Source organism: Streptomyces sp. NPDC047971, assembly GCF_040653355.1.
Lineage (GTDB): Bacteria > Actinomycetota > Actinomycetes > Streptomycetales > Streptomycetaceae > Streptomyces.
Genome location: NZ_JBEZNW010000010.1, coordinates 1 through 57,671 on the forward strand (window position 1 = coordinate 1; position 57,671 = coordinate 57,671).

The 57,671-nt window shown below is 69.6% G+C and carries 51 protein-coding genes and 3 tRNA genes (1 of these 54 running past the window's edge); 33 read left to right on the top strand and 21 right to left on the bottom strand.

Annotation, left to right across the window (positions count from 1 at the left end):
- Positions 1–108 precede the first annotated feature (108 nt).
- Positions 109–1,551: a CCA tRNA nucleotidyltransferase gene (locus AB0D99_RS12445; RefSeq protein WP_362359493.1), complete on the bottom strand. Its 1,443-nt coding sequence runs from the start codon at positions 1,549–1,551 to the stop codon at positions 109–111.
- 183 nt (positions 1,552–1,734) lie between these two features.
- Here AB0D99_RS12445 and AB0D99_RS12450 point away from each other — a divergent pair, with 183 nt between their 5' ends.
- The 7 genes from AB0D99_RS12450 (at position 1,735) to trxA (ending at position 11,223) form a co-directional block, all read left to right on the top strand.
- Entirely contained in the window at positions 1,735–4,017 is a 2,283-nt protein-coding gene (locus AB0D99_RS12450; protein WP_362359495.1) for a DUF6049 family protein, read from the top strand.
- Between the two features lie 45 nt (positions 4,018–4,062).
- Positions 4,063–6,270: a murein biosynthesis integral membrane protein MurJ gene (murJ, locus tag AB0D99_RS12455; RefSeq protein WP_362359497.1), complete on the top strand. Its 2,208-nt coding sequence runs from the start codon at positions 4,063–4,065 to the stop codon at positions 6,268–6,270.
- A gap of 119 nt (positions 6,271–6,389) precedes the next feature.
- Positions 6,390–8,099: a protein kinase family protein gene (locus AB0D99_RS12460; RefSeq protein WP_362359499.1), complete on the top strand. Its 1,710-nt coding sequence runs from the start codon at positions 6,390–6,392 to the stop codon at positions 8,097–8,099.
- Positions 8,100–8,124: 25 nt separating this feature from the next.
- Entirely contained in the window at positions 8,125–8,829 is a 705-nt protein-coding gene (gene sigM / locus AB0D99_RS12465; protein WP_362359501.1) for an RNA polymerase sigma factor SigM, read from the top strand.
- Positions 8,826–9,737, top strand: coding sequence for a hypothetical protein (locus AB0D99_RS12470; protein WP_362359503.1), 912 nt, complete (start codon positions 8,826–8,828; stop codon positions 9,735–9,737). The genes sigM and AB0D99_RS12470 overlap by 4 nt, the downstream gene beginning before the upstream one ends.
- 126 nt (positions 9,738–9,863) lie before the next feature.
- Positions 9,864–10,838 carry a thioredoxin-disulfide reductase gene (trxB, locus tag AB0D99_RS12475; RefSeq protein WP_362359505.1) on the top strand — a complete coding sequence of 325 codons (975 nt, stop codon included), beginning with the start codon at positions 9,864–9,866 and terminating at the stop codon, positions 10,836–10,838.
- A 49-nt stretch (positions 10,839–10,887) separates the two neighbouring features.
- Complete coding sequence (gene trxA, locus AB0D99_RS12480; RefSeq protein ID WP_362359507.1) at positions 10,888–11,223, top strand: thioredoxin; 336 nt, start codon at positions 10,888–10,890, stop codon at positions 11,221–11,223.
- A 78-nt stretch (positions 11,224–11,301) separates the two neighbouring features.
- On the opposite strand, the gene AB0D99_RS12485 is transcribed toward trxA, so the two are convergent.
- The 9 genes from AB0D99_RS12485 to rpmH form a co-directional block, all read right to left on the bottom strand.
- Positions 11,302–11,919 carry a GNAT family N-acetyltransferase gene (locus AB0D99_RS12485; protein ID WP_362359509.1) on the bottom strand — a complete coding sequence of 206 codons (618 nt, stop codon included), beginning with the start codon at positions 11,917–11,919 and terminating at the stop codon, positions 11,302–11,304.
- Between the two features lie 158 nt (positions 11,920–12,077).
- On the bottom strand, positions 12,078–13,184 hold the full coding sequence (locus tag AB0D99_RS12490) for a ParB/RepB/Spo0J family partition protein (RefSeq protein ID WP_362359511.1): 1,107 nt from the start codon (positions 13,182–13,184) through the stop codon (positions 12,078–12,080).
- On the bottom strand, positions 13,181–14,257 hold the full coding sequence (locus AB0D99_RS12495) for a ParA family protein (RefSeq protein ID WP_362359513.1): 1,077 nt from the start codon (positions 14,255–14,257) through the stop codon (positions 13,181–13,183). The genes AB0D99_RS12490 and AB0D99_RS12495 overlap by 4 nt, the downstream gene beginning before the upstream one ends.
- 289 nt (positions 14,258–14,546) lie before the next feature.
- The gene (rsmG, locus tag AB0D99_RS12500) at positions 14,547–15,263 is read right to left on the bottom strand and encodes a 16S rRNA (guanine(527)-N(7))-methyltransferase RsmG (protein ID WP_362359515.1); all 717 of its coding nucleotides are present in this window, start codon (positions 15,261–15,263) and stop codon (positions 14,547–14,549) included.
- Positions 15,264–15,378: 115 nt separating this feature from the next.
- Positions 15,379–15,888, bottom strand: coding sequence for a R3H domain-containing nucleic acid-binding protein (locus tag AB0D99_RS12505; RefSeq protein ID WP_362359517.1), 510 nt, complete (start codon positions 15,886–15,888; stop codon positions 15,379–15,381).
- Positions 15,889–15,901: 13 nt separating this feature from the next.
- The gene (gene yidC, locus AB0D99_RS12510; RefSeq protein ID WP_362359519.1) at positions 15,902–17,212 is read right to left on the bottom strand and encodes a membrane protein insertase YidC; all 1,311 of its coding nucleotides are present in this window, start codon (positions 17,210–17,212) and stop codon (positions 15,902–15,904) included.
- Positions 17,213–17,215: 3 nt separating this feature from the next.
- On the bottom strand, positions 17,216–17,542 hold the full coding sequence (gene yidD, locus AB0D99_RS12515; protein WP_137994568.1) for a membrane protein insertion efficiency factor YidD: 327 nt from the start codon (positions 17,540–17,542) through the stop codon (positions 17,216–17,218).
- Positions 17,539–17,910: a ribonuclease P protein component gene (rnpA, locus tag AB0D99_RS12520; protein WP_362359522.1), complete on the bottom strand. Its 372-nt coding sequence runs from the start codon at positions 17,908–17,910 to the stop codon at positions 17,539–17,541. The genes yidD and rnpA overlap by 4 nt, the downstream gene beginning before the upstream one ends.
- Before the next feature lie 21 nt (positions 17,911–17,931).
- The gene (gene rpmH, locus AB0D99_RS12525; RefSeq protein ID WP_060891143.1) at positions 17,932–18,069 is read right to left on the bottom strand and encodes a 50S ribosomal protein L34; all 138 of its coding nucleotides are present in this window, start codon (positions 18,067–18,069) and stop codon (positions 17,932–17,934) included.
- Between the two features lie 383 nt (positions 18,070–18,452).
- Here rpmH and dnaA point away from each other — a divergent pair, with 383 nt between their 5' ends.
- From dnaA to AB0D99_RS12585, 12 genes are all read left to right on the top strand, one after another.
- Positions 18,453–20,222, top strand: a complete 1,770-nt coding sequence (gene dnaA, locus AB0D99_RS12530; RefSeq protein WP_362359524.1) for a chromosomal replication initiator protein DnaA — start codon at positions 18,453–18,455, stop codon at positions 20,220–20,222.
- Positions 20,223–21,082: 860 nt separating this feature from the next.
- Entirely contained in the window at positions 21,083–22,213 is a 1,131-nt protein-coding gene (gene dnaN / locus AB0D99_RS12535) for a DNA polymerase III subunit beta (RefSeq protein WP_362359526.1), read from the top strand.
- 109 nt (positions 22,214–22,322) lie between these two features.
- Complete coding sequence (gene gnd / locus AB0D99_RS12540) at positions 22,323–23,201, top strand: phosphogluconate dehydrogenase (NAD(+)-dependent, decarboxylating) (RefSeq protein WP_362359528.1); 879 nt, start codon at positions 22,323–22,325, stop codon at positions 23,199–23,201.
- A 56-nt stretch (positions 23,202–23,257) separates the two neighbouring features.
- Positions 23,258–24,379 (top strand): DNA replication/repair protein RecF, encoded by a 1,122-nt coding sequence (recF, locus tag AB0D99_RS12545; RefSeq protein WP_362359530.1) that lies wholly within the window; start codon positions 23,258–23,260, stop codon positions 24,377–24,379.
- Between the two features lie 4 nt (positions 24,380–24,383).
- Positions 24,384–24,935: a DciA family protein gene (locus AB0D99_RS12550; protein ID WP_362359532.1), complete on the top strand. Its 552-nt coding sequence runs from the start codon at positions 24,384–24,386 to the stop codon at positions 24,933–24,935.
- 412 nt (positions 24,936–25,347) lie between these two features.
- Positions 25,348–27,396, top strand: coding sequence for a DNA topoisomerase (ATP-hydrolyzing) subunit B (gene gyrB, locus AB0D99_RS12555; protein ID WP_362359534.1), 2,049 nt, complete (start codon positions 25,348–25,350; stop codon positions 27,394–27,396).
- A gap of 41 nt (positions 27,397–27,437) precedes the next feature.
- Positions 27,438–30,038: a DNA gyrase subunit A gene (gene gyrA / locus AB0D99_RS12560; protein ID WP_362359536.1), complete on the top strand. Its 2,601-nt coding sequence runs from the start codon at positions 27,438–27,440 to the stop codon at positions 30,036–30,038.
- 105 nt (positions 30,039–30,143) lie between these two features.
- Positions 30,144–30,707: a DUF3566 domain-containing protein gene (locus AB0D99_RS12565; RefSeq protein WP_362359538.1), complete on the top strand. Its 564-nt coding sequence runs from the start codon at positions 30,144–30,146 to the stop codon at positions 30,705–30,707.
- A gap of 96 nt (positions 30,708–30,803) precedes the next feature.
- Positions 30,804–30,877 (top strand) — tRNA-Ile (locus AB0D99_RS12570).
- A gap of 188 nt (positions 30,878–31,065) precedes the next feature.
- Positions 31,066–31,200: a DLW-39 family protein gene (locus tag AB0D99_RS12575; protein ID WP_003958712.1), complete on the top strand. Its 135-nt coding sequence runs from the start codon at positions 31,066–31,068 to the stop codon at positions 31,198–31,200.
- Between the two features lie 155 nt (positions 31,201–31,355).
- Entirely contained in the window at positions 31,356–33,257 is a 1,902-nt protein-coding gene (locus AB0D99_RS12580; protein ID WP_362359540.1) for a VWA domain-containing protein, read from the top strand.
- Entirely contained in the window at positions 33,254–34,606 is a 1,353-nt protein-coding gene (locus AB0D99_RS12585; RefSeq protein ID WP_362359542.1) for a hypothetical protein, read from the top strand. The genes AB0D99_RS12580 and AB0D99_RS12585 overlap by 4 nt, the downstream gene beginning before the upstream one ends.
- A 15-nt stretch (positions 34,607–34,621) precedes the next feature.
- Here the strand turns inward: AB0D99_RS12585 and AB0D99_RS12590 are convergent, their stop codons facing one another.
- Positions 34,622–35,947 (bottom strand): serine/threonine-protein kinase, encoded by a 1,326-nt coding sequence (locus AB0D99_RS12590; RefSeq protein ID WP_362359544.1) that lies wholly within the window; start codon positions 35,945–35,947, stop codon positions 34,622–34,624.
- Between the two features lie 66 nt (positions 35,948–36,013).
- On the bottom strand, positions 36,014–36,562 hold the full coding sequence (locus tag AB0D99_RS12595) for a DNA-binding protein (protein ID WP_362359546.1): 549 nt from the start codon (positions 36,560–36,562) through the stop codon (positions 36,014–36,016).
- 129 nt (positions 36,563–36,691) lie between these two features.
- Here AB0D99_RS12595 and AB0D99_RS12600 point away from each other — a divergent pair.
- A tRNA-Ala gene (locus AB0D99_RS12600) sits at positions 36,692–36,764 on the top strand.
- A 367-nt stretch (positions 36,765–37,131) separates the two neighbouring features.
- The gene (locus tag AB0D99_RS12605; RefSeq protein ID WP_362359548.1) at positions 37,132–37,500 is read left to right on the top strand and encodes a DUF6344 domain-containing protein; all 369 of its coding nucleotides are present in this window, start codon (positions 37,132–37,134) and stop codon (positions 37,498–37,500) included.
- Positions 37,501–37,595: 95 nt separating this feature from the next.
- Here AB0D99_RS12605 and AB0D99_RS12610 read toward each other — a convergent pair whose 3' ends face one another.
- Complete coding sequence (locus AB0D99_RS12610) at positions 37,596–38,342, bottom strand: DUF5324 family protein (RefSeq protein ID WP_362359775.1); 747 nt, start codon at positions 38,340–38,342, stop codon at positions 37,596–37,598.
- A 168-nt stretch (positions 38,343–38,510) separates the two neighbouring features.
- On the opposite strand from AB0D99_RS12610, the gene AB0D99_RS12615 reads away from it, so the two are divergent.
- Together AB0D99_RS12615 and AB0D99_RS12620 are read left to right on the top strand one after the other, a co-directional pair.
- Positions 38,511–39,038, top strand: a complete 528-nt coding sequence (locus AB0D99_RS12615; protein WP_362359550.1) for a peptidylprolyl isomerase — start codon at positions 38,511–38,513, stop codon at positions 39,036–39,038.
- A 116-nt stretch (positions 39,039–39,154) separates the two neighbouring features.
- Entirely contained in the window at positions 39,155–40,021 is an 867-nt protein-coding gene (locus tag AB0D99_RS12620) for a rhomboid family intramembrane serine protease (protein WP_362359552.1), read from the top strand.
- A 284-nt stretch (positions 40,022–40,305) separates the two neighbouring features.
- Here the strand turns inward: AB0D99_RS12620 and crgA are convergent, their stop codons facing one another.
- Entirely contained in the window at positions 40,306–40,560 is a 255-nt protein-coding gene (gene crgA / locus AB0D99_RS12625) for a cell division protein CrgA (RefSeq protein WP_329118500.1), read from the bottom strand.
- A 149-nt stretch (positions 40,561–40,709) separates the two neighbouring features.
- Here crgA and AB0D99_RS12630 point away from each other — a divergent pair, with 149 nt between their 5' ends.
- From AB0D99_RS12630 to AB0D99_RS12655, 6 genes are read left to right on the top strand one after another with little or no spacing between them, the layout of a single operon-like run.
- On the top strand, positions 40,710–41,477 hold the full coding sequence (locus AB0D99_RS12630) for a DUF881 domain-containing protein (RefSeq protein WP_362359555.1): 768 nt from the start codon (positions 40,710–40,712) through the stop codon (positions 41,475–41,477).
- 19 nt (positions 41,478–41,496) lie between these two features.
- The gene (locus AB0D99_RS12635) at positions 41,497–42,174 is read left to right on the top strand and encodes a class E sortase (RefSeq protein WP_362359557.1); all 678 of its coding nucleotides are present in this window, start codon (positions 41,497–41,499) and stop codon (positions 42,172–42,174) included.
- A gap of 55 nt (positions 42,175–42,229) precedes the next feature.
- The gene (locus AB0D99_RS12640) at positions 42,230–42,400 is read left to right on the top strand and encodes a hypothetical protein (RefSeq protein WP_362359799.1); all 171 of its coding nucleotides are present in this window, start codon (positions 42,230–42,232) and stop codon (positions 42,398–42,400) included.
- Positions 42,397–43,035 (top strand): aminodeoxychorismate/anthranilate synthase component II, encoded by a 639-nt coding sequence (locus tag AB0D99_RS12645; RefSeq protein WP_362359559.1) that lies wholly within the window; start codon positions 42,397–42,399, stop codon positions 43,033–43,035. The genes AB0D99_RS12640 and AB0D99_RS12645 overlap by 4 nt, the downstream gene beginning before the upstream one ends.
- Entirely contained in the window at positions 43,032–44,276 is a 1,245-nt protein-coding gene (locus AB0D99_RS12650; protein WP_362359561.1) for a class E sortase, read from the top strand. Before AB0D99_RS12645 ends, AB0D99_RS12650 begins: the two co-directional genes overlap by 4 nt.
- 42 nt (positions 44,277–44,318) lie before the next feature.
- Entirely contained in the window at positions 44,319–44,996 is a 678-nt protein-coding gene (locus tag AB0D99_RS12655) for a class E sortase (RefSeq protein WP_362359563.1), read from the top strand.
- 195 nt (positions 44,997–45,191) lie between these two features.
- On the opposite strand, the gene pknB is transcribed toward AB0D99_RS12655, so the two are convergent.
- From pknB to AB0D99_RS12685, 6 genes are all read right to left on the bottom strand, one after another.
- Positions 45,192–47,162, bottom strand: a complete 1,971-nt coding sequence (pknB, locus tag AB0D99_RS12660) for a Stk1 family PASTA domain-containing Ser/Thr kinase (RefSeq protein ID WP_362359565.1) — start codon at positions 47,160–47,162, stop codon at positions 45,192–45,194.
- Between the two features lie 153 nt (positions 47,163–47,315).
- Positions 47,316–48,782, bottom strand: coding sequence for a penicillin-binding transpeptidase domain-containing protein (locus AB0D99_RS12665; RefSeq protein ID WP_362359567.1), 1,467 nt, complete (start codon positions 48,780–48,782; stop codon positions 47,316–47,318).
- A complete protein-coding gene (locus AB0D99_RS12670) occupies positions 48,779–50,209 on the bottom strand; it encodes an FtsW/RodA/SpoVE family cell cycle protein (protein WP_362359569.1) in 1,431 nt (476 codons plus the stop codon). The genes AB0D99_RS12665 and AB0D99_RS12670 overlap by 4 nt, the downstream gene beginning before the upstream one ends.
- 26 nt (positions 50,210–50,235) lie before the next feature.
- On the bottom strand, positions 50,236–51,714 hold the full coding sequence (locus AB0D99_RS12675) for a Stp1/IreP family PP2C-type Ser/Thr phosphatase (protein ID WP_362359571.1): 1,479 nt from the start codon (positions 51,712–51,714) through the stop codon (positions 50,236–50,238).
- Between the two features lie 168 nt (positions 51,715–51,882).
- Complete coding sequence (locus AB0D99_RS12680) at positions 51,883–52,407, bottom strand: FHA domain-containing protein (RefSeq protein ID WP_362359573.1); 525 nt, start codon at positions 52,405–52,407, stop codon at positions 51,883–51,885.
- Between the two features lie 10 nt (positions 52,408–52,417).
- Complete coding sequence (locus AB0D99_RS12685) at positions 52,418–53,275, bottom strand: DUF3662 and FHA domain-containing protein (protein ID WP_362359575.1); 858 nt, start codon at positions 53,273–53,275, stop codon at positions 52,418–52,420.
- Between the two features lie 535 nt (positions 53,276–53,810).
- On the opposite strand from AB0D99_RS12685, the gene AB0D99_RS12690 reads away from it, so the two are divergent.
- The 3 genes from AB0D99_RS12690 (at position 53,811) to AB0D99_RS12700 (ending at position 56,549) form a co-directional block, all read left to right on the top strand.
- Positions 53,811–53,897, top strand: a tRNA-Leu gene (locus AB0D99_RS12690).
- Positions 53,898–54,176: 279 nt separating this feature from the next.
- Positions 54,177–55,850: a histidine kinase gene (locus tag AB0D99_RS12695; protein ID WP_362359777.1), complete on the top strand. Its 1,674-nt coding sequence runs from the start codon at positions 54,177–54,179 to the stop codon at positions 55,848–55,850.
- A 39-nt stretch (positions 55,851–55,889) separates the two neighbouring features.
- A complete protein-coding gene (locus AB0D99_RS12700) occupies positions 55,890–56,549 on the top strand; it encodes a response regulator transcription factor (protein ID WP_362359577.1) in 660 nt (219 codons plus the stop codon).
- Between the two features lie 74 nt (positions 56,550–56,623).
- Here AB0D99_RS12700 and AB0D99_RS12705 read toward each other — a convergent pair whose 3' ends face one another.
- Positions 56,624–57,145 (bottom strand): MarR family winged helix-turn-helix transcriptional regulator, encoded by a 522-nt coding sequence (locus AB0D99_RS12705; RefSeq protein ID WP_362359580.1) that lies wholly within the window; start codon positions 57,143–57,145, stop codon positions 56,624–56,626.
- A 248-nt stretch (positions 57,146–57,393) separates the two neighbouring features.
- Between AB0D99_RS12705 and AB0D99_RS12710 the strand changes: the two genes are divergently transcribed.
- Positions 57,394–57,671: the 5' end (the start) of a hypothetical protein gene (locus AB0D99_RS12710; protein ID WP_362359582.1), read on the top strand. It continues 826 nt past the right edge of the window; 278 of the gene's 1,104 nt are visible here — the first part of the coding sequence; the start codon lies at positions 57,394–57,396; the stop codon falls past the right edge of the window.

Below are 57,671 nucleotides of genomic sequence, written 5' to 3' on the forward strand. Positions count from 1 at the left end.
TTTGGGGCGGGGGCCCGGCCCTTGGTGGTTTTTCTGTTACTGTCTAAATCTCCCCCTTCGGTTCCGCGGCGGTCTTTTTTTTTCACGTGAAACATCGACGGCTCCGGCTCAGCCCTGGGTCGCCCACCACTCCTTGAGCGCCGCGACCGCAGCCTCGTGCTCCATGGGCCCGTTCTCCAGACGAAGCTCCAGAAGGAACTTGTACGCCTGCCCGACGGCCGGCCCCGGCCGGATACCCAGGATCTCCTGGATCTGGTTGCCATCCAGGTCGGGCCGGATCGAGTCCAGCTCCTCCTGCTCCTGAAGCTGCGCGATCCGCTCCTCCAGGCCGTCGTAGGCACGCGAGAGCGCCCCGGCCTTCCGCTTGTTCCGCGTCGTGCAATCCGAGCGGGTCAGCTTGTGCAGCCGCGAGAGCAGTGGACCGGCATCGCGCACATAGCGGCGCACCGCGGAGTCGGTCCACTCGCCGGTTCCGTAGCCATGGAAGCGGAGATGCAGTTCGACCAGGCGCGAGACGTCCTTGATCATCTCGTTGGAGTACTTCAGCGCCGTCATCCGCTTCTTGGTCATCTTCGCGCCGACCACCTCGTGGTGGTGGAACGAGACCCGCCCGTCCTTCTCGAAGCGACGGGTCCGCGGCTTGCCGATGTCGTGCAGCAGGGCGGCCAGCCGCAGCACGAGATCGGGCCCTTCCTCCTCCAGGTCGATCGCCTGGTCGAGGACGGTCAGGGAGTGCTCGTAGACATCCTTGTGCCGGTGATGCTCATCGCTCTCGAGGCGGAGGGCCGGCAGCTCGGGCAGCACATGAGCGGCGAGGCCGGTGTCGACCAGCAGACCGAGGCCCTTGCGGGGGTGGGCGGAGAGCAGCAGCTTGTTGAACTCGTCACGGACGCGCTCCGCGGAGACGATCTCAAGACGGTCGGCCATGTCGGTCATCGCCGACACGACTTCGGGAGCCAGCTCGAAGTCGAGCTGGGCGGCGAAGCGAGCCGCGCGCATCATGCGCAGGGGGTCGTCGGAGAAGGACTCCTCAGGCGTGCCGGGAGTGCGCAGCAGTCGCGCGGCGAGGTCGTCGAGCCCGCCGTGCGGGTCGATGAACTCCTTCGCGGGGAGAGCCACGGCCATGGCGTTGACCGTGAAGTCACGCCGGACGAGGTCCTCCTCGATGGAGTCGCCGTAGGACACCTCGGGCTTGCGCGAGGTCCGGTCGTACGCCTCGGAGCGGTACGTCGTCACCTCGATCTGGTAGCCGCTCTTCTGGCACCCGACCGTGCCGAACGCGATCCCGACCTCCCAGACGGCGTCCGCCCAGGGGCGGACGATCTTGAGGACGTCCTCGGGGCGGGCGTCGGTGGTGAAGTCGAGATCATTGCCGAGCCGGCCGAGCAACGCGTCCCGTACCGAGCCACCGACCAGCGCGAGGCTGAACCCTGCCTCCTGGAAGCGGATGGCGAGGTCGTCGGCGACAGGGGATACGCGCAGTAGTTCACTGACCGCGCGGCGTTGCACCTGGCTCAGTGCAGTCGGGGTGTCTTCGTTGGCGTTCGGCACAACAGAAAAGGGTACGTGCCCCGAACCACGGCGGCGTCCCTGTTTTCCCGTGGGCGGACCCCCCTCCTCGCGCATCGGCTGGAGCAGTCCCCGGCACTTGGCATCGGCGTGCCTCGTTACCATGCCTGGACACAGCAACGGCGAACCACCGATACCACTGATACGACGAGGACGGGCGAACGCGTGGCCGAGGCGGCAGACATCCAGGGGACCACTCCCTCACCTGCCCGTCGCTGGCTGCGGCGCACAGCGTCACTCTTCGTCGGGGCGCCGCTACTGGCCGGCCTCCTGAGCGGTGTCTCGGCCGCTCCGGCAGCAGCCGAGACGGCCACCGTCTCCCGGACCGTCGATGTGTCCCTCGACACGCTCTCTCCGAGCGCTCCGGTCGAGGGGGACACGCTCACGGTCTCCGGACGGGTCACCAACCAGAGCAAGCAGACGGTCACCCATGCCACGGTGGACGTCAGGGTGGGCCCCCGGATGACAAGCCGGAGCCAGATCGAGGCGGTGTCGGGCCGCACCGGCTTCCAGCCCTCCGGCGATCCCGCGCCCCTGGGCGGCAGCTACAAGGTCGCGATCCCTGAGCTGGCCGCCGGGCTCAGCAAGGAGTTCACGCTCTCCGTGCCGGTCGCCAAGCTCGGCCTGAAGGACAGCGGCGTCTACCAGCTGGGCGTCTCCCTGTCGGGTCAGACGGCCACCCAGCCGGTGGAGCGGGTCCTCGGTATCGAGCGGACCTTCCTGCCCTACCAGCCCGATGCGGCGGAGAAGAAGACCCAGCTCACCTACCTCTGGCCGCTGATCTCCTCGGCCCATGTGTCGGCGGAGACCGGCACGGACGACCAGCAGACGCCGGTCTTCGAGAACGACGAGCTGGCGGCTGAGCTCGCTCCGGGTGGCCGGCTGGACCACATGGTGACGCTGGGCAAGGAACTCCCCGTCACCTGGGTGATCGACCCGGACCTGTTGGCCACGGTCGACGCCATGACGAAGAACTACCAGGTCAAGTCCGGTACGACGACCGTGCCCGGCAGGAACCAGGCGGTGGCCGAGCGGTGGCTCGACGCGCTGGAGAAGGCGGTGACGGGGCGCAAGGTCGTCGCCTTGCCGTTCGCCGACCCGGACATCGCCTCCCTCGCGCACCGGGGCAAGGACGTCCCCGGCTCCGTGAGCCATCTCCAGCCCGCGACCGAGGTGGCCGGGTCGACCGTGGAGACGATCCTCCATGTGAAGCCGTCCACCGACTTCTCCTGGCCCGTCGACGGAGCCGTCGACCCCTCGATCATGGATGTCGCGACCTCGGCCGGTGCCCGCAAGGTCATCGCCCGCTCGGACAGCTTCCGCGACGACCTTCCGTACACCCCGACGGCGGCGCGGCCCATCGGTGGCGGCACCACCGCCGTCGTCAGCGACGCCTATCTGTCGACGGCGTTCGAGGGGGACATGCTCCCCGCCGGGAACTCCACGCTCGCCGTGCAGGAGTTCCTGGCCCAGTCGCTCGCCGTGACCCTCGAACAGCCCGAACTGCAGCGCAGCATCGTGGTCGCTCCCCAGCGGATCCCGACCACCGCCCAGGCCCAGACCATGGCGACCGCGCTGCGCGGGCTGTCGGCGCAGCGCTGGACGCAGTCGCTGGACCTGGTGGCCGCCTCCGAGGCGAAGCCGGATCCGGAAGCCAACACGAAGGTGCCCAGCGCCTCCCGTTACCCGCAGGCTCTGCGCAAGCAGGAGCTGCCGGTCCAGGCCTTCCGCGAGATGCAGGACACCCGTGAGGCACTCGACGACTTCAAGGTCATCCTGACCCAGCCGGACCGGGTGGTGACGCCGTTCGGCAACGCGATCAGCCGTGAGATGTCCACGTCCTGGCGGGGCCAGGCCCCCGCGGCGTCGCTCTACCGGATCACGGTGCAGGAGTATCTGAAGACCCTCTCCAAGGGGGTCCAGCTGATCAGCAAGTCGGACCTCACGCTCTCCGGCCGCAGCGCCACCATCCCGGTGACCGTCCAGAACAAGCTGCTGCAGGGTGTGGACAATCTGGTACTGCGGCTGACCTCCAGCAACAAGACCCGTCTGAAGCTCAACGGGGACGATGTCGCCGAACTGCCCGTCAAGATCGACGGTGGGCACAGCCAGTCGGTGAAGTTCACCGCCTCGGCCAACGCCAACGGCCCCGTGCCGATGACGGCCCAGCTCTTCACCAAGGACGGCACTCCGTACGGCCAGCCGATGCACTTCACGGTGAAGGTCTCCGAGATCACCGCGACCGTGATGCTCGTCATCGCCGGCGGCGTCCTGCTCCTGGTCCTCGCCGGCGCGCGGATGTACACGCAGCGCAAGCGTGCGGCGGCCCGGAACGCGGAGGCGGAAGCGGCGGAGGAGAAGGATCCCGAGCAGCCGAGTGACCCGACACCGGACACCGGTCCCGAAAGCGGCGACCCGTCGGGACCGGGTGAGAAGGTGAACCGTTGAGCGATGTCGTGGCCGGTCGGCCGGGGACGATGAGGTGGGGTAACCATGAACGCGCCGTACGACGGTGACCGCGGCCAGGGCGCGGGCGGCACCGAGCCGTCCGGTGGTACGCCCGCGGCGACCCCGGGACCCGGCCGGCCGCCGGCCCCGTCGCCACAGCAGCCCGCCTCGGACCCGTACGCCCAGGACCAGTACGCCCAGGACCCCTACGTCCAGGACGCGTACACCCACGATCCCTACCGCGCACAGGACCTGTCCGCGCAGGACCCGGTGACCGAGGCGCTCTACGACCGCGCCGCCCACCCTCCGCCGCCGCCCGGGACGTACCAGGAGCCCCAGCCCCTCTATCAGCAGCCGGTCGCGCCGCAGCACGCCCCGGACCCGCGGGTCTGGGCACAGACCCCGGCGCCGGAGCCGGACGGCCCCTCACGCCATCTGCCGTACGGCGACGACCCGCGCACGGTCCAGTTCACCGGAGTGGACGACCTGGTGACCCGGGCGAGCGACGAGAAGCCCGAGCCGGACGCCTTCGCCCACCTCTACCGGGACCAGCAGACCCCGGGCCAGGTGCCCCCGCCCGCTCCGGAGCCGAACCCGATGCCCGCCCCCGCCCCGAAGAAGTCCGGCCGCGCCTCCGGCCTGCTGAAGTCGAGCGCGGTGATGGCGGCCGGCACGCTGGTCTCCCGGCTCACCGGCTTCGTCCGCAGCCTGGTCATCACCGGCGCGCTCGGCGCCGCGCTGCTCGGTGACACCTTCACCATCGCGTACACCCTGCCGACGATGATCTACATCCTCACGGTCGGCGGCGGTCTCAACTCGGTCTTCGTACCGCAGCTGGTCCGCTCGATGAAGAACGACGAGGACGGCGGCGAGGCGTATGCCAACCGGCTGCTGACGCTCGTCATGGTGGCGCTCGGCGCGATCGTGGTCGTCGCCGTCTTCGCCGCCCCGCTGCTGATCCGGCTGATGTCGAACACCATCGCCGACGATGTCGCCGCCAACAGTGTCGCCGTCACCTTCGCCCGCTACTGCCTGCCCACGATCTTCTTCATGGGTGTTCATGTGGTGATGGGTCAGATCCTCAACGCCCGGGGCAAGTTCGGCGCGATGATGTGGACTCCGGTCCTCAACAACATCGTGATGATCGTGACGTTCGGTCTCTTCATCTGGGTCTACGGCACCTCCGGCGAGTCCCAGATGGGTGTGCAGACCATCCCGGACGAGGGCATCCGCCTGCTTGGTATCGGCACCCTGCTCGGCCTGGTCGTCCAGGCCCTGGCGATGATTCCCTACCTCCGCGAGACGGGCTTCCGCTTCCGCCCCCGCTTCGACTGGAAGGGCCACGGCCTCGGCAAGACCGTCAAACTGGCCAAGTGGACCGTGCTGTTCGTGCTGGCCAACCAGGCGGGTGTCCTGGTCGTGACGCAGCTCGCCACCGCTGCCGGTGAGGAGTCCGGCAGGGACGGCGCGGGCTTCCTCGCGTACTCCAACGCGCAGCTGATCTGGGGTATGCCGCAGGCCATCATCACCGTGTCGGTCATGGCGGCGCTGCTGCCCCGCATCTCCCGCGCGGCCCACGACAACGACCCCGGCGCCGTCCGCGACGACATCTCGCAGGGTCTGCGGAACTCCGCCGTCGCGATCGTCCCGGTCGCCTTCGCCTTCCTCGCGCTCGGCGTCCCGATGAGCACCCTGCTCTACGCCTCCAGCGGCATCGAGGCGGCCCAGGGCATGGGCTTCATCCTGATGGCCTTCGGGCTCGGGCTCATCCCGTACTCGGTCCAGTACGTCGTCCTGCGTGGCTTCTACGCCTACGAGGACACCCGGACGCCCTTCTACAACACGGTCATCGTCGCCGCCGTCAACGCGGCCGCCTCGGCCGCCTGTTACTTCGTCCTGCCCGCCCGGTGGGCCGTCGTGGGCATGGCCGCCGCGTACGGTCTGGCCTACGCCGTCGGTGTCGGCGTCGCCTGGCGTCGCCTGCGCAACCGACTGGGCGGAGACCTGGACGGAACTCACGTGATGCGGACCTACGCCCGTCTCTGCCTCGCCTCGCTGCCCGCCGCGATCGTGGCCGGAGCGGTGGGCTTCGGCCTGCTGAAGGTCGTCGGTGACGGTGCGCTCGGCTCCCTGGTGGCTCTGCTCGTCGGCGGTGCGGTGCTGCTCGGGATCTTCTTCGTCGCGGCCAAGCGGATGCGGATCGAGGAGCTGAACTCCCTGGTCGGTATGGTCCGTGGACGCCTGGGTCGGTAAGGAAAACCGGTTCCGCGCAACCATCGTCGGCCGCCGCGTGTCGTGCATAGCGGCCGACTGTGGGCACAATTGGCTTGGCTGTTGGATCTGGCGCAACGGATGGGGAGGCAGGAACGACGGTGGCGGAACGTAGCACGGCTGCCGTCGACGTGGCCGACAACAGCGGTGACGACCCGCTGACCGCCAAGGCGGAGAAGGCCGCGACCGACGGGGTGGCGGAAGCGCAGGACACGGCGGAGAAGTCCGCCGAGGTCGCAAAGGACGAGGCCGGGACCCGGCAGAACGGCGAACAGCCCTCCATCGAGACTCCCGAACTGCACAGCGGGCACAAGCTGGCCAGGCGATACCGCCTGGAGGAGTGCGTCACTCGTCTGGACGGTTTCAGCAGTTGGCGTGCCGTCGACGAGAAACTTCGGCGAGCGGTCGGTGTCCATCTGCTGCCGGCCGATCACCCTCGGGCCCGTTCGGTCCTCGCGGCGGCCCGTTCCTCGGCGCTGCTGGGAGACCCCCGGTTCGTCCAGGTCCTGGACGCCGTGGAGGAGAACGATCTCGTGTATGTGGTGCACGAGTGGCTTCCCGACTCCACCGAGCTGACGACTCTGCTCGCCGCGGGCCCGCTGGAGCCGCACGACGCCTATCAGCTCGTCACCCAGGTCTCCCAGGCGATGGCCGCCGCACACCGCGAAGGTCTCGCCCATCTGCGTCTGACGCCCAGCGCCGTGCTGCGCAGCTCCACCGGTCAGTACCGCATCCGCGGCCTGGCCGTGAACGCCGCGCTGCGCGGAATCAGCGCGGAGCGCCCCCAGCGCACCGACACCGAGGCGATCGGCGCCCTGCTGTACGCGGCGCTGACCCAGCGCTGGCCGTACGACAGTGACGCCCACGGCCTCTCCGGGCTTCCCAAGGGCGTGGGCCTGCTGCCCCCCGACCAGGTGCGGGCCGGCGTGCACCGCGGTCTCTCGGAGATCGCCATGCGTGCCCTGGCCAACGACGGGGCCACCGCATCGCGCCAGGAGCCGCCGTGCACCACCCCGGACGAGCTCGCCAAGGCCGTGGCGGCGATGCCCCGCATCCGCCCGCCGGAGCCCGAGTTCGCCGCCCCGCCCGAGTACCAGCGCACCACGTACCAGCAGGGCACGTACGGCCGGCCGCAGCAGCGTCCGGGCGTCGCGGCCACCCAGCCGGTGATGGCGCCTCCGGCACCGCTGGAGAGCCGTACCGGCAGGGCCCTGAAGTGGGCCGTGTCGGCGCTTCTGATCGCCGCGCTCGGACTGGGCAGCTGGCAGATCGCCGACCGTCTCCTGGACCAGAACAAGGTCGACGAGCCCACACAGACCACACAGCCGGACAACAACGACGAGGACGAGAAGGCACCTGAGGGGGGCAAGCCCGTCACCATCGTCAGTGCGCACGACTTCGACCCGGAGGGCGACGGAGCCGAGACTCCGTCGGAGATAAAGAACGCCTACGACGGCAACCCCTCTACTTCGTGGCAGACGTCCATCTACTACGGGTACTCGAACTTCGGCAGGCTGAAGGAAGGCGTGGGCCTCGTTCTGGACCTCGGCTCGGTCCAGCAGGTCGGCAAGGTCGACGTCACGTTCGAAGGCGCTACCTCCGTACAGCTGCGGCTGGCCCCCGAGAACGCTTCGGCCCGGCCCACGTCCGCCAGTGACTTCACCACGCTGGCCCAGTCCTCCGGAACGCAGGTGTCACTCGCCCCGCCGAAGGCGGTGAAGACGCGCTACGTTCTGGTATGGCTGACCGACCTGCCCGGCAGCGGGGGCGGCTATCGCGGCAAGATCACGGACATCAAGATCACGAGCTGACGGCATCCGGGGAGGGGGCACACCGTTGGACGAAGCCATAGGCGGCGACATCAGCGACCAGGAACTGCTGGCGCGCCATGTCGCCGGCGATCCCGACGCCTTCGGTGAGCTCGTGCGGCGTCACCGGGATCGGCTGTGGGCGGTGGCCCTACGGACGCTGGGAGACCGCGAGGAGGCCGCTGACGCCGTCCAGGACGCCCTCGTCTCCGCCTTCCGGGCCGCCCACACCTTCCGGGGTCAATCGGCCGTCACGACCTGGCTCCACCGGATCACGGTGAACGCGTGCCTCGACCGTGCCCGAAAGACCGCCTCCCGCAAGACCTCTCCCATGGACGACACGGCACGTTTTGAGCAGCTCCTCGAACCCGCCGAGTCCGCCGAGGCCCCCGCCGAGCGCCAAGACCTCCATCGTGAGGTGCTGGCCGCCCTCGCCAAGCTCCCCGAGGACCAGCGGGCCGCGCTCGTCCTGGTCGACATGCAGGGATATCCCGTGGCGGAGGCCGCCCGCATCCTCGACGTCCCCACCGGAACGGTGAAAAGTCGCTGTGCCCGCGGACGGGCCCGGCTGCTGCCGATGGTCATCCATCTGCGCGCGGATACGGGGGGTAACGAGGCCACCGACCGGGGAAGGAACCGGACGCCGGGGACATCCGTCCCACCGGTGTCGGGGCCAAGGGATAACGGATCGAATGGTCCGGCTGCTGTGAAGGGCGGAGGTGGGCGCGCGTGACTTCCACGACCGGCAGGGCCGACACAACACAGCACCCGGACGTCTCGGAGATCTCCGATCTCACGGAGGGGCTGCTGTCTCCGACCCGCACCGCGGCCGTGAGAAAACATCTCGACGACTGCGCCCTGTGCGCGGACGTGCGGACCTCCCTGGAAGAGATCCGTGGGCTCCTCGGCACACTTCCCGGGCCGCAGCGGATGCCCGCCGAGATCGCCGGACGCATCGATGCCGCTCTGGCCGCCGAAGCGCTCCTGAACGCCACCACGCCGGATGTCGACGCGCATGTTTCACGTGAAACAGCGAGCACCGACCGCGACACGCACCCCACTCCAGCCCCGCCCGCCACGGATCGCCCCGCCGGCCGACCGCGCGCCTCCACCGGTCCCGGACGCACCAAGACCCGGCGCCGCCGGGTCGCCGCTCTCGGCGCGGTCTTCGGGGCTGCGGCGCTGGGCCTGAGTCTCTTCTTCGTCCAGGGCGGCGTTCAGACCCTTGGCGAGTCGGGCGACAGGAAGACCGACACCGCCGCCAGCGGATTCGCCGCGGACCAGTTCGACGGCGGACCGGTCGAAGCCCGCGTCCAGGACCTCCTGCGGCCCCAGGGCACGCTCCAGGAACCCGAGGAAAGCCCTCCGAAGTCCATGTCCACCGAGAACAGCGGTGACACGACGAAGCGGGGCATGACCGAGTCCCTGCCCAGTTGCGTCAAGGCCGGTACCGGCCGGACCGATCCGGTTCTCGCCTTCCAGAGGGGCGACTACCAGGGCACGCCCGCCTATCTCGTCGTGCTGCCCCAGGGAACCGAGGGCACCCATGTTCAGGCGTATGTGCTGGACGCCTCCTGCGCCGATGGCGGAGGACAGGCCAAGGCCGAGGTTCTGATGACACGGGCCTACCCCCGCTCCTGACAGAGACGCCGTGCCGCACGGCGGGCTCGGGAATGCTCGCCCCTTAGGATCCGTTGGGTGGGGTGAGAGTCACCGATCGACCGCCCCGTAGGTAGTAGGCAGTCAGCAGAGACGAGGAAGAAACCCGTGAGCGACGTCCGTAACGTGATCATCATCGGCTCCGGGCCCGCGGGTTACACCGCTGCGCTCTACACGGCGCGTGCGTCGCTGAAGCCGCTGGTCTTCGAAGGTGCCGTCACCGCTGGTGGCGCCCTGATGAACACGACCGACGTGGAGAACTTCCCCGGCTTCCGTGACGGCATCATGGGCCCGGACCTGATGGACAACATGCGCGCCCAGGCCGAGCGCTTCGGTGCCGAGCTCGTTCCCGACGATGTCGTCGCCGTGGACCTCACCGGCGAGATCAAGACCGTCACGGACACCGCCGGCACCGTGCACCGCGCGAAGGCCGTCATCGTCACCACCGGCTCCCAGCACCGCAAGCTCGGGCTGCCCAAGGAGGACGAGCTCTCCGGCCGCGGTGTCTCCTGGTGCGCCACCTGCGACGGGTTCTTCTTCAAGGACCAGGACATCGCCGTCGTCGGCGGCGGCGACACCGCGATGGAGGAGGCCACCTTCCTCTCGCGCTTCGCCAAGTCCGTCACGATCGTCCACCGCCGGGACTCCCTGCGTGCCTCCAAGGCCATGCAGGAGCGTGCCTTCGCCGACCCGAAGATCAAGTTCGCCTGGGACAGCGAGGTCGCCGAGATCCACGGCGACCAGAAGCTCTCCGGTCTGACCCTGCGCAACACCAAGACGGGCGAGACCAGCGAGCTGCCGGTGACCGGCCTCTTCATCGCCGTGGGCCACGACCCGCGCACGGAGCTCTTCAAGGGTCAGCTGGAGCTGGACGCGGAGGGCTACCTCAAGGTCGACGCCCCCTCGACCCGGACGAACCTCTCCGGTGTCTTCGGCGCCGGTGACGTCGTCGACCACACCTACCGTCAGGCGATCACCGCTGCCGGCACCGGCTGCTCCTCCGCGCTCGACGCCGAGCGCTTCCTGGCTGCCCTTGCCGACGACGAGAAGGCCGCCGAGCCGGCGACCACTCCCGCGGTCTGACCCACCCGGCTTTCCCCACCCCACACCCCGCGAAGTTAAGGAGGTCGCCGTGGCCGGCGCCCTGAAGAACGTGACCGACGCTTCCTTCGAGGACGACGTCCTCAAGAACGACAAGCCCGTCCTGGTGGACTTCTGGGCCGCCTGGTGCGGTCCGTGCCGCCAGATCGCCCCGTCGCTCGAGGCCATCGCCGCCGAGCACGGCGAGATCGAGGTCGTGAAGCTCAACATCGACGAGAACCCGGCCACGGCTGCCAAGTACGGCGTCATGTCCATCCCGACGCTGAACGTCTACCAGGGCGGCGAGGTCGTGAAGACGATCGTCGGCGCCAAGCCGAAGGCCGCGATCCTCCGCGACCTCGAGGGCTTCGTCGAGGCCACGGCCTGACCCCTCTGTTTCACGTGAAACACCGACGGCCCGCATCCGGATGGAGGCGGGCCGTCGGCGTTCGTCGGTGGGTCGGCCTCACAGGGGCCGCAGAGCCGGTTCCTTCTGGACGGCGCCCAGCAGCCGGTCCAGCGCCAGTTCGACGTCCTCCTTCCAGGAGAGCGTCGTCCGCAGTTCCAGCCTCAGCCTCGGGTGGCTCGGATGGGGCCGTACGGTCTTGAACCCCACCGCGAGAAGGTGGTCCGCCGGCAGCACACAGGCCGGCTCCTTCCATCGCGCGTCCCCGAACGCCTCGATCGCCTTGAACCCGCGTCTCAGCAAGTCCTTCGCGACGGTCTGCACCATCACCCGGCCGAGCCCCTGCCCCTGATACCCCGGCATGATCCAGGCGGTCATCAGCTGCACCGAGTCAGGGGAGACCGGGCTCGTCGGAAAGGCCATGGACCGCGGCACATACGCCGGGGGTGCGTAGAGAACGAAGCCGACGGGCACCTCGTCCACATAGACGACCCGGCCGCAGGATCCCCAGTCCAGCAGAACCGCGGAGATCCATGCCTCTTTCTCCAACTCCGGCCGCCCGGCCTTCACCGCGGCTTCCCCGCTCACGGGATCCAGCTCCCAGAAGACGCAGGAGCGGCACCGCTTGGGGAGGTCCGGAAGGTTGTCCAGAGTGAGCGGTACGAGCCGACGCCCCACGGCTGTTCCTCGCTTCCCACGGCCATCGCAGTACGGATACGCCCTCACAGAATCGTATCGATGGGGCGATCAGGGCGATACCGCACTCAGGCAAAGGGGCGGGCCGTGTCCCGGCCTTCACCGGAACACGGCCCGCCCCGCAGGTTTCAGAAGGCTGATCAGCCCTCGTCCTCTTCCTCGTTCTGCTCGGCGTTCACCTGGTCCATGACCCGTCCCTCGCCCGGAGCGAGAGTCGAGAGGATCCGGTCAAGATCCTCTATCGAGGCGAACTCGACGACGATCTTTCCCTTCTTCTGCCCCAGGTCGACCTTCACACGGGTCTCGAAGCGGTCGGAGAGCCGGGTCGCCAGACCCGTCAGCGCCGGGGAGACGCGCGCCCCCGCCCTCGGTCCCTTCGACTTCGTCGTGGCGGTGGGCTCCGAGCCCATCAGCGTCACGATCTCCTCGACCGCACGGACCGAGAGACCCTCGGCCACGATCCGGTACGCCAGCTTGTCCTGGGTCTCCGGGTCCTCCACGGAGAGCAGGGCACGAGCATGACCGGCCGAGAGCACACCGGCGGCGACCCGCCGCTGCACCGGAGGCGACAGCCGCAGCAGGCGCAGCGTGTTGGAGACCTGCGGACGCGAGCGCCCGATACGGTCGGCCAGCTGGTCGTGGGTGCAGTTGAAGTCCTTGAGCAGCTGGTCGTAGGCGGCGGCCTCCTCCAGCGGGTTCAGCTGCGCCCGGTGAAGGTTCTCCAGGAGAGCGTCCAGGAGAAGCTTCTCGTCCTCGGTGGCTCGCACGATCGCGGGGATGCGCTCCAGGCCGGCCTCACGGCATGCCCTCCAGCGCCGCTCACCCATGATGAGTTCGTAGCGCTCGGCACCCAGCTGTCGTACGACGACCGGCTGCAGCAGACCGACCTCCTTGATGGAGGTGACCAGCTCCGCCAGAGCATCCTCGTCGAAGACCTCACGGGGCTGCTTCGGGTTGGGCGTGATGAAGTCCAGCGGCAGCTCGGCGAAGTGCGCCCCGGCGGGGGACTCCGGCTCCTCGACCGTCACGGTCTCGATCACGGGGACGACCGAGTCCGGGGACTGCGGGCTCTGAGGAAGGGTCGCCACCTTCGCGGCAGCCACACCTCGCTCCGGAGACAGCACCGGAGCGGATGCGGGCGAGGCAGAGCCCGCCCCCGTACCCACGGCCGGCGCCTGCCGCTCCTGGGGAGCGGCAGGGATCAGCGCACCGAGCCCGCGCCCCAACCCCCTACGTCGCTCGCTCACTGGATCCCCTCCGACATGCTTGGCTGGTTGTTCTGGTGGCCCACGTGGGCGTGCTGCGGGTCGTACTGGACACCGACACCCCGCAGCGCGATCTCACGGGCCGCCTCAAGATACGACAGCGAACCACTCGAGCCCGGGTCGTAGGTGAGGACGGTCTGGCCGTAGCTCGGCGCCTCCGAGATGCGCACGGACCGCGGGATGCTGGTCCGCAGCACCTCCTCGCCGAAGTGCGTGCGCACCTCCTCGGCGACCTGCGAGGCAAGCCTCGTCCGGCCGTCGTACATGGTGAGCAGGATCGTCGAGACATGAAGCGTGGGGTTGAGGTGCCCACGCACCAGGTCGACGTTCCGCAGGAGTTGACCCAGGCCCTCCAGCGCGTAGTACTCGCACTGGATCGGGATCAGCACCTCGGCCCCCGCCACCATGGCGTTGACCGTCAGCAGGCCGAGCGAGGGCGGGCAGTCGATCAGGATGTAGTCCAGCGGCTGCTCGTACGCCTGGATCGCTCGCTGCAGTCGACTCTCCCGCGCCACCAGCGACACCAGCTCGATCTCCGCACCGGCGAGATCGATGGTCGCGGGAGCGCAGAAGAGACCTTCGACATCCTGGACGGGCTGCACCACGTCGGAGAGCGGCTTGCTCTCCACCAGGACGTCATAGATCGAGGGAACCTCGGCATGGTGATCGATGCCGAGAGCCGTGGAGGCGTTGCCCTGCGGGTCGAGGTCGATGACCAGGACGCGCGCTCCATGCAGAGCCAGGGAGGCGGCAAGGTTGACCGTCGTGGTCGTCTTGCCGACACCGCCCTTCTGGTTGGCCACCACGATCACGCGTGTCTGTGCGGGCCGGGGAAGACCCTCGCCGGCACGCCCCAGCGCCTCTACTGCCAGTTGGGCAGCACGACCAATGGGGGTGTCGTCCATCGGGGGCGGTGTTTCACGTGAAACATCCTCCCCCGCCGATTCGGTTCGGGGACCGGGGACCGGTTCGGTCATCGGTCCCGCGATGTTGGCGTCGGACCGCAAGGATTCACTCTCCTCGGCTTCAGGCTCGCGATGGACAGAGCCTGCCATGCTTTCGGGGTCGTGAACCAGCGAGGCCCGTGGTTCTGTGGAGGATTCCACCTCTGTGGACAGTCCCGTCCCCCTCGCAAGTGGTTTCGCGAGGGGTTTACGGTCCTTGGGCGTGGCAGCCGCGCGGCCGCGGCTGATGATCCCCTGCAGCAGTGAGCGACGTTTCACGTGAAACACGATGCACTCGCCGCCCACGCAGGACCGCTCGACACTCCGAAATGCGTACGTATGGCAGCTTGTACGGCTCAGTCGAGCCGCGTTGACGGATCAATCACGCCGCATCGACGGCTCAGCGGCGGCGACGCGTCCGGCTGGGACGGGCGGCCTTGGCACGCTTTGCGGCGAACCTCACACCGCCCGGGCTCTCGCCGACCTCTACCCGCACGACGGTCGACAGGGGATCCACGATGCCCTCACCGACCTGGACGACGGAGGTCCCCACCACACCGAGCTTGGACAGCGCGGCACGGGCGCCGTCGATCTCCTCCTCGGCCGTGTCGCCCTTGAGCGCCAGCATCTCTCCGTAGGGACGCAGCAGCGGCACTCCCCAGCCGGCCAGCCGGTCCAGCGGCGCCACGGCACGCGCGGTCACGACATGCACGGGGGGAAGCTTGCCGAGCACCTCCTCAGCACGGCCGCGGACAACGGTGACGTGGTCCAGGCCCAGCAGCTCCACGACCTCCTGGAGGAAGTTCGTACGGCGGAGCAGCGGCTCCAGGAGCGTGATCTTCAGATCCGGCCGCACGAGAGCCAGGGGGATGCCGGGCAGTCCGGCGCCCGAGCCGACGTCGCACACGGTGACGCCCTCGGGCACCACCTCGGAGAGCACCGCGCAGTTCAGCAGGTGTCGCTCCCACAGCCGGGGAACTTCACGCGGGCCGATCAGCCCGCGCTTGACGCCCGCGTCCGCGAGGAGCTCCGCGTACCGCACGGCCTCCGGGAAGAACTCGCCGAAAACCGTCCGCGCCTGTTCGGGCGCAGGGGGGAGCTCCGCTGCCTCCGTCACGGGAACCGTCCTTCCGCACCGCACGCATAGGTGCGAGCGCACTGTGATGGCTGACTATCAGGCTGACAAGATCGGCCCCGCCTGCGAGCAGACGGGGCCGACTCTGCGAGAGGGGTCAGGCAGGGAGTACGACGACGAAGCGCTGCGGCTCCTCGCCCTCGGACTCGCTGCGCAGACCGGCCGCGGCGACCGCGTCGTGCACGACCTTGCGCTCGAACGGCGTCATCGGGTCCAGCTTGACCGGCTCACCGGTCGACTTCACCTCGGACGCGGCCTTGGCGCCGATCTCGGCGAGCTCGGCGCGCTTCTTGGCGCGGAACCCGGCGATGTCGAGCATCAGGCGGCTGCGGTCACCGGTCTCCCGGTGCACAGCGAGGCGGGTCAGCTCCTGGAGCGCCTCCAGCACCTCGCCGTCGCGGCCCACGAGCTTCTGCAGGTCGCGGCTGCTCGAGTCGCTGACGATCGAGACCGCCGCACGGTCCGCCTCGACGTCCATGTCGATGTCGCCGTCGAGGTCGGCGATGTCGAGCAGACCCTCGAGGTAGTCGGCCGCGATCTCACCCTCCTGCTCCAGGCGGGTCAGGGTGTCGCCACCCTCGGCGGCGGAGATGGTGCCTTCCGTCACGGATGGACTCCTTCTACTTCTTGGACGACGGGTGCTTGGGGCGCTGCTGGCCCTTGCGCTGACCGGACTTGGCCTGGCGGTTGCCGCCGGAGTTGGCCCGGCTCGGACGCGTGGGCTTGTCGCCCTGCGCCGAGTCCTCGGCGTCGCTCTTGGCCTCGTCCTTCGGCTTCTTCTCCAGCGAGGTGGTGGGCTTCTCGTCGGAGGTGTCGGAATCCGCGGCATCCTCGGGCCTCGCCGTGGAGTGCTGGGCCGCGGCCTGACGCTGGGCCTTGGTCTGACGCTTGGGCTGCTGGCGCTTGGCCGCGGCACCCGCCTCGACCTCGGCGGCGACGGTGTCGCTCTTGATCACGGTGCCGTCGGCCTGGGCGGCGAAGCCGGCCTTGGCCAGGCCCGAGAAGAAGCGGCGCTCGTTCTCGTTGCGATCGGTGCCCTTGGCGACGATGGCCTTGACGATGTTCTTCCGACGGCGACCGCGGACCTCATCGTGGGACCCGATGCTCTTCAGCAGGCGCTGGAGGTAGGCGTCCTGCGCCTTGCTGCCCGGGGTGGGGTTCTGGCTGATCACGTACATCTGCTGGCCCATGGTCCACACGTTGGTGGTCAGCCAGTAGACGAGGACACCGACGGGGAAGTTGATGCCCATGACGGCGAAGATCACCGGGAAGATGTACATGAGCATCTTCTGCTGCTGCATGTACGGCGTCTTCACCGAGAGGTCGACGTTCTTCATCATCAGCTGGCGCTGCGTGTAGAACTGCGAGGCCGACATCAGGATGATCATGACCGCGGTGACGATGCGGACCGAGGTCAGCGAGGCGTCGAGGGCGGCGACCTCAGCGGCGCTGTCGGTGAAGGTGGCGGCCAGGGGGGCGCCGAAGATGTGCGCCTGGCGGGCACTCTCCAGCAGCGGCTGGTCGATGACGCCGATCGTCTTGCCCTCGGCGATGTGGGAGAGCACCGAGTACAGGGCGAAGAAGAACGGCGACTGCGCCAGGATGGGAAGGCACGAGGAGAGCGGGTTGGTGCCCGTCTCCTTGTACAGCTTCATCATCTCTTCGGACTGACGCTGCTTGTCGCTCTTGTAGCGCTCCTGAATCGCCTTCATCTTCGGCTGGAGCGCCTGCATGTTCCGCGTCGACTTGATCTGCTTCACGAAGAGCGGGATCAGACAGATACGGATCAGCACCACGAGGGACACGATCGACAGGCCCCAGGCCCAACCCGTGTCCGGGCCGAAGATCGCCCCGTACAGCTTGTGGAACTGGACGATCACCCATGAGACAGGTGTGGTGATGAAGCTGAAGAAATTGGCAATCGTGTCCACTAATCAGGCTCCTTGAGCATTGGGCGAGGTCTCTGCGGCCGGGCTCGTCTCGGCGGTGGACCCGCCCTTGTCGCCACGCAGCGCGTTCCGCAGCAGTTCATGCCAGCGAGGACGCTTGCGCGGAGGCACGTGGTCCACGCCGCCGGGCGACCACGGATTGCACCGCAGGATGCGCCAGGCGGTCAGGGCAGTGCCCTTGATCGCGCCATGCCGGTCGATGGCCGTGAATCCATAGTGGGAACACGACGGGTAGTACCGGCAGACGGGCCCGAGGAGCGGGCTGATCGTCCACTGGTACAGCTTGATGAGAGCCAGCAGCGGGTACTTCATCGCGTGCCCCCTCCCAGGAGCCGCTGAAGAGCGGTGTCCAGGTCTCGGGCCAGCTGTGCGTGATCGGCGTCGCCGGCTCCGGGCAACGCCCGTACGACCACCAGGCTACCGGGGGGCAGCTCGGACAGTCGTTCGCGGACGAGATGGCGCAGGCGACGCTTCACCTTGTTGCGTACGACCGCGCCGCCCACGGCCTTGCTCACGACGAAACCCGCACGTGCCGGGGAAGCGCTCTCCCCAGGCGCGTGCGGGTTCGTGGCACCGCTGTTCAGGTGGACGACGAGGAGCGGGCGACCGGCCCGGCGCCCCCGGCGTACCGCGGTTGCGAAGTCCTCGCGCCGCCTCAGCCGATTCTCGGTAGGCAGCACGTCATGACCCGTTTAAGCGGATCAGGCGGACAGGCTCGAGCGACCCTTGGAACGGCGGTTCGCCAGGATGGCGCGACCGGCGCGCGTACGCATCCGCAGGCGGAAGCCGTGGGTCTTGGCGCGGCGACGGTTGTTCGGCTGGAAGGTGCGCTTGCTCACTCGGGGGCTCCAGAAATGATTCGTAGATGGCGGGACATCGCCTGGCTGTCACCGTGCGCCCACGAGTAGCTCGCAATACGCCCGAGTGCACCGCTTCACGATCACAGACCGTGATCTTTGCCCATCGGAGGCAGGCGGCAGCAGCCATCGACAACTCGACCTGGTTACGGTACGCGCGGCTACGCCATCCGGTCAAACCGACCGTTCACCGGGGTCCATTGTGCACAGGCTGTGGACAACAACTTGAACGAGGTCAGCCGCCACGACTACCGTGGCTGGACTCCTCAATCTTTTTCCGTTCTGTCCTTACCTGTCCTCGACGGAACTTCGACCACCCGTCCCGAGAACCACACATTCGTGGGACCTGCGAGAAAGCGTGCCCTGTGGCTGACGTACCTGCCGATCTTGCCGCAGTGTGGCCACGCGTGCTCGAGCAGCTCCTCGCGGAAGGCCAGCAGGGCATCGAGCCCAAGGACAAGCAGTGGATCGAGCGCTGCCAGCCTCTCGCACTCGTGGCCGACACCGCGCTGCTCGCCGTCCCCAACGAATGGGGCAAGCGGGTTCTCGAGGGACGCCTGGCTCCACTGATCAGCGAGACCCTGAGTCGTGAGTGCGGCCGCCCGATCCGGATCGCGATCACCGTCGACGACTCGGTCGGCGAGCCGACCCCCCTCGCCCCTCCCGTCCAGCAGCAGCCGCCGCGCTACGACGAGCGGCCGCCGGCGGAGACGTACGACAAGTACGACGGCTACGGCCACCGGCCCATGCCGGACGACGGCCTGCCCACGGCGCGCCCCGCCTACCCCGACTACCAGCAGCAGCGCCCCGACCCGGGCTCCTGGCCGCGCACCCAGGACGACCTGTCCTGGCAGCAGCCGCGGCCCGGCGCGTTCCCGGAGCGGGATCCGTACGCGGGTCCCCGCGCGCAGCCGCCCCAGCAGCCGCGGTACGACGAGCGGCCGACCGCCTACGACCAGCCGCAGCGGCCGGAGCGGGCCGAGCTGCCCGACCCCCCGCGTCCCGGCGGCGGCCCGGGTCACCGTCCGGGCGGCGGTCCGGTGCCGGGCCCCGGCGGCGGCTCCGCCGGACAGGGTTCCGCTGCGGGTGCTCCCGGCGAGCAGCACGCGCGACTGAACCCCAAGTACCTCTTCGACACCTTCGTCATCGGCTCCTCGAACCGGTTCGCGCATGCCGCGGCCGTCGCGGTGGCCGAGGCGCCGGCGAAGGCGTACAACCCGCTCTTCATCTACGGGGAGTCGGGCCTCGGCAAGACGCACCTGCTGCATGCGATCGGGCACTACGCGCGGAGCCTCTACCCGGGCACCCGGGTGCGGTACGTGAGCTCGGAGGAGTTCACCAACGAGTTCATCAACTCGATCCGCGACGGCAAGGGCGACACCTTCCGCAAGCGGTACCGCGATGTGGACATCCTGCTGGTCGACGACATCCAGTTCCTCGCGAGCAAGGAGTCGACACAGGAGGAGTTCTTCCACACCTTCAACACGCTCCACAACGCGAACAAGCAGATCGTGCTCTCCTCGGACCGGCCGCCCAAGCAGCTGATGACCCTGGAGGACCGGCTCCGCAACCGCTTCGAGTGGGGTCTGACCACCGACGTGCAGCCCCCGGAGCTGGAGACGCGCATCGCGATCCTCCGCAAGAAGGCGGTGCAGGAGCAGCTCAACGCCCCGCCGGAGGTACTGGAGTTCATCGCGTCCCGGATCTCGCGGAACATCCGTGAGCTGGAGGGCGCCCTGATCCGCGTCACCGCCTTCGCGAGCCTCAACCGCCAGCCGGTGGACCTGGGGCTGACCGAGATCGTCCTCAAGGACCTGATCCCCGGCGGCGAGGACTCCGCGCCGGAGATCACGGCGCCGGCCATCATGGCCGCGACCGCCGACTACTTCGGGCTCACGGTGGAGGACCTCTGCGGCTCCTCGCGCAGCCGGGTGCTGGTGACGGCCCGCCAGATCGCCATGTACCTGTGCAGGGAGCTGACGGACCTCTCGCTGCCGAAGATCGGCGGGCACTTCGGCGGACGGGACCACACGACGGTGATGCACGCGGACCGGAAGATCCGTGCGCTGATGGCCGAGCGCCGGTCCATCTACAACCAGGTCACCGAGCTGACCAACCGCATCAAGAACGGCTGAGACCGCGGTGAGAGCGGTTCACGAGCGCGGCTGAGAGCCGCCGCGCACCCCTCGAAGGGCGTTCCGGGACACCTCCCGGGGCGCCCTTTCGCCGTTTCCCGGGCGTCTCCCACCGTTACCCACACGGTTGTGCACAGCCGTGTTGTTCGAATCCGTGGGGTGGGTGGCACGTTCTCCACAGATTGGGGGATGATCTTCCGTCCACAGGGTGGGGACTGCGAAGTTATCCGGATCGCATCCACAGGGCCGCCGACTGAGGGGCCATCACTCCAGGTCAGATGGGTGTGGATTTGTTGGCAACCTTGATCCACAGGTTGTGGACGAATCTTCCGTCCACAGGGGGGCCTCTCGGTTGTCCACCGGCGACCCACAGGCTGCTGTCGGTTGCCCACAGCTTCTCCACACCGCTGTCCACTGTTCGGCAACGAAACACCCGGGATCACCGCGTCGAGTGAAAGCGGTCACACCAAGGGAGACGGTTGGGCTGTGGGGAACGTGGGTAAAGCTGGGGACAGCACTGGGGAGAACTCCAGGTTGCCTGTGTACCGGGTGTGCAGAACTTTCGGGTGTCCACAGAACACCCCGGTTGTCCACCGGGTCCACCCACAGGGGCAGTGGACAAAAAACCGGCGTTGACCTGCGCATATGGCGTTATCCACGGTTTCCACAGGCCCTACTACTACTCCCACATAGAGTTAGCCCGGAATCCGCTTCGAAGTGGGACCTGTGCACAACTCGGCGCCGGAGCCTCGGCGACCTCTTGTCGCGACTTGACCCCGAGCCGCACCGAGTGTCGGCGGCGTACGTCAGACTGGTTCCCGCAGTCGACGAAGAGCCAGCAACAGCAGGAGGCGGTTCCGGTGAAGATCCGGGTGGAGCGCGATGTACTCGCGGAGGCGGTGGCCTGGGTGGCCCGAAGCCTCCCTGCCCGTCCGCCGGCGCCCGTACTCGCGGGCCTTCTGCTGAAGGCCGAGGACGGTGCGCTGAGCTTCTCCAGCTTCGACTACGAGGTCTCGGCCCGTGTCTCCGTCGAGGCGGAGGTGGAGGAGGACGGCACCGTCCTGGTCTCCGGCCGGCTGCTCGCCGACATCTGCCGCGCCCTCCCCAACCGTCCGGTGGAGATTTCCACAGACGGTGTACGGGCGACCGTGGTCTGCGGCTCTTCCCGCTTCACCCTCCACACCCTGCCTGTGGAGGAGTACCCGGCGCTGCCGGAGATGCCCACCGCGACCGGCACCGTGCCCGGTGAGGTCTTCGCCTCCGCCGCCGCCCAGGTCGCCATCGCCGCGGGCCGCGACGACACCCTGCCCGTCCTCACCGGCGTGCGCATCGAGATCGAGGGCGACACGGTCACCCTGGCCTCCACCGACCGCTACCGCTTCGCGGTCCGCGAGTTCCTGTGGAAGCCGGAGTCCCCGGACGCCTCCGCGGTCGCCCTGGTGCCCGCCAAGACGCTGCTGGACACCGCCAAGGCGCTGACCAGCGGCGACACGGTCACCCTCGCGCTCTCCGGCTCCGGCCAGGGCGAGGGCCTCATCGGCTTCGAGGGCGCCGGCCGCCGCACCACCACCCGGCTGCTCGAAGGCGACCTGCCGAAGTACCGGACGCTCTTCCCCACCGAGTTCAACTCGGTCGCGGTGATCGAGACCGCCCCGTTCGTCGAGGCCGTCAAGCGTGTGGCCCTGGTGGCCGAGCGCAACACCCCGGTCCGCCTCAGCTTCGAGCAGGGCGTGCTCATCCTGGAGGCCGGCTCCAGCGACGACGCACAGGCTGTGGAGCGGGTGGACGCGCAGCTGGAGGGCGACGACATCTCGATCGCCTTCAACCCGACCTTCCTCCTGGACGGCCTGAGCGCGATCGACTCCCCGGTCGCCCAGCTCTCCTTCACGACGTCCACCAAGCCCGCGCTGCTGAGCGGCAAGCCGGCCGTCGACGCCGAGGCGGACGAGGCGTACAAGTACCTGATCATGCCGGTGCGCCTCAGCGGCTGAACCGCTCCGGGTGGCCGTCGACTGAGCGGCTGACCCCACAGGTGTGCACCCGGGTCCGGGCGTAGGCTCGGACCCGGGTAAACCGCACACGACGCTTAAGGAATCTCTGATGGAGCTCGGTCTCGTCGGTCTCGGCAAGATGGGCGGCAACATGCGTGAGCGCATCCGCCGCGCAGGCCACACCGTCATCGGATACGACCGCAACCCGGACCTCGCCGATGTCCACAGCCTGGAAGAGCTTGTGGGCAAGCTGAAGGGTCCGCGCGTCGTGTGGGTCATGGTCCCGGCGGGTGCCGCGACCCAGTCCACCATCGACGAGCTGGCGGAGCTGCTCGCTCCCGGCGACATCGTCGTGGACGGCGGGAACTCCCGCTGGACCGACGACGAGAAGCACGCGGAGGAGCTCGCGGCCAAGGGCATCGGCTTCGTCGACTGCGGCGTCTCCGGCGGCGTCTGGGGCCTGGAGAACGGCTACGCGCTCATGTACGGCGGCGACGCCGAGCACGTGGCCCGGGTCCAGCCGATCTTCGACGCGCTCAAGCCCGAGGGCGAGTTCGGCTCGGTCCACGCCGGCAAGGTCGGCGCGGGCCACTTCGCGAAGATGGTCCACAACGGCATCGAGTACGCCATGATGCAGGCGTACGCCGAGGGCTGGGAGCTCCTGGAGAAGGTCGACTCCGTCACCGATGTGCGCGAGGTCTTCCGCTCCTGGCAGGAGGGGACGGTCATCCGTTCCTGGCTGCTCGACCTGGCGGTCAACGCACTGGACGAGGACGAGCACCTGGACCAGCTCCGCGGCTACGCCCAGGACTCCGGCGAGGGCCGCTGGACGGTGGAGGCCGCGATCGACAACGCCGTGCCGCTGCCCGCGATCACCGCGTCGCTGTTCGCGCGGTTCGCGTCCCGCCAGGACGACTCCCCGCAGATGAAGATGATCGCCGCGCTGCGCAACCAGTTCGGTGGCCACGCGGTCGAGTCCAAGAAGTAATCCACAGGCTGTGCACCCCTCGGTGCACAGCGGCCGGGGGAAGGTCGGCGCACACCATGCACGTCACGCATCTGTCGCTGGCCGACTTCCGCTCCTACGCCCGGGTCGAGGTCCCGCTCGACCCGGGCGTCACCGCTTTCGTGGGCGCCAACGGCCAGGGCAAGACCAATCTGGTCGAGGCCGTCGGCTACCTCGCCACCCTCGGCAGCCACCGCGTCGCCTCGGACGCCCCACTGGTACGCATGGGGGCGGAGCGGGCGATCATCCGCGCGGCGGTCACCCAGGGCGAGCGCTCCCAGCTGGTCGAGCTCGAACTCAACCCGGGCCGCGCCAATCGTGCCCGCGTCAACAGGTCCTCGCAGGTCAGGCCGCGTGACGTGCTGGGGATCGTACGGACCGTCCTCTTCGCGCCGGAGGATCTCGCCCTGGTCAAGGGCGATCCCGGGGAGCGCCGGCGCTTCCTCGACGAGCTGATCACGGCGCGCTCGCCGCGCATGGCGGGGGTGCGCTCCGACTACGACCGGGTGCTCAAACAGCGCAACACGCTGCTGAAGTCCGCCGCGATGGCCAGGCGGCACGGCGGCCGTGGCATGGACCTGTCGACGCTGGACGTGTGGGACCAGCACCTGGCGCGGGCGGGCGCCGAGCTGCTGGCGCAGCGGCTGGATCTGATCGCCGTACTGCAGCCGCTGGCCGACAAGGCGTACGAGCAGCTGGCACCGGGAGGCGGACCGATCCTGCTCGAGTACCGGCCGTCCGCGCCGGGCCCGGGGCACACCCGTGAGGAGCTGTACGAGCAGCTGATCGCCGCGCTCGCGGAGGTCCGCAAGCAGGAGATCGAGCGGGGCGTGACGCTGGTCGGACCGCACCGCGACGAGCTGGTGCTCAAGCTCGGCGAACTGCCGGCGAAGGGGTACGCGAGCCACGGGGAGTCCTGGTCGTACGCGCTGGCCCTGCGGCTGGCCTCGTACGACCTGCTGCGCGCGGAGGGCAACGAGCCGGTGCTCGTCCTCGACGACGTCTTCGCGGAGCTGGACGCACGGCGCCGGGAACGGCTCGCGGAGCTGGTGGCTCCGGGCGAGCAGGTCCTGGTGACGGCCGCCGTGGACGACGACGTGCCAGGGGTGCTGGCGGGGGTCCGGTACGCGGTCGCGGGGGGTTCGGTGGAGAGGCTGTGAGGTCGTGAGCGAGAACGAGAGCCCCCAGACGCAGGCCCCCAGGACGGCCGAGCCGTCGGGTGTGGATCTCGCGCGGGTCGCGCTGCGCGCCGCCAAGGAGCAGGCGAAGGCGCGGGGCGCCGCGGCGCAGCAGAAGAAGCAGGCCCGGCGGGGCGGCGGGCTGCGCTCGGGCGCGCATGCGGACGGGCGGGACCCGGTCGGGCTCGGTGCCGCGATCAACCGGCTCATCACCGAGCGGGGCTGGGAGACGCCGGCCGCGGTGGGCGGGGTCATGGGGCGCTGGCCCCAGATCGTGGGCGAGGACCTGGCCAATCACTGCGTGCCGCTGCGGTACGACGAGGAGCCGGACGCGCGGGTGCTCACCGTGCAGTGCGACTCCACCGCGTGGGCGACGCAGCTGCGGCTGCTGGCGCCGCGGCTGGTGGCGCGGCTGAACGAGGACCTGGGGCACGGGACGGTGCGGGTGATCAAGGTCCTGGGGCCGGGGGCGCCGCGCAAGGGGTACGGACCGCTGCGGGCGCCGGGGTCCGTGGGGCCCGGGGACACGTACGGCTAGAGCGCCGGGCCGGTCGAGGGGCCGGGCACGCGCACGTGGTGCGGGCCCTCGTCCTGCGGACAGGGACCGGTGCGGAGCGCGCCCGCAGGGCCGCCGTTCCGCTGTGCCCACCCTCCCTCGGACGTCGGCCGGGGGGACCCCCGACCCAGCGGAACGACGGCCCACGGCGGGGTGGGTCACCGCCCACAGCGGGGTGTCACCGCCCGAAGCGCTGGGTGGCCGTCAGAGCCCTTTGGAGCCCCTCCCCGGATATGGGGAGTCGTCTCGCTCCCGCTCAGGGCGGCACATGCGGACTCAGGTACCGGCAAACCCCCATTCGTGTCAGCGCTACCGGTAGACTGGTAGACAATCCCGCCACCCCGCGGAACAAGTCGAACGACGCAGCCGCTCCCGTATGCCCGGAGAACGGCCTGTGCTGTGCCAGAAAGGGCGCTTCGTGGCCGATTCCGGCAACCCCAACGAGAACATTCCGTCCGCCAACGCTGCGTCGTACGACGCCAGCGCGATCACCGTCCTCGAGGGTCTGGACGCGGTCCGCAAGCGCCCCGGCATGTACATCGGCTCGACCGGTGAGCGGGGACTGCACCACATGGTGCAAGAGGTCGTCGACAACTCCGTCGACGAGGCCCTCGCCGGCCACGCGGACACCATCGACGTGACGATCCTGGCCGACGGCGGCGTGCGCGTCGTCGACAACGGTCGAGGCATCCCCGTCGGCATCGTCCCGTCCGAGGGCAAGCCCGCCGTCGAGGTCGTGCTGACGGTCCTCCACGCGGGCGGCAAGTTCGGCGGCGGCGGCTACGCGGTCTCCGGCGGTCTGCACGGCGTCGGTGTCTCCGTCGTCAACGCCCTCTCCACCAAGGTCTCGGTGGAGATCAAGACCGACGGCCACCGCTGGACCCAGGACTACAAGCTGGGCGTCCCGACCGCGCCCCTCGCCAAGCACGAGGAGACCAGCGAGACCGGCACCTCGGTCACGTTCTGGTCCGACCCGGACATCTTCGAGACGACCGAGTACTCCTTCGAGACGCTCTCGCGCCGCTTCCAGGAGATGGCCTTCCTCAACAAGGGCCTCACCATCGCCCTCACCGACGAGCGCGAGTCCGCGAAGGCGACCGTCGGCGCCGACGACCCGGACGCCGAGGCGGCCGCCGAGCCCACCGCGCGCACGGTGAAGTACCACTACGAGGGCGGCATCGTCGACTTCGTGAAGTACCTCAACTCGCGCAAGGGCGAGCTGATCCACCCGACCGTCATCGACGTCGAGGCCGAGGACAAGGAGCGCACGCTCTCGGTCGAGATCGCGATGCAGTGGAACTCGCAGTACAGCGAGGGCGTGTACTCCTTCGCGAACACGATCCACACGCACGAGGGCGGTACGCACGAGGAGGGCTTCCGGGCCGCGCTGACGGGTCTGGTCAACCGCTACGCCCGCGACAAGAAGCTGCTGCGCGAGAAGGACGAGAACCTCTCCGGCGAGGACATCCGCGAGGGTCTGACGGCGATCATCTCGGTCAAGCTCGGCGAGCCCCAGTTCGAGGGCCAGACGAAGACCAAGCTGGGCAACACGGAGGCGAAGACCTTCGTGCAGAAGGTCGTCCACGAGCACCTGACGGACTGGTTCGACCGGAACCCGAACGAGGCGGCGGACATCGTCCGCAAGTCGATCCAGGCGGCCACCGCGCGCGTGGCGGCCCGCAAGGCGCGCGACCTGACCCGGCGCAAGGGACTGCTGGAGTCGGCGTCCCTGCCGGGCAAGCTGAGCGACTGCCAGTCGAACGACCCGACCAAGTGCGAGATCTTCATCGTCGAGGGTGACTCCGCCGGCGGCTCGGCCAAGTCCGGTCGTAACCCGCAGTACCAGGCCATCCTGCCGATCCGCGGCAAGATCCTGAACGTCGAGAAGGCGCGGATCGACAAGATCCTGCAGAACACCGAGGTCCAGGCGCTGATCTCGGCCTTCGGCACCGGAGTCCACGAGGACTTCGACATCGAGAAGCTCCGCTATCACAAGATCATCCTGATGGCGGACGCCGACGTCGACGGCCAGCACATCAACACCCTGCTGCTGACCTTCCTCTTCCGCTTCATGCGTCCGCTGGTCGAGGCCGGTCACGTCTACCTCTCCCGCCCGCCGCTCTACAAGATCAAGTGGGGCCGGGACGACTTCGAGTACGCGTACTCGGACCGTGAGCGGGACGCGCTCGTCGAGCTGGGCAAGCAGAACGGCAAGCGGATCAAGGAAGACTCGATCCAGCGCTTCAAGGGTCTGGGCGAGATGAACGCCGAGGAGCTGCGCGTCACCACGATGGACGTGGACCACCGTGTCCTCGGCCAGGTGACCCTGGACGACGCGGCCCAGGCGGACGACCTGTTCTCGGTGCTGATGGGTGAGGACGTCGAGGCCCGGCGTTCGTTCATCCAGCGCAACGCCAAGGACGTTCGCTTCCTCGACATCTGAGTCGGTCTCAGCTGACCGTACGAAAGGACTGACGACCAGCAATGGCCGACGAGAACCCCCCTGTGACGACCGAAGAAGAAGAGCCGGTGCTGCGGATCGAGCCCGTCGGGCTCGAGACCGAGATGCAGCGCTCGTACCTCGACTACGCGATGTCCGTCATCGTGTCGCGTGCGCTGCCCGACGTGCGGGACGGCCTGAAGCCGGTCCACCGGCGCGTGCTCTACGCGATGTACGACGGTGGCTACCGGCCCGAGAAGGGCTTCTACAAGTGCGCCCGCGTCGTCGGCGACGTCATGGGTACGTACCACCCGCACGGCGACTCCTCCATCTACGACGCGCTCGTCCGCCTCGCCCAGCCCTGGTCGATGCGGATGCCGCTGGTGGACTCCAACGGCAACTTCGGTTCCCCGGGCAACGACCCGGCCGCCGCCATGCGGTACACCGAGTGCAAGATGATGCCGCTGGCCATGGAGATGCTCCGGGACATCGACGAGGAGACCGTCGACTTCCAGGACAACTACGACGGCCGCAACCAGGAGCCGACGGTCCTCCCGGCGCGCTTCCCGAACCTGCTGGTCAACGGCTCGGCCGGTATCGCGGTCGGTATGGCGACCAACATCCCGCCGCACAACCTGCGCGAGGTCGCGGCCGGCGCCCAGTGGGCGCTGGAGCACCCGGACGCCACGCACGAGGAGCTGCTCGACGCGCTCATCGAGCGGATCAAGGGCCCGGACTTCCCGACCGGCGCGCTGGTCGTGGGCCGCAAGGGCATCGAGGAGGCGTACCGCACCGGCCGTGGCTCGATCACGATGCGCGCGGTCGTCGAGGTCGAGGAGATCCAGAACCGCCAGTGCCTGGTGGTCACGGAGCTGCCGTACCAGGTGAACCCGGACAACCTCGCGCAGAAGATCGCCGACCTGGTGAAGGACGGCAAGATCGGCGGCATCGCCGACGTCCGCGACGAGACCTCGTCCCGTACCGGCCAGCGGCTCGTCATCGTGCTCAAGCGCGACGCCGTCGCCAAGGTCGTCCTCAACAACCTGTACAAGCACACCGACCTGCAGACGAACTTCGGCGCGAACATGCTGGCGCTCGTCGACGGCGTGCCGCGCACGCTCTCGCTGGACGCGTTCATCCGCCACTGGGTGACGCACCAGATCGAGGTCATCGTGCGCCGGACCCGCTTCCGGCTGCGCAAGGCCGAGGAGCGCGCCCACATCCTGCGCGGTCTGCTCAAGGCGCTGGACGCGATCGACGAGGTCATCGCGCTCATCCGGCGCAGTGAGACGGTCGAGGTCGCGCGCGAGGGCCTGATGGGCCTGCTGCAGATCGACGAGATCCAGGCCAACGCCATCCTCGAGATGCAGCTGCGCCGGCTCGCCGCCCTGGAGCGTCAGAAGATCATCGCCGAGCACGACGAGCTGCAGGCGAAGATCAACGAGTACAACGCGATCCTCGCCTCCGAGGAGCGCCAGCGGCAGATCGTCAGCGAGGAGCTGGCACTGCTCGTCGAGAAGTTCGGCGACGACCGCCGCTCCAAGCTGGTGCCCTTCGACGGTGACATGTCCATCGAGGACCTGATCGCCGAGGAGGACATCGTCGTCACCATCACGCGTGGCGGCTATGTGAAGCGGACGAAGACCGAGGACTACCGCTCGCAGAAGCGCGGCGGCAAGGGCGTGCGCGGGACGAAGCTGAAGCAGGACGACATCGTCGACCACTTCTTCGTCTCCACGACGCACCACTGGCTGCTCTTCTTCACCAACAAGGGCCGGGTCTACCGGGCCAAGGCGTACGAGCTTCCGGACGCCGGCCGGGACGCGCGCGGTCAGCACGTCGCCAACCTGCTGGCCTTCCAGCCGGACGAGCAGATCGCGGAGATCCTCGCGATCCGCGACTACGAGGCCGCGCCGTACCTGGTCCTCGCGACCAAGGCCGGTCTGGTGAAGAAGACCGCGCTGAAGGACTACGACTCGCCGCGTTCCGGTGGTGTCATCGCGATCAACCTCCGCGAGACGGAGGACGGCGGCGACGACGAGCTGATCGGCGCCGAGCTGGTGTCGGCGGAGGACGATCTGCTGCTCATCAGCAAGAAGGCGCAGTCGATCCGCTTCACCGCGACGGACGACGCGCTGCGCCCCATGGGGCGGGCGACGTCCGGCGTCAAGGGCATGAGTTTCCGCGAGGGCGACGAACTGCTCTCGATGAATGTCGTCCGGCCGGGTACGTTCGTCTTCACCGCCACCGACGGTGGGTACGCGAAGCGGACCAACGTCGACGAGTACCGCGTCCAGGGTCGCGGTGGCCTCGGAATCAAGGCCGCCAAGATCGTCGAGGACCGGGGCTCGCTCGTGGGCGCGCTGGTGGTCGAGGAGACGGACGAGATCCTCGCCATCACGCTGTCGGGCGGTGTGATTCGCACGCGAGTCAACGAAGTCAGGGAGACCGGCCGTGACACCATGGGCGTCCAGCTGATCAACCTGGGCAAGCGGGATGCCGTGGTCGGCATCGCGCGGAACGCCGAGGCGGGCAGCGAGGCCGAAGAGGTCGAAGCGGGCGCGGACGGCGATGGCGTCGAGGCCGCGACCGCGGTCGAAGCAGCCGAGGGCACCCAGCCCTCGGCCGGGGAGCACGAGGAGTAGAGCGTGAGTGGAGCCACGGGCGCCGGTTCGGCGGCTGCCGGAGCTTCTGCTGGTGCTGGAGCGAACGGTGCCCGTGGTTCCGCCACGGACTCCCAGGGGGTTGCGGTGACGGACACCCGAGGGCAGGGGCCCTCGTACGAGACGTACAACGGGCCGCTGCCCGGCGATCGCGCGGGCGCGCAGCAGCCGAGCGGGCCCTACCACCCGCCGCAGGCGTACGGCGCTCAGGCGCCCGGCGCCGGCGGTCAGAACACCGGAGCGGTGCGCCGTCCGCGGACGGGGGCCCGCACCACGCCCCGTACGCGCAAGGCGCGGCTGCGGGTGGCCAAGGCCGACCCGTGGTCGGTGATGAAGGTGAGCTTCCTGCTCTCCATCGCGCTGGGCATCTGCACGGTGGTGGCGGCCTCGGTGCTGTGGATGGTCATGGACGCCATGGGCGTCTTCTCGACCGTCGGCGGCACGATCAGCGAGGCGACGGGCTCGAACGAGTCCAACGGCTTCGATCTGCAGTCGTTCCTCTCGCTGCCGCGGGTGCTCATGTTCACCTCCGTGATCGCCGTGATCGACGTGGTCCTGATGACCGCGCTGGCGACTCTGGGGGCGTTCATCTACAACCTGTCCGCCGGATTCGTGGGCGGCGTGGAGCTGACGCTGGCGGAGGACGAGTGACCCGTGGGGGGTCCGTCGGAACCGATTTTGGGACTGGCCCCCACGTGCGCTAATCTTCAGGAGTCAGCGCGCGGGACACACACCGCAAAGCGCGGCGGGGCTATAGCTCAGTTGGTTAGAGCGCATCCCTGATAAGGATGAGGCCACAGGTTCAAATCCTGTTAGCCCCACAGCATGAAGACCCCCGATCGATCACGGTCGGGGGTCTTCGCCGTCGAGGGGGCGGCCCGGACGGTTCACCCGTTCGGGCCGATTGCTTTTCACGCCACGGGCCCGGCCTAGGTCACCGATCGGTATCGGTCGGTGTGTAGAGTGGGCGTCAGAAGTCTCCTACGTCAACGAAAGACGAGGTCGCGCGGTGAAGAAGCTTCTCCTGGTCGCACTGGCCGCCATCGGCGGGCTCCTCGTGTACCGCCAGATCCAGGCGGATCGCGCCGAGCAGGATCTGTGGACGGAGGCGACCGACTCCGTGCCCGCAGGTTCGGGTGTCTGAGTCGCAGATTGTCTGAGGGCGAAGCCCCGGCCGCTTACGAGCGGCCGGGGCTTCGCGCTGTTTCAGGACCGTGACACCGCTCCTCTTGAGTTCACCTACGCAAATGAATAGGTTGCGAGAGCAAAGTTGAGTGGTCGCGGTCAAGGGGGACGGGCATGAGAGAGCGACGTACGGCGGTCGGCTGGGCGGTGGGGGCGTTGCTCGCCCTGCTGCTCGCGCCGGCACCGGGAGCGGCCGCGGCCGACGGAGAGGCGACCGGCGGCGGCAGCCTCGTGATGGTGCTGGACTCGTCCGGCTCCATGGGCGACGACGACGGCTCGGGACGTACGCGGATGGAGGCGGCCCGTACCGCCGTCGGCACCGTCGTCGACGGCCTGCCCGACGGGCATCCCACCGGACTGCGGGTCTACGGCGCCGACCGGCCCGAGGGCTGCACGGACACCCGGCTCGTCCGGCCCGTCGCACCGCTGGACAGGGCGGGGCTCAAGGCCGCCGTGGCGGCCCTGCGGCCCACCGGCGACACGCCCATCGGGCTCTCCCTGCGGAAGGCCGCCCAGGACCTCCCCGAGCCCTCCGGCGGGACGATCGCGTCGCGCACCATCCTGCTGATCTCCGACGGCGAGGACACCTGCGGCACCCCCAAGCCGTGCGAGGTCGCCGCACAGCTCGCCAAGGACGGCGTCGGACTGCGGATCGACACCGTCGGCTTCCAGGTCGAGGGCGCGGCGCGCGAGCAACTGGAGTGCATCGCCGAGGCGGGCAACGGCCGTTACTACGACGCCCCCGACGCGGACGCGCTCGCCCGCCAGCTCCAGCGGGCCTCGCGGCTCTCGGCGGACGGCTACCGGCTGCGCGGCCAGCAGATCACGGGCACGCCGACGAGCGACCGGGCGCCCGCGCTCGTACCGGGGCAGTACCTGGACACCATCGGACCGGGCGAGAAGCGGTACTACGCCGTCGACCTGGACGACGCCTCCACGGTGGACTTCTCGGCGACGGCCGTGCCGCAGCCCGGAGCGGCCGTGGACACCGTCGACAAGCTGAGCACCGGCCTCGTCTACGCCCACGCCGCCGGCGAGGGCACCTGCGCGACCGACAGCGAGATCTTCCACCAGGCCGAGGGAGCCGTCCCGCTCACCTCGGCCGTCTCCCGCATCCCCACCGAGGAGCGGTACTCGACCTGTGACAAGACGGGCCGCTACTGGTTCGTCGTCGAACGCACCAGCAAGCCGGCGTCCGACGCGGCCCGCTGGCCGCTGGAGCTGGTCCTCGGGGCGGAGGAGCCGCTGCGCGCCGGAGTCACCCCGGCGCAGTCGCGGCCGGAGTACGGAGCCGGCGGCAAGGAGGCCGTCCTGCCCACCGGCAACCCGAAGGACGTCCGCGGCGGGACCGGCTTCAACGACGCCAGGGAGCTGGGACGGGGTGTGTGGCGCGACCGTCTGCTGCCCTCGCAGACCCTCTGGTACAAGGTCCCCGTCGGCTGGGGACAGCAGCTGCGCTACGACGTCGAGTTCGCCAACGAGCCGACCGTCGACGGTACGTCGTCGGTGACGTCGTACGGCGGCACCCAGGTCTACACACCGGCCCGCCACCCCGTCGGCGGCGGAACCGGCGAGTTCGGTTCCCGGACCACGTACGACGGCAGCCCCGCCGCGCTGAGCATGGGCACGGTGCCGATCGCCTGGACCAACCGGTACGAGAGCAACCCGAACGTCGTCCCGGTGCACACCACCGGCGGCTTCTACATCGCCGTCACGCTGGGCGCCGAGACGGCCGAGATCGCCCGGAACCCGCGGGTCGCCATGGTCCTGCGGATCGCGGTCCTCGGCGAGGAGCTGACGGGGCCGGAGCACGGCGCGGCGCCGGTGGCCGGAAAGGCCGACAAGCAGGGCGAATCGTCCGCGCACGCAGACAGCGGAGGGACGGGCGGGGCAGGATGGACCGTCACCGGGGCCGCACTGGCGGGCGGCGGCGCCCTCGTGCTGATCGCGGCGGCGGTGTTCGCCGTGAAGCGGGTACGGGGCGGGACGGCTACGGACACGAGGAGAGGCGCGTGAGCAGGCGCGTGAAGAGGCAGCGCGGGACGATGCGGGCGGCCGGGTCCCTGGTCGCCGCGGCGGGTGCGGCGACGGTGTTCACGGCCGCGGTGCTGCCGGGCGCGGCATGGGCGGCAGGCGAGGACCCGTACGCCTTCGACGGCGGCGCCACGCGGGTCGAGGGCGCCGCGTCCAGCCTGGACGCCCAGCAGCTGAAGGCCGGTCAGAGCTACCGCGACGGCATCAAGAAGGACGGCAAGCTCTACTACCGGGTCGATCTGGACGCGAAGCAGAACGCCTACGTGTCGGTGGTCGCCGTCCCCGAGGCCGGCGGCAAGGTGGAGTACGGCGACGGCATCAAGGTCAGCCTCCAGGACGGATCCGGTTCGCAGTGCGGCTACCAGGACGCGGCGTTCGGGTCGGCCGGGTTCACCCGGCCCATCGCCGCGTACGCCCACCGCACGATCGAGGCCGACAGCTCCACCTGTCAGCAGGCGGGCGCCTACTACGTGCTGGTCGAGCGGACCTCCAAGGCCGTCTCCACGCCCGACGACTGGGAGCTGGAGATCCGGTACTCCACCGAGCCCGGCGTGAAGAAGACAGGGCCCACCGCGCTGCCCGACAACTGGCCCTCCTCCTCGCCCCCGCCGCCCGCCGGCGGCCCGCAGAAGCGGCAGGGAGCCGCCGGCTTCCACGACGCCACCTCCCTGACGGAGGGCGAGTGGCGCGCCGACATCAAGCCCGGGCAGACGCTCTTCTACCGGGTGCCCGTCGACTGGGGGCAGCAGCTCTTCGCCACGGCGGAGCTCGGCAGCAGCCCCTCGGGCTCCACGACGTACGTGAGCAACGCGCTGGTCCTGTCGCTCGACAACCCCGCCCTCGGCCATGTCGACGAGGACACCATCAGCTACGACGGCAAGCCGGCGACGCTCGCGCTCGACCCGCACCGGCCGGTCGCCTTCGAGAACCGCTACTCCTCCAACAGCTACACCAACGCGCTGCGGTTCGCGGGCTGGTACTACCTGTCGGCGACGCTCAGCCCCGAGGTCGCCGAGGAGTACGGGGACAAGCCGGTGCCGCTGACCCTGCGGGTCAACGTCACCGGCACGGCCAAGGACGGGCCCGCGTACGACGGTGACGCGGGGGTCTTCAAGGTCACCGACGACGACCGGGACGCGGCGGCCAGTGGGGCGAGCGGGCCGCAGGCGAGCAAGAGCGACGGCATGGCCGTGGTCGCGGCGGCCGGGATCGGAGCCGGGACCGTGCTGATCGTCGGGCTCGGCCTGTGGACGCTCGCCGGACGGCGCCGGGCGGCGCGGACGGCGCCGCAGGACGGGCCGCCGCAGTTCGGACCGCCGACGACCCGGTAGCCGGGGGCCCGTCGGTCAGGTCTGGGTGAGCGCCCAGATGCCGACGGCGAAGCAGATCAACGCGACGACCAGAACCGGGATCGCCACCTTCGGGGGCGGTCCCGGTCGCTTTGCCGGTACCACGGCCGCGGGAGAGACCTGGGCGGGAACCTGATGGGCGTGAGCGGTGTATTGACGAGTGGAGGCGGGAGTGAACGACACCGCGGCCGTCGGGGCCTGGGCGAAGTCCGGCGCGGCGGCGGGATGGGGGGAGGCCGGATGCGCGGACGGGACGGTGACCGGAGGCTGTGTGGGGGCGGCGACCGGCTGAGGGGGCGGGGGCAGGTGGAAGCTGCCCGTCTCGGAGGGGCTCGGCGTCGGCCGTGGCCGCTGTGGCTCCGACGGTGGCTGTGTCTGAGGCTGTGGACGGGGCTGCGCGGGTACGGAGTCGGGGGCGGCCGGCGGCCGGACCGCGTCCCGGGTCTCCGGGCCGTTCGGGCCGAAGCCGGCGGGCAGCGGGCCGATCTGGTCGAAGACCTCGACCGGCTCCTCGTCCGGGCGGGCCTCGGGCAGCATCTCGACCGCCGACGTCAGCGCCTTGCGCACGCCCGTCGCCGTCTTGAAACGGGCCTGCGGGTCCGGCTGGAGCAGGCCCGCGAGGACCTGCCACAGCGGCTCCGGAATGCCTTCCGGGGCTCCCGGGGTCCCGTGCGCCATGAAGTACTCGATCAGGGCACGGGAGTCGGGCTTCTGGCCCTGGAGCAGATAGAGCGCGACCAGGCCGACCGCGAAGAGGTCGGCCGGGAAGTCCGGCTCCGCTCCCATCATCTGCTCGGGCGCGAAGTAACCGGGCGTACCCACCACGTAGTTGGTCTCGGTGAGGCGGGGTTCGCCCTTGCGCATGGAGATGCCGAAGTCGGACAGCCGCAGATGCGGCCGCCCGGTCCCGGTGACGTCGAGCAGGATGTTCGCCGGCTTGATGTCGCGGTGCACGACCCCCTCCGCGTGCACCGCGGCGAGTGCGGAGAGCAGCTGGTCCAGCAGGGTGCAGACGAAGCGCGGCGGCAGCGGGCCGTAGTCGCCGATGACGTGCGCCAGAGACCCGCCGGCCACCAGATCCATGGTGAACAGCACCTTGTCGTCGTCCGCGGCCCAGCTGGCCGGGGCGAGGACATGCGGGTGGTCGATCCTGAGCGCCTGCTCCCGGACGAAGCGGAGCAGTGCGTGGGCGTCGCTCTGCTGGAGCACCTTGGCCGCCACGTAGCGGCGGCGCCGGTGGTCCCACGCACGCCACACCGCACCGACGCCACCGCGTCCGATCGGGTCGATCAGCTCGTACCGACCAGCGAAGACCTCACCCATTGCGCTGCGCCCGCTCCCCGTCGTGCCGTTTCGTGCTGCTGTGAACGCCGAACCGGCTGCTCTGCGTCAGTTCTGGTGCGACTCGTAATGGGCGACCGCGTCCGCGGTACGCCCGGCGCCGTACACCCGGAGGAACTCTGCCAGCTCCGGGTGTGCCGGGGCGAGGGAGTCCGCCGCATCGATGATGTCGCCGGCCGCCGCGACCGAGCGCAGCAGCGACTGGATCTCGCGGACCACGCGGCGCACGGTCGGCGCGCCCGAGCTGGTCGTGGTCTGGCTGGTGCCGGTCAGCACGGAGCCGCCCTGGGACTTCTTGATCTCGTCCATGCGGTCGGTGGCCTCGGCCGCGCTGACACTGCCGTCCGCGACCTGACCGGCGAGCTCCTGAAGGGCCTGGACACGCTGCACGACGGCAGGGTTGCCGATCTTGGCCCGCTGGCCGCTCATCAGCTGGGAGAGCATGGGCGCCGAAAGACCGAGCACGGCCGCGAGCCTCGCCTGATTCAGCCCGAGATCGTCGATCAGGCGACGGAAGAGCGCCCCCAGCGGCTCTCCGTACCAACTGCGCTGAAGCTCTCTGGCTCTTGCCGTGGCTTCCTGCTGCGCTGTGTCCATTGCTTCTCCCCATCCCTGCGGTTCGCCACTGCGAACCTCGATCAGCATCTTACGGAGCGTGGTCGCAGACGGGGAGTCCCAATCCTTTTGCGGGAAAGAGGGGGTGACCCGGTACTCTGTTCTCGTTCCGGGGCCTTAGCTCAGTTGGTAGAGCGCTGTCTTTGCATGGCAGATGTCAGGGGTTCGACTCCCCTAGGCTCCACCGGAAAAGCCCCTCCGAACCGCGCGAACGCGGTGCGGAGGGGCTTTTGTCATGGTGCCGGTGGCAGGTGGGTCGGCCCACCCCCGGGCCCCGCGACGGAGCCGCCGGGGCGGGCCGGTGGCGCGGAGGCGCGGTCGGTGACCGGACGTCCCGAGGCCGTGTGCGCGCCGGGCGACAGGCGGAAGCGGCCCGCGCGGCACGGAGCCCATGGGTGCCCGCTGAGCCGTACGGGTGGTGTTCATCGGAAGAACTGCGCGGAGGCGGCGTCGCTCCGAGGAATCGGGCCGTCCGTCCACATCATGAGGAAGGTACGAAAAGCGCGCAAATCGAAATGCACCATCCGAGAACGTCACGAAAGTGAGGGGCCATGGCCACCGCCAAGGTCAAGCAGTTCTGGACCGCCTTCATCTCCGTACTCTTCGCCCTGCTCGCCTCCGTCGGCCTGGCGTCCACCGCCACCGCCGCGCAGGCTCCCGCCGTCCAGCAGCCGGAGGAGCCGACCTCGCCCGCCGGCGCGGCCGCGCGCACCCACGCCGTCGTACCGGCACAGCGGGCGGCGCATCAGTGGCCCTGGGTCCGCGACCGCTCGCTGCCGCCCACCATCAAGCAGCGCATCGGCGCCGAGGCGCACAACTCCTCGCCCTCCGTCCGTCACCTGCCCGCCGGCTCCCCGGACGAGACCTCGCTGACGGACCAGACGGAGCTGACGGACCTCGCGCTGGCCGCGAAGGCGTAGGGCGCGGGGAGTCCGTTCTTCCCCGTGCCCCACGATCCCTCGCGCACCACGCCACCGCGCAACGCGGAGGCGGTCCGTGCAGGCGACCCCCGCGGTCAGCGACGCTCGTCGCGCCCCGCGTCGTCCTCGGCCTCGGCCTCCTTGGCCTCCACCTCAGGATCGAGAGCTCCACTGCCGTCGACGGACGACAGCGGTGACGTACGGGACGACGGTTCCGACATCCCCTCATCGACCTCGGTAGGAGCGGGCGGTTCGACCAGCCAGTCAGGGTTGGCCTGCTTGTCCCACCACTTCCAGGCGGCGAAGGCGCCGCCGAGCACCACGCCGAAGATCGCGAGTCCGATGGCGACACGTCCGGCCTTGGCCCGACGTTCGTGCTTCCTCACGATCTTCCGAATCTCCTTCGGTGTCACCTGTCCGCGGAGAGCGGCCCAGGCGGCCACCGAACGCGACCCGGCCTCATCGAGGACCGGACCGGTCGCGGCGACCGCGTTCTCGACACGCGGAACGGTGTAGTCGGCCGCCTGACGGGCGGCCTTGCGGGTGACGATCGCGGCACGCTGCGCGGCCTCGTCCACCCGCGGCGGTACATGGGGTGCGACATGGCACTCGTACTGCACACGAGCTTGCTTGCGGGCCTGCTTCGCGGCCTTCGAGACTTTCGGCGCGATCTTGACGCGCGCCTCGTGCGCGTAGAGCGCGGCTTGGTCCATGGCCGTGCCGGCGTACTGCGAGGCCTGCTCCTTGGCCGTGTTCGCATAGGGCGCCACCACTTCCGCGGCGTGCAGCACGCTGTCCTTGGCCGAATCGGTCGCGGCGCGCACGCTGTCCATCCGGGTCACGGGATCCTCCTCCTCGGTGGCGGTGTCGGGTTTTCGCCTTTCCGCCCATTTCGAAATCATGCCTGCCCTGTCGCGGTCCGGCATGTGGGGCGGGCATCCGGGGCATCGCCCCGTCCCTTCCGTGCGAGGATGCGATCCGCGTCAGTGGAGACTTACGGAAGGCGGACCGTGGCCGAGCAGCTCTACGCCACTCTCAAGACCAGCCTGGGCGACATCGAGGTCCGGCTGCTGCCGTTCCACGCCCCGAAGACGGTCAGAAACTTCACCGAGCTCGCACGGGGCGAGCGGGAGTGGACGCATCCGGCCACCGGCAACGTCGCCGCCGAGCCCCTCTACGACGGCACCGTCTTCCACCGGGTCATCGAGGGTTTCATGATCCAGGGCGGGGATCCGCTGGGGAACGGCACGGGCGGACCGGGGTACGAGTTCGCCGACGAGTTCCACCCGGAGCTCTTCTTCGACCGCCCCTATCTGCTGGCGATGGCCAACGCGGGCCCGGGCACGAACGGCTCGCAGTTCTTCATCACGGTCGGGGCCACCACCTGGCTGAACCGCAAGCACACCATCTTCGGCGAGGTCGTCGGCGCAGCGAGCAAGAAGGTCGTCGACACGATCGCCGCGACTCCGGTGAACGCGAACACCAACCGTCCCCTCGACGACGTGGTGCTGGAGTCCGTCGTCATCGAGACCCGCTGACCGGGTAGCCGGACGGCCGGTCGGCCCGTCCCGCCAGGGAACCTTTCCGCCCCGCCCATCCGTATCAGGAGGGCGGGGTGCCGCCTCGTCGCCCCATCTCCTCGGGAGGGCCCTCCATGGAGCCGCAGTCCGGCCTGCCGCGCTGTTACCGCCACCAGGACGTCGAGACAGGCATTCGCTGCACCCGCTGCGAGAAGCCGATCTGCCCGCAGTGCATGATCTCCGCCTCGGTCGGCTTCCAGTGCCCCGACTGCGTGCGCAACGGCTCCGGCACGGGCCACGCCCCCGACGCCAACCAGCCGCGGACCCTCGCCGGCGGCCGGGTGGCGTCCGACGGCCGTCTGATCACCAAGATCCTCATCGCGATCAACCTCGCCCTCTTCATCGCCGTCCAGGTGGCCGGAGACCGGGTCGTGGACGAGCTGTCGCTGATCGGCTACGCCTACAACCCGGCGCTCGCCGAGGTGGTGGGGGTCGCGGACGGCGAGTGGTACCGGCTGATCACCTCGACCGTCCTGCACCAGGAGGTCGCGCACTTCGTCTTCAACATGCTGGGGCTGTGGGTCATCGGCGGGATCGTGGAGCCGGAGCTCGGCCGGATCCGCTATGCCGCGCTCTGTCTGCTCTCCGGACTCTCCGGCTCGGCGTTCGCCTTTCTGCTCTCCCCGGGGAACCAGCCCTCGCTGGGCGCCTCCGGAGTCGTCTTCGGCCTGATCGGCGCCTGGGCGGTGCTCACCCGCCGCCAGCGGCTGGACATGCGGCCGGTGATCCTCTTCGTGGGCCTGTCGCTGCTGCTGACGTTCACCCGGCCCGGAATCTCCTGGGAGGCGCACATCGGCGGTCTCGTCGGCGGCGCCCTGGTCGCCTACGGTCTGCTGCACGCGCCGAGGGCCCGGCGGAACGTCGTCCAGTACGCGGCCTGTGGACTGGTGCTCCTGATCGACCTGGGCATGGTCCTCGCCCGCTCGGCCGCGCTCACCTGAGCGTCGAGGGCTGTGGACGAGCTTCCCGGAAAGCTTTCCCCAGAGTTATCCACAGCGCGTGGTGGATCTTGTGCATCTACTGGGGAACGACCGCGCCCCCCACTCCTGAGCTGGCCATTTCCAGCGAGAGTGAGGGGCGGGGTGCACCTCGGGCGAGGGTGCCGCAGTCACACCGGCGTCAACCTACCCTTGAGTTATCCACAGATCTTCGTAAGTTATCCAGTGCTGTGCACAACGCTGTGGATAAGTTCAGGGCAAGGCTTGACGGGCAGAGCGGGGAGAAGCTACTTCCACTGCGTGGAGACGCCGAACCCGGCCGCGATGAAGCCGAAGCCCACCACGATGTTCCAGTTGTTGATGGACTTCACCGGCAGCGTGCCGTCGGTGACGTAGAAGACGACGATCCACACCAGCCCGATCGCGAACAGCGCCAGCATCACGGGAGCCACCCAGCTGCGGTTGGTCAGCTTGATGTTGGTGGCCTGCTTGGCGGGCGGGGGCGTGAAGTCGGCCTTCTTGCGGATACGTGACTTCGGCACGAGGGACTCTCCTGTCGATGCGCTGCGTGACCGCGCAGGGAACTGTGGCTGGCGCCGGGGCGGGACGACTGTGACGTAGGAGGACCACTGCGTCCCCCGGGCGTCCGTTAGCGTAGTGCTTCCGCGGCACCGAAGGGGATCAGGGTACGTTGAGCAATTCCGCCGACTCATCCCCCGGGCCGGGCCGAACCACTGGGTGGCGCCCCGTCCGGGTGCTGACCGCTGCCGTCTTCGCCCTCGCCGGACTGATCTTCGTGACCAGTTTCAACACCGCCAAGGGCACCAACATCCGGACCGACGCCTCCCTGCTGAGGCTCTCCGACCTGATCGAGGAACGCAGCCACAAGAACGCCGGCCTGGACGAGTCCACGGCCGCCCTGCGCGGCCAGGTCGACGCCCTCGCCGCCCGCGACGACGGCTCCACGCGCGCCGAGGACGCCAAGCTGCGCGCCCTGGAGACGGCCGCCGGCACCACCCCGATCTCCGGACAGGGCCTGACGGTCACCCTCAACGACGCCCCGCCGAACGCCCAGGCCGCCCCCGGCTACCCCGAACCGCAGGCCAACGACCTCGTCATCCACCAGCAGGACCTCCAGGCCGTCGTGAACGCCCTGTGGAAGGGCGGGGCCCGGGGAATCCAGGTCATGGACCAGCGGCTCATCTCCACCAGCGCCGTGCGCTGCGTGGGCAACACCCTGATCCTCCAGGGCCGCGTCTACTCGCCCCCGTACAAGATCACCGCTGTGGGCGACCGGGAGAAGCTGACGACGGCGCTCGCCGACGCGCCCGCCGTCCAGAACTACCAGCTGTACGTGAAGGCGTACGGACTCGGCTGGAAAGTGAACGAGCACAGGGCGGTGACTCTGCCCGGCTACTCCGGCACAGTGGATCTCCACTACGCGAAGCCTGTGAGCTGACTGCGGGGAGGCCCGGCCGGTGGCGGTGCGACTGATCGTCAGGACGCTCAGCGAGCTGTGCATCACCGCCGGAACCGTGATCGTCCTCTTCGTCGTGTACGTGATGTTCTGGACCGGAGTCCAGGCCGAGAGCGCGACGGCGGGCCAGATCGACACCCTGGAGCAGGAGTGGATCGACCGGCCCGTCCCCGACACCACGGCGGCCGCACCGCCCCCGAGGGCGTACACGGCGGGCAAGGGCATCGCGGTCATGTACATACCCAGACTCGGCAGGGACTGGGAGTGGCCCGTCCTGGAGGGCACCTCCACCGCCACCCTGAAGAAGGGCCTCGGCCACTACGCCGCCACCGCCCGCCTCGGCGAGACCGGCAACTTCTCCGTCGCCGGCCACCGGCGCACGTACGGAGATCCGTTCAAGGACTTCCCCCGTCTGCGCCCCGGTGACGCCGTCGTCCTCACCGACGGCACGACCTGGTTCACGTACCGCGTCGCCCGCCCGCCCCACCGGACCGTCCCCACCGACATCGGCGTCATCGACCCCGTCCCCCGGAAGTCCGGATTCGACGGACCGGGCCGCTATCTCACCCTCACCACCTGCGAGCCCGAGTGGGGCAGCAGCCACCGCCTGATCGCCTGGGCGCACCTGGACGCCACCCAGCCTGTGACGCAGGGCAAGCCACGGGCTTTGGCCGGCTGACCCCTGACAGCCCCGATCCCCCGTACTCTGGTGCCCGTAACGAACGGAAGGGGCAGTGGACGTCATGTACGGCTGGATCTGGCGGCATCTGCCGGGCAACGCGTGGATCAGGGCGATCATCTCGCTGGTACTCGTCCTCGGGGTCGTCTACGCCCTCTTCCAGTACGTGTTCCCCTGGGCGGAGCCGCTGCTTCCGTTCAACGATGTGACGGTGGACGGCCAGTGAGCGCGCGGATTCTCGTCGTCGACAACTACGACAGCTTCGTCTTCAACCTCGTTCAGTACCTCTACCAGCTCGGCGCCGAGTGCGAGGTGCTGCGCAACGACGAGGTCGAACTCGGCCACGCGCAGGACGGCTTCGACGGCGTCCTGCTCTCGCCCGGCCCCGGCGCGCCCGAACAGGCCGGTGTCTGCATCGACATGGTCCGCCACTGCGCGAACACCGGCGTGCCCGTCTTCGGCGTCTGCCTCGGGATGCAGTCGATGGCGGTGGCGTACGGCGGTGTCGTCGACCGGGCCCCCGAGCTGCTGCACGGCAAGACCTCCCTCGTCACGCACGAGGGCAAGGGCGTCTTCGCGGGCCTCCCCTCACCGTTCACCGCGACGCGCTACCACTCGCTGGCCGCCGAGCCCGCGGCGCTGCCGGACGAGCTGGAGGTCACGGCACGCACGGACGACGGCATCATCATGGGGCTGCGCCACCGCGATCTCGCGGTCGAGGGCGTGCAGTTCCACCCCGAGTCGGTGCTCACCGAGCACGGCCACCTGATGCTCGCCAACTGGCTGGAGCAGTGCGGCGACAAGGGGGCGGTGGGCCGGTCGGCGGGGCTCGCGCCGGTGGTGGGCAAGGCCGTCGCGTGACCGAGGGGTCGCCGTGGTTCCGGGCGACGAACCCGCCGGTCGAGCCGGGGCCGGGGGAGCCGACGCCGACGGCTCCGTACGACGGCACGGCGTACCAGACCACGCAGGAATACGGGACGCCCGGCTACGAGGCGTACCAGACGCCCACGTACGAGACGCCCGGCTATGACACGCCCGCGTACGACCCGTCCGGCTACGAGACGCCCGGGTACGACCCGTCCGCCTACGACGCCGCCGGGTACGGGACGACCGCCTACGAGACGCCCTCGTACGAGCCGATACCGGAACCCTCCGTCGCGCCGTCGCCCGAGCCCACGCCCGACACGTCCTACGAGGCGCCGTACGAGCCCCATGACGACCAGGACGAGCCGGACGCCGGGACGATGGCCCTGCGGACCGTCGAGACCCCAGCGGCGCCCCTCCCGGGCCCCGGCAGGGCCGAGCGCCGCAAGGCCGCCAAGGGACGCGGTCGCCGGGGAGCGACGCCCCCGGAGCCCTCGGAGACGTCCTCCGAGGCCCCCGCCGCCCCGCTCTCGCGCGTCGAGGCCCGCCGGGCGGCCAAGGCACAGAAGGAGAGCGTCGGGGTCGTCGCGAGCCGGGTCGTGGGCGAGCTGTTCATCACCTTCGGCGTGGTCATGCTGCTCTTCGTCACCTACCAGCTGTGGTGGACGAACGTCCGCGCCGGCCAGCAGGCGAACCAGGCCAAGGGGCAGATAGAGGACTCCTGGGCCAAGGGCCGGGCGCCGGGCGAGTTCGAGCCGGGCCAGGGCTTCGCCATCATGTACATCCCCAAGCTGGACGTCGTCGTCCCGGTCGCCGAGGGCATCAGCAAGCCCAAGGTCCTGGACCGCGGCATGGTGGGCCACTACGCGGAGGGCACCCTCAAGACGGCGATGCCCAGTGCCAAGCAGGGCAACTTCGCCGTCGCCGGACACCGCAACACGCACGGCGAACCGTTCCGCTACATCAACCAGTTGAAGCCCGGCGACCCGATCGTCGTCGAGACCCAGGACGCGTACTACACGTACGAGATGGCGAGCATCCTGCCGCAGACGGCGCCGTCGAATGTGTCGGTCATCGACCCGGTGCCGAAGCAGTCGGGCTTCACGGGGCCGGGGCGCTACATCACCCTGACGACCTGTACGCCCGAATTCACCAGCACGTACCGCATGATCGTGTGGGGCAAGATGGTCGAGGAACGCCCGCGGAGCAAGGGAAAGCCGGACGCGCTCGTAGGCTGAGACCCTCGACCTCACGACCCACACCTCAGACGGGACGACGCAGTGGCACGTGCGCGCAACCGGATCGCCGGAGTCATCAGTGTCTTCGGTGAACTCCTCATCACCGCGGGCCTGGTGCTCGGACTCTTCGTCGTCTACTCGCTGTGGTGGACCAACGTCCTCGCCGACCGCGCCGCCGGCCGCGACGGCGACCAGGTCCGCGACCAGTGGGCGGCGCAGGGACCGGGCGCGCTGGACACCAAGGGCGGCATCGGCTTCCTGCACGTCCCGGCCATGGGCGACGACGAGATACTCGTCAAGAAGGGCACCGCGCCCGAGACCCTGAACAACGGTGTCGCCGGCTACTACCTCGACCCGATCAAGTCGGCCCTCCCCCAGGACAAGCAGGGCAACTTCACGCTGGCCGCGCACCGGGACGGGCACGGGGCGAAGTTCCACAACATCCACAAGCTGAAGAACGGCGACTCGATCGTCTTCGAGTCCAAGGACACCTGGTTCGTCTACAAGGTCTACAAGACCCTGCCGGAGACGACGAAGTACAACGTGGACGTCCTCCAGCAGATCCCGAAGGAGTCGGGCGTCACGAAGCCGGGCCGCTACATCACGCTGACGACCTGTACGCCGATGTACACCTCGGACTACCGCTACATCGTGTGGGGCGAGCTGGAGCGCACCGAGAAGGTCGACAACGCCCGCACCCCGCCGGCGGAGCTGCGCTGAGCGGCCCAGGGCCGACGGACGACGGCAGGGCCTGAGGGACGACGGGCAGGGCCTGAGGGACGACGGGCAGGGCCTGACGGACGACGGGCAGGGCACAACAGACCACACCACGGGCAGGGCACGCAGACGACGGGAAGGGCCCCGGCATCCACGAGGATGCCGGGGCCCTTCCCGTCGCGATGTCGCGGGCGACCGCTAGTCGAAGATGCCGCCGTTGTTGCCGAACGTCTTCACGTTGATCGCCTGGTTGGGCTGGCCCACCGTGCCCGCCTGGACGTCCTGCTCCTTGATCCTCGCGTTGGGATCGTTCTGGCCGTCCACGTTGCCGAGCTGGTAGCCGGCCGCGGACAGCTGGGCACGGGCCTGGTCCAGGGTCAGACCGAAGAGGCTCGGAACGGGCTGCTGCGTCTGCTGCGGGCCCTTGGAGACCTTCAGCGTGATCTGGACGTCCTTGGGCTGCTGCGTCTGCCCGTCGGGCGTCTGACCGGTGACCGTGCCCGCCGGCTGGGAGGAGTCCTCCTGCTGCTGGGCGATGTTGGTGAACCCGAGCGCGTTGAGCTGCTGGATGGCGACGTTCACGTCCCGTCCGACGACGTCCGGAAGCGGCGTCTGCTTCTTCTTCGCCACCGTGATCGTGACCTCGGAGTTCTTCTCCGCCTTGGAACCGCCCGTCGGGTCCTGCTTCAGGACGCGGCCGGCCTCCTCGTCGGACTCCTCGAAGTCGATCTTGACCTTGAAGCCCTTGTCCTTGAGCGACTGCTCCGCGGTCTCCTGGGACTTCTCCGTCACGTCCGGGACCTCGATCTGCGGCGCGCCCTCGGAGACGACCACCTGGATCGTCTGTCCGACGTCCATCTTCGTCGTTCCGTCGGCCGCCGGAATCTGGCTGCAGATCCTGCCCTTGGGCTGCTCGCACCGCTCCGAACCCGACTGGGCGACCTTCACCTGGGCGTTGGTCGCCAAGCCGTTGGCTTCCTCGATCGTGTGGCCGACCAGCTGCGGCACGGTCACCTTGTCGGTGCCCTCCTTGCCGTCGAAGATCGACTGGCCGATCAGGATCGCGCCCACCAGCACCAGGATGCCCGCGAGCACCAGAAGGATCGTCGAGGTGTTCGACTTCTTCTGGCGGCGGCGGTCCGGGCGGTCGTCGTAGCCGTAACCGCCGTCGTCCGGGTTCATCGGCGGAAGCATCGAGGTCTGGCCGGCCGGGTCGGCCTGGCGCAGCGCCGTCGTCGGCTGGTCGCCCGAGGCGTAGCCGCCGCCGTATCCGTCGCCGTAGCCGCCGCCGTACCCGGCCGCGCCCATCGCCGCGGCCGCGGCGACCGGCTGCCCGTCGAGGCAGGCCTCGATGTCGGCGCGCATCTCGTCCGCGGACTGGTAGCGGTAGTCGGGGTCCTTGACCAGCGCCTTCAGGACGATGGCGTCCATCGACGGCGAGATCTCGGGGTCGAAGTTGCTGGGCGGCTGCGGCTCCTCGCGCACGTGCTGGTACGCGACCGCGACCGGGGAGTCGCCGACGAACGGCGGCCGGACGGTCAGCAGCTCGTACAGCAGGCAGCCGGTGGAGTACAGGTCGGAGCGGGCGTCGACCTGCTCGCCCTTGGCCTGCTCGGGGGAGAGGTACTGCGCCGTGCCGATGACCGCCGCGGTCTGCGTCATGGTCATGCCCGCGTCGCCCATGGCGCGCGCGATGCCGAAGTCCATGACCTTGACCTGACCGGTGCGCGTCAGCATGACGTTCGCCGGCTTGATGTCACGGTGCACGATGCCGGCGCGGTGCGAGTACTCCAGCGCCTGGAGGATGCCGACGGTCATCTCGAGCGTGCGCTCGGGCAGCAGCTTGCGCCCGGAGTGAAGCAGCTCACGCAGGGTCGAGCCGTCGACGTACTCCATCACGATGTACGGGATGGAGACCCCGTCGACGTAGTCCTCGCCGGTGTCGTAGACCGCGACGATCGCCGGGTGGTTGAGCGAGGCGGCCGACTGGGCCTCACGGCGGAACCGGGCCTGGAAGGACGGGTCACGGGCGAGGTCGGCCCGCAGCGTCTTCACGGCGACGGTGCGGCCGAGCCGGGTGTCGTGGGCGAGGTAGACCTCCGCCATGCCACCACGGCCGAGCACCGAGCCCAGCTCGTACCGGCCGCCGAGGCGACGCGGCTCTTCCATAACTGATCCAGCCCTCTCCGTCTGTCCCGACCGCACCCGTGTGTGGTCCGGCGGTGTGCTGTTCGCGCAAAGGCTACCGGCCACCGGAAGGCGATCCGCCCCCCGACCGGCACCTGATACCTGACCGGTACCTGGCCGGCGCCCGCCCGAATGTCAGCTCCTGTTCTTCAGAACCGCCTTCATCACGTCCCGGGCGATCGGGGCGGCGAGGCCGCCACCGCTGATGTCCTCGCGGTTCGTGCCCGCCGAGTCCTCGACGATAACCGCGACGGCGACCGGAGAGCCCTGGGCGGTCTTGGCGTATGAGATGAACCACGCGTAGGGACGGGCCTCGTTCTTCGGACCGTGCTGCGCCGTACCCGTCTTGCCGCCGACACTCACGCCGTTCATGTTGAGGTCGGCCTTGCCGCCGGTGCCGTTCGAGACGACGTTCTCCATCATCTGCTGGACCAGCTGCGCGGTCTGCGGCGAGACCGGGCGGCTCATCTCCTCCGGCTCGTTCTGCTTGATCACGTCGAGGTTCGGAGCCACCAGCTTGTCGACCATGTACGGCTTCATCAGCTTGCCGTCGTTGGCGATCGCGGCCGTCACCATGGCCATCTGGAGGGGAGTCGTCGCGGTGTTGAACTGACCGATCGAGGCCTGCGCGTTTCCGCCGCGGTCGGCCTCCTTGTCGAAGACGGAGGCGGCCGAGCGGACCGGGGTGAACTGCTCGGCGTTGAAACCGAACTTCTCCGCCATCTCGGTCATCTTCTCCACCCCGACCTCGTCACCGAGCTTGGCGAAGACCGAGTTGCAGGAGACCTCCAGCGCCTTGTTCAGGCTGGCGTTCTCGCAGCCGCTGGCGTGGTTCTTCATCGGAATGCGCGACAGCGGCAGGATGTACGGCTCGGGCGTGTCCGTCGCCGCGTTGATGTCGGTGACCTTGCCGTTCTCCAGCGCCGCGGCCGCCGTGACGACCTTGAAGACGGAGCCGGGCGGGTAGATCTCGCGCAGGGCGCGGTTCTGCTTCGGCTTGTTCTTGTCCTTCTCCAGCGCGACCCACGCCTTCTCGTCCTTGCTGGAGTAGCCGGCGAAGGATCCGGGGTCGTACGACGGGGTCGACGCGAGCGCGAGGATCTTGCCGGTGCTCGGCTCGATGGCCACGACCGCGCCCGTGTTCCCGCCGAGCCCCTTGAAGGCGGCCTTCTGGGCGGCGCCGCTCAGCGTCGTGACGACGTTGCCGCCCTTCTTCTTGTCGCCCGTGAACATCGACAGCGTGCGGTCGAAGAAGAGCCGGTCGTCGTTGCCGGTGAGGATGCCGTCCTCGATCTTCTCGATCTGGTTGGCGTCGTACGCCTGCGAGGCGTACCCGGTCACCGGCGCCCACATCGGGCCGTCGACGTAGGTCCGCTTGAACCGGTAGTACGGGTCCTGGGAGTCGACCGAGCCCGTGATCGGCTTGCCGTCCACGATGATGTTGCCGCGCTCGTTCGCGTACCGCTCGATCGTGACGCGCCGGTTCTTCGGGTGCGCGTTCAGCTCGTCGGCGCGGACGTACTGGAGCCAGTTGTCGCGGAGCAGCAGGGCGAGGACCAGCAGGCCGCAGAAGATCGCGACCCGGCGCAGGGGCTTGTTCACGGACGGACCACCTGGGTCATCTCGGCGTCGGGGGACGGGGCGGGGGCGGGCGCCGGGCGGCGCGCGGTGTCGCTGATCCGGATCAGGATGCCGATCAGGGCCCAGTTGGCGATCACGGACGAACCGCCGTACGCGAGGAACGGCATGGTCATACCGGTCAGCGGGATGAGGCCCATCACACCGCCGGCGACGACGAACACCTGGAGCGCGAAGGCGCCGGAGAGGCCCATCGCGAGCAGCTTGCCGAAGGGGTCGCGGGCCGCGAGGGCGGTGCGGACACCCCGCTCGATGATCAGGCCGTACAGCAGCAGGAAGACCATGACGCCGGCCAGGCCGAGCTCCTCGCCGACGGTGGCGAAGATGAAGTCGGAGTTGGCGGCGAAGCCGATCAGGTCCGAGTTGCCCTGGCCGAGACCGGTACCGAGGATGCCGCCGGAACCGAAGGACATCAGCACCTGCGTCATCTGGTCACAGGCGGCGGCCATGTTGGAGTTCTCGGGTGCCGTCTTCAGGCACTCGAACGGGTCGAGCCAGGCGGCCACACGGGACTTGACGTGCCCCGCGGTGGAACCGACGACGACCGCGCCCGCGGTGGACATCAGCAGACCCATGACGACCCAGCTGGTCCGCTCCGTCGCCACGTACAGCATGATCACGAACATGCCGAAGAACAGCAGCGACGTACCGAGGTCGTTCTCGAAGACCAGGATGAGCAGGCTGACGGCCCAGATCGTGAGGATCGGGCCGAGGTCACGGCCGCGCGGCAGGTAGAGCCCCATGAACCGGCGGCTGGCCAGCGCCAGCGCGTCCCGTTTCACCATCAGATAGCCGGAGAAGAAGACCGCCAGGATGATCTTGGCGAACTCGCCGGGCTGGATCGAGAAGCCGGCGACGCTGATCCAGATCTTGGCGCCGAAGACATCGGCACCCAGGCCCGGCACCAGCGGCAGCAGCAGCAGGACGAGCGCCGCCACCATCGAGATGTACGTGTAGCGCTGAAGGACCCGGTGGTCCTTCAGAAGCAGCAGCACGCCCACGAACATCGCGACCGCGATCGCCGAGTACAGCATCTGGCTCGGGGCGTCCGGGGTGAACGTCTTGTACCGGTTGATGATGCGCGGCGACTGGTCCAGCCGCCAGATCAGCACCAGGCCCATCCCGTTCAGCAGGGTCGCCAGCGGCAGCAGCAGCGGGTCCGCGTACGGCGCGAACTTGCGCACCACGAGGTGCGCGACGCCCGCGAGCAGCCCGAGGCCGAGCCCGTACCCGAGCATGCCGGCGGGCACCTTGCCGTCGATCGCCAGACCCACGTTCAGGTACGCGAAGACCGGGATGGCGACGGCGAACGCCAGCAGCGCCAGCTCGGTGTTGCGGCGGCTCGGCGCCTCGATCGCGCCGATGGTGGTCGTGTTGGTGACAACGCTCATGGTGGTGAAAGGCCCCCTACGGGTGCTTACTGCTTGCCGCAGTTCGAGGCCAGCTTCTGCTCGTCCTCCGTGAGGGTGGGGCCCGGGGAGGGAGCGGCTGTGGTGGGCTTGGAGTCGGGGGTGGAACCGTCGGCGGGCGGCTTGCTCGCCTGGTCCGCGGCCTTGTCGGCGGCCTCACGGCGCTGCTCGGCCTTCTTGCAGGCCGACGCCTGCGCCGACAGCTCCGCGATCTTCGTCTGCGCCTTGCCGAGGCTGCCGCCGGCGATCGTGTCCTCGACCTGCTTGCGCTGGTACGCCGGCAGGTACTTGAGTTCGATCTCGGGGTGGTCCTTCTCCACCTCCGACAGCGAGACCCAGGCCAGATCCTGGCTGATGCCCCGGTACAGCGCCACGTGCTCCTCGTTGGAGCCGACGTAGTACTGCGTCTGCGTCCAGCGGTAACCGCCGTACGCACCGCTGCCGAGCACGGCCAGCGCCAGGATCAGGAAGAAGCTCCGCTTCAGCCACTTGCGGCCGCCGCGCTGCTTGGTGAAGTCCTCGTCGCTGTACGACCCGAACGAGCCCTGCGGCGGCATCCCGCCGTACCCGTGGTCGTCGCCGCTGCCGGGCGGGCCGAAGCCGCCCGCCGGGGGCTGCTGGTGCGGTGCGTGGCGGCCGAGCCCGGAGGCACGGCCGGCCGGCGTCTGCATCGCCCCGCCGTCCGACGGCTGCACCTGGTTCTCGGCGACCGCGCCGACGATCACCGGGGTGTCGCTGAGCTGACCGGCGAGGGTGTCCCCGCCGTCGACGTCGAGGACGTCGGCGACGATCACCGTGATGTTGTCGGGGCCACCGCCGCGCAGCGCGAGCTGGATCAGCTCCTGCACGGTCTCCTGCGGGCCCTGGTAGCTGGCGAGGGTGTCCTCCATCGTCTGGTGGGAGACGACCCCGGACAGCCCGTCGGAACAGATCAGATAGCGGTCGCCGGCCCGGACCTCACGGATCGACAGGTCGGGCTCGACGTGGTCGCCGCTGCCCAGCGCCCGCATCAGCAGCGAACGCTGCGGATGGGTCGTGGCCTCCTCCTCGGTGATCCGGCCCTCGTCGACGAGGCGCTGCACCCAGGTGTGGTCCTGCGTGATCTGCGTGAGCACCCCGTCGCGCAGCAGGTACGCCCGGGAGTCGCCGACGTGCACCAGACCGAGGCGCTGACCCGTCCACAGCAGGGCGGTGAGCGTGGTGCCCATGCCCTCCAGCTGGGGGTCCTCCTCGACCATCATCCGCAGCTGTTCGTTGGCACGCTGCACCGCCGCACCGAGCGAGGTGAGGATGTCCGAACTGGGGACGTCGTCGTCGAGCGTGACCAGCGTCGAGATCACCTCGGAGGAGGCGACCTCACCGGCGGCCTGGCCGCCCATGCCGTCGGCGATGGCGAGCAGCCGGGGACCGGCGTAGCCGGAGTCCTCGTTGCCCTCGCGGATCATGCCCTTGTGCGACCCGGCGGCGAAGCGCAGTGACAGGCTCATGCGCACCTGCCCCGTCGACGTCGCCTCGGGGTACAGCCGGTCTCGAGCCACACTGCCCACCCTCCGGTCGGGAGCCCGTGCCGGGACACGGCCGGGACCCCACGGTCCGCCGCGCGGCCCTCCGTGGGGGCCGCGTCGGCCCGCTCGCTCCGCTCGCTCATTGTCGTACTACTTCCGCAGCTCGATGACGGTCTTGCCGATGCGGATCGGCGCGCCCAGCGGAATCGGCGTGGCGGTGGTGAGGCGGGTCCGGTCGAGATACGTGCCGTTGGTGGACCCGAGATCCTCGACGATCCACTGGCCGTCCCGGTCCGGGTAGATCCTGGCATGGCGGCTGGACGCGTAGTCGTCGTCCAGCACGATCGTCGAATCGTGCGCCCGCCCCAGCGTGATGGTCTGCCCCTGCAGGGCGACCGTCGTGCCGGTGAGGGTGCCCTCGGAGACGACGAGTTTGGTCGGGGCGCCGCGGCGCTGCCGCCCGCCGCCCGTGTTCTGCTGGCCGCGTTGCTGGGGCGGCGCGGCCGCCTGCTGGCGCTGGTTCTGCTGCGGACGGGTGTCCTGGCGGCGCGAACCGCGCTGCGTGACACGCGTGCCGAACAGGTCGCTGCGGATGACCTGGACGGCCACGATCACGAACAGCCACAGAACGGCCAGGAAACCCAACCGCATGACCGTCAGGGTCAGCTCTGACATTGCCCCCGCTTCACCCTTCGGCTTGCCGGTAAACGATGGTGGTGCTGCCCACGACGATCCGCGAGCCGTCGCGGAGCGTAGCGCGGGTGGTGTGCTGCCCGTCCACCACGATGCCGTTGGTGGATCCGAGATCCTGGATCGTCGAGGGCGTTCCGGTCCGGATCTCGCAGTGCCGGCGGGAGACGCCGGGATCGTCGATCCTCACGTCCGCGTCGGTGCTGCGGCCAAGGACCAGAGTCGGGCGGGAGATCTGATGGCGGGTGCCGTTGATCTCGATCCACCGGCGCACCTGGGCGCCGGAGGAGGGCATGGGGCCGGGGCCACCGGCGGTGGGACGGCCGGCGGGAGCCTGGCCGGGGCGCTGAGCACCGGCGCCCGGCGGCGGGGCCGCGGGCATCGGCGGAGCGCCGGCCGGCGGGTAGCCGTAGCCACCCGGAGCGCGACCCTGCGCGGGGCCGGAGGCCGGGGCCTGCGGGGCGGCATGCTGTGACGAACTCGACGCGAGAGTGCGGCTGCGCACCCGGTACAGACCGGTGTCGAGGTCGTCGGCCTTCTCCAGATGGACCTTGATCGGGCCCATGAAGGTGTAGCGCTGCTGCTTCGCGTAGTCCCTGACCAGGCCGGCGAGCTCGTCGCCGAGCTGGCCCGAGTACGGGCTGAGGCGCTCGTAGTCCGGCGTGCTCAGCTCGACGATGAAGTCGTTGGGGACGACGGTCCGCTCGCGGTTCCAGATCGTGGCGTTGTTGTCGCACTCGCGCTGGAGAGCACCCGCGATCTCGACGGGCTGGACCTCGGACTTGAAGACCTTGGCGAAGGTGCCGTTGACCAGACCTTCGAGCCGCTGTTCGAAACGCTTCAGGACTCCCATGGGGCACCTCCTCCGTCGTTGTCGTCCTGGTACTGCTTACTGATCGTATCCACGCGTCGGGAAATCGGCTGGTTCCCCTTCTCTGCCCTGTGGACGAGTGTCACCTCTCACAGACCTTCCCCACGGATCGTAGAGGCGGCCTGTGGACAGTGTCCCGCACCCGGCGAGCGAGCAGGGGGACCGGGCGGGGCGGTGGGGGTGGTCCGCCCCGTTCCTCCCGTTACCCGTCGGCTCCTTCTTCACGCCGAGTGTCCCTCCTCTCTCTGTGGACGCGTACATCCGTCCCGGCATTCGATCGGGCACCGGTCTCGCGGTCCGTGCCGTCGTCGGTGCCGTGATCCGTCCCGTCATCCGCGCCGCCGCCTGTCCCGGTCCGCGTCTCGGTCCGGGCCTCCGTCCGGTCTCCGTCTGTCCCTGTTCGTTCGAGGAGGGGGTCAAACAAACGGATGTGAATCCACGGTCTGCGACGTGCTAATCTTCAGATGTCGCCAGGCGAACACACCGAAAAGGTGAGGGAGCCCGGAGCACACCCAATGCGCGGGTGGCGGAATAGGCAGACGCGCTGGATTCAGGTTCCAGTGCCCGCAAGGGCGTGGGGGTTCAACTCCCCCCTCGCGCACCAGACGGAAGCCCCGTAGGTCTCGACCTACGGGGCTTCCGCGTTTTCGCGGTTTCCGCGCTGGATGCCGGCTGCCGGGCCGGTGGCCGAGGTGCCGGGCGGGTGACCGAGGTGCCGGGCCGGTGGCCGAGGTGCCGGGCCGGTGAGACGTTCGTCGCGTCGGGGAGCGACGAAAGAGAGCCGCGACGCCGGGACGGCGCTGCCTAGGGTGCGAGCGTGGACGCGACTTCGAAGAGCAGGGACGGGATCCGCGCCGGCTGGACATGGTTCGCGACGCCCGGAATGTGGTCGCGGCGCAGGACCGCCGGCGAGGTGGTGCTCGCCGTCGTCATGGCGCTGCTGGCCGCCGGCACCGAGGAACTCGCCGGAGAGGAAGGATGGCGGCTCGCCGCGGTGGGGCTGGGCGCCGCGGTCCTGTCGTTGCTGCGCCGCCGGCTGCCCTCCACGACGCTCATCCTCACCGGCGGCCTCGCCCCCCTCCTGCCGGGCTTCCTGGTGCTGCTCATCCTCGTCGGCTGGTCCTCCGGCCGGTACATCGCCGGCGCCGGCCGCGCGCTGATCGCCTTCACCGTCGCGTACGTCCTGAACATCACCACGTCCCTGCTCGACATATGGGACCTCCACCGGACCCTGACCGTCGTCTTCATGTCGACGCTGTACTACCTGGGGACGACGCTGGCACCGGGCCTCGCCAACCGGTACTGGACCCAGCGGCGGAGCCTGCTCCACGCCCTCCAGGAGCGCAACGCCCAGCTGCTGAGGGAACGCGCGATGGTGGCCTCGTCGGCCCGGCTCCGCGAGCGGCAGCGCATCGCCCAGGACATGCACGACAGCCTCGGGCACCAACTCGCCCTCATCTCCGTCCACACCGGCGCCCTGGAGGTCGACCGGGAGCTGACCGACCGGCAGCGCGAGGCCGTCGGTGTCCTGCGCAACGCGTCGGTGACCGCCATGCACGAACTGCGCGAGGTCGTCGGCATCCTGAGCGACGGCGTCGAGGCGCCGGTCGAGTCGCCCAGCGCGCCGGTACGGGCGACCGACGAGTCCGGGCGGGCGGCACGGGGGACCGCCGGCATCGAGGGACTCGTGGAGGCGGCACGCGCCGCGGGCAACGCGGTGGAGCTACGGCGGCTCGGGGAGTACCAGCCCCTCCCGCCGGCCGCCGACCACGCCGCGTACAGGATCGTCCAGGAGGCGCTCACCAACGCCTACAAGTACGCGCCGGGCGCCCCGATCGACGTCGAGGTGCGGTACGAGCCGGACTCCTTCGTCGTCGAGATCGGCAACGGACCGGTCGCCGACCCGCCGCGGGACGTCGTGAGCGGCGGGCAGGGGCTGACGGGGCTGTACGAGCGGGCCCGGCTCGTCGGCGGCATGGTGCACGCGGGCCCGGCCGACGGCGGCGGGTTCAGAGTCGCCGGCGTCCTCCCCTACGGGGTGGTCGAGGCAGCGCCTTTGGTCGATGTGGCCGACGACTTCCGGCAGCAGTCGACGCGGCCCCTGGTCGGCGACCTTGGTCCGGTCACGATCGGACCGGCCGACCGGACGTTCACGGAACGGGAGCTGGCGATGGCGATGCGCGGGGGCAGGAGCACGGGTCGCGGGGTCGCGGTGGGGTGCGGGATCGCGTTCGCGGCCCTGGTGCTGCTGCTGGTGGCGGGCGGCTTCGGCATCTACTTCCTGGTCGGTGCGATGGAGAAGGGCATGATCGACCCGGGCGAGTACGACGCGGTCGAGGTCGGTGCGGCCGAGAAGGAGGTCCGCGACAAGCTCCCGTCCGGCGACACCATCGCCACCGCCGGTCTGCACGGCAAGGGGCCAGCGGAGCCCGAGGGGTCGACGTGCCTGGTGCTGATGTCCTCGGAGGTCGTGGACAGCCCGGCGGAGCCGGTTTTCCGGTTCTGCTTCAAGGACGGCAAGCTGATCGAGAAGAAGTCGTACGAGGTCAAGCGCTAACGCTGACCCGCCCGAATCGGTAGCCGTTGGGGAGTAGCTGTGACAGGGCAGCGCATCAGGGTCGTGATCGCCGATGACGAGCCGCTGATCAGGGCCGGGATCCGGATGATCCTCACCTCGGACCAGGACATCCAGGTGGTGGCGGAGGCTGCGAACGGGCGGGAGGCGGTCGAGCAGGCACGGGCCCACACCGCCGACGTCGTCCTCCTCGACATCCAGATGCCGGTCCTCGACGGGCTCTCCGCACTCCCCGAACTGCGTCGGGCGGCGCCCTCGACCAAGGTGATCGTGCTCACGACCTTCGGCGAACGGGACAACGTCCTGCGGGCCCTGGAGCACGGCGGCGCGGGGTTCCTGCTGAAGGACACGGCACCGGCGGAGCTGATCCGGGCGGTACGGGCCGCGGCGGCGGGGGACGCCTATCTCTCGCCCGCCGCCACCCGGCACGTGGTGGAACAGCTGGCCTCGGGGCGGGAGGTGGCCCGCGCCGAGCAGGCGCGCACGAGGGTGGCGGCGCTGAGCGAGAAGGAACGCGACGTGCTCGCCCTGCTCGGTGAGGGGCTGTCCAACGCGGACGCCGGGCGGCGCCTCCACATGAGCGAGGCCACCGTGAAGACGTACGTCAGCAGGATCCTCGCCAAGCTGGGCTGCGAGAACCGGGTGCAGGCCGCCCTGCTGGCGCGCGACGCGGGACTCTAGGCGGGCGGGGGCGCAGAGGGGCGCAGAAGGGCGCTCGGGGGCGCGGAGGGGGCTTCAGGGGGCCGGCGCGAGCCTCAGGGGTTCGGGGTGGTGGCGTCGTCCGCAGGGCTGTCGGGGCGGGGGCTCGGGCTGTCCTGGCCGGCGGTGGGGCCGTCGGGGAGGGCGAGGGGCCCGGCCGCGTTGTAGCGGAGCAGGTACGCGGCGAATCGGGCGAGGTCCTCGGCCGACCAGTCCTTGAGGCGTTCCTGGTAGGCGGCCCGTCGGCTCGCCTGGGTGGAGGCGAGGACACGGGTGCCCGCTTCCGTGGGATGCAGCACCTGGACCCGGTGATCCTCCGGGTCCGGTCGCCGCTCGACCAGGCCGAGCTTCTCCAGACCGCCGACCTGGCGGCTGACCGTCGACTTGTCCAGCAGGTAGTGGGCGGCGAGGTCGGTGGCGCGGCAGCCGTGCCGGTCGACGATGTGGGCGAGCAGCGTGTACGAGACGAGCGGGAGCTCGGGATGGAGCCGGGCCGCCGCGGCGCGGGCCCGGCGGGCGAACGCCGTCAGCTCCCGCTGGATGGTGTCGACCGATGTCTCACGCGGGGCGTCGGTCATGGTGCGCTCCTTGCCTCGGGTGCCGGGTTGCTCGACGACGGTTCAGTTGTATAGTACAACGGTTCTTTAGTTGTAAAAGCCAACCATGGAGGTGAGTGCCCGTGTCCGCACGGACCGTGGGATCGGCATCGGCGGCGGCGGCGGTGGTACCGGCGGGAGCGCCCTCGGAGGGAGGGGCACCGGCGGGAGCGCGTTCGGCGGGGGCTGCACCGGGCGGCGCGCCTTCGGCGGGAGCTGCACCGGGCCGTGTGCCTTCGGCAGGGGCTGCACCGGCCGGTGCGCTGCGGCACGTGCTCGGGCACCTGCTCACGCCGCTCCTCATGTGCGTCGGCATGGGACTCGCCTACCTCGGCGCCTTCCACTCCCCCCAGCCCCACGACCTGCGCGTCGACGTCGTCGGCTCCGGCACCACCACCCAGGTCCTCGCCCAGACCCTCCACGACAAGGGCGCCGGCGCCCTCGACGTCCGTACCGTCGCCGACCGGCAGACCGCCGTCACCGCACTGCGCGAGCAGACCTCCTACGG

Bases quoted from the DNA above. Each gene is read 5' to 3' on its own strand.
- murJ (WP_362359497.1), top strand. From the start codon at position 4,063: ATGAACGCGCCGTACGACGGTGACCGCGGCCAGGGCGCGGGCGGCACC.
- AB0D99_RS12495 (WP_362359513.1), bottom strand. From the start codon at position 14,257: ATGGCAGGCTCTGTCCATCGCGAGCCTGAAGCCGAGGAGAGTGAATCC.
- yidD (WP_137994568.1), bottom strand. From the start codon at position 17,542: ATGAAGTACCCGCTGCTGGCTCTCATCAAGCTGTACCAGTGGACGATC.
- gnd (WP_362359528.1), top strand. From the start codon at position 22,323: ATGGAGCTCGGTCTCGTCGGTCTCGGCAAGATGGGCGGCAACATGCGT.
- recF (WP_362359530.1), top strand. From the start codon at position 23,258: ATGCACGTCACGCATCTGTCGCTGGCCGACTTCCGCTCCTACGCCCGG.
- gyrA (WP_362359536.1), top strand. From the start codon at position 27,438: ATGGCCGACGAGAACCCCCCTGTGACGACCGAAGAAGAAGAGCCGGTG.
- AB0D99_RS12580 (WP_362359540.1), top strand. From the start codon at position 31,356: ATGAGAGAGCGACGTACGGCGGTCGGCTGGGCGGTGGGGGCGTTGCTC.
- AB0D99_RS12590 (WP_362359544.1), bottom strand. From the start codon at position 35,947: ATGGGTGAGGTCTTCGCTGGTCGGTACGAGCTGATCGACCCGATCGGA.
- AB0D99_RS12595 (WP_362359546.1), bottom strand. From the start codon at position 36,562: ATGGACACAGCGCAGCAGGAAGCCACGGCAAGAGCCAGAGAGCTTCAG.
- AB0D99_RS12605 (WP_362359548.1), top strand. From the start codon at position 37,132: ATGGCCACCGCCAAGGTCAAGCAGTTCTGGACCGCCTTCATCTCCGTA.
- AB0D99_RS12620 (WP_362359552.1), top strand. From the start codon at position 39,155: ATGGAGCCGCAGTCCGGCCTGCCGCGCTGTTACCGCCACCAGGACGTC.
- pknB (WP_362359565.1), bottom strand. From the start codon at position 47,162: ATGGAAGAGCCGCGTCGCCTCGGCGGCCGGTACGAGCTGGGCTCGGTG.
- AB0D99_RS12670 (WP_362359569.1), bottom strand. From the start codon at position 50,209: ATGAGCGTTGTCACCAACACGACCACCATCGGCGCGATCGAGGCGCCG.
- AB0D99_RS12675 (WP_362359571.1), bottom strand. From the start codon at position 51,714: ATGAGCCTGTCACTGCGCTTCGCCGCCGGGTCGCACAAGGGCATGATC.
- AB0D99_RS12680 (WP_362359573.1), bottom strand. From the start codon at position 52,407: ATGTCAGAGCTGACCCTGACGGTCATGCGGTTGGGTTTCCTGGCCGTT.
- AB0D99_RS12685 (WP_362359575.1), bottom strand. From the start codon at position 53,275: ATGGGAGTCCTGAAGCGTTTCGAACAGCGGCTCGAAGGTCTGGTCAAC.
- AB0D99_RS12695 (WP_362359777.1), top strand. From the start codon at position 54,177: ATGTGGTCGCGGCGCAGGACCGCCGGCGAGGTGGTGCTCGCCGTCGTC.
- AB0D99_RS12705 (WP_362359580.1), bottom strand. From the start codon at position 57,145: ATGACCGACGCCCCGCGTGAGACATCGGTCGACACCATCCAGCGGGAG.